Origin of the sequence: Kineosporia sp. NBRC 101731, assembly GCF_030269305.1 — a bacterium.
In the GTDB taxonomy this organism is placed as follows: Bacteria; Actinomycetota; Actinomycetes; order Actinomycetales; family Kineosporiaceae; genus Kineosporia.
In genome coordinates, this window is the sequence record NZ_BSTC01000011.1 from 165033 (window position 1) to 221812 (window position 56780).

General features: G+C 67.1%; 65 protein-coding genes and 1 pseudogene (2 of these 66 cut by a window edge). 59 read left to right on the top strand and 7 right to left on the bottom strand.

Annotated elements, in window-relative coordinates:
- The 7 genes from QSK05_RS26695 to QSK05_RS26725 all read left to right on the top strand — a co-directional run.
- Positions 1-316, top strand: the final stretch of a protein-coding gene (locus QSK05_RS26695) for a hypothetical protein (RefSeq protein ID WP_285600091.1). Its footprint begins 1880 nt before the window's first position; 316 of the gene's 2196 nt are visible here — the last part of the coding sequence; its start codon lies beyond the left edge, outside the window; its stop codon occupies positions 314-316.
- Positions 317-506: 190 nt separating this feature from the next.
- Positions 507-1535: a hypothetical protein gene (locus QSK05_RS26700; RefSeq protein ID WP_285600092.1), complete on the top strand. Its 1029-nt coding sequence runs from the start codon at positions 507-509 to the stop codon at positions 1533-1535.
- A gap of 4 nt (positions 1536-1539) precedes the next feature.
- Entirely contained in the window at positions 1540-2391 is an 852-nt protein-coding gene (locus QSK05_RS26705) for a metal-dependent hydrolase (protein ID WP_285600093.1), read from the top strand.
- Between the two features lie 12 nt (positions 2392-2403).
- Positions 2404-2829, top strand: a complete 426-nt coding sequence (locus QSK05_RS26710; RefSeq protein ID WP_285600094.1) for a hypothetical protein — start codon at positions 2404-2406, stop codon at positions 2827-2829.
- Positions 2826-3143, top strand: coding sequence for a hypothetical protein (locus tag QSK05_RS26715; RefSeq protein ID WP_285600095.1), 318 nt, complete (start codon positions 2826-2828; stop codon positions 3141-3143). The genes QSK05_RS26710 and QSK05_RS26715 overlap by 4 nt, the downstream gene beginning before the upstream one ends.
- The gene (locus QSK05_RS26720; protein WP_285600096.1) at positions 3140-3403 is read left to right on the top strand and encodes a hypothetical protein; all 264 of its coding nucleotides are present in this window, start codon (positions 3140-3142) and stop codon (positions 3401-3403) included. Before QSK05_RS26715 ends, QSK05_RS26720 begins: the two co-directional genes overlap by 4 nt.
- A gap of 7 nt (positions 3404-3410) precedes the next feature.
- Complete coding sequence (locus QSK05_RS26725; RefSeq protein WP_285600097.1) at positions 3411-3599, top strand: hypothetical protein; 189 nt, start codon at positions 3411-3413, stop codon at positions 3597-3599.
- A 333-nt stretch (positions 3600-3932) separates the two neighbouring features.
- On the opposite strand, the gene QSK05_RS26730 is transcribed toward QSK05_RS26725, so the two are convergent.
- Complete coding sequence (locus QSK05_RS26730) at positions 3933-4139, bottom strand: hypothetical protein (protein WP_285600098.1); 207 nt, start codon at positions 4137-4139, stop codon at positions 3933-3935.
- Between the two features lie 194 nt (positions 4140-4333).
- Between QSK05_RS26730 and QSK05_RS26735 the strand changes: the two genes are divergently transcribed.
- The 11 genes from QSK05_RS26735 to QSK05_RS36475 all read left to right on the top strand — a co-directional run bounded on the left by QSK05_RS26735 (position 4334) and on the right by QSK05_RS36475 (position 13624).
- Complete coding sequence (locus QSK05_RS26735; RefSeq protein ID WP_285600099.1) at positions 4334-4678, top strand: hypothetical protein; 345 nt, start codon at positions 4334-4336, stop codon at positions 4676-4678.
- A 102-nt stretch (positions 4679-4780) separates the two neighbouring features.
- Entirely contained in the window at positions 4781-5416 is a 636-nt protein-coding gene (locus QSK05_RS26740) for a hypothetical protein (RefSeq protein WP_285600100.1), read from the top strand.
- A gap of 537 nt (positions 5417-5953) precedes the next feature.
- On the top strand, positions 5954-6091 hold the full coding sequence (locus QSK05_RS26745; RefSeq protein ID WP_285600101.1) for a hypothetical protein: 138 nt from the start codon (positions 5954-5956) through the stop codon (positions 6089-6091).
- 73 nt (positions 6092-6164) lie between these two features.
- Positions 6165-6380, top strand: a complete 216-nt coding sequence (locus QSK05_RS26750) for a hypothetical protein (protein ID WP_285600102.1) — start codon at positions 6165-6167, stop codon at positions 6378-6380.
- A 1-nt stretch (position 6381) separates the two neighbouring features.
- On the top strand, positions 6382-6681 hold the full coding sequence (locus tag QSK05_RS26755; RefSeq protein WP_285600103.1) for a hypothetical protein: 300 nt from the start codon (positions 6382-6384) through the stop codon (positions 6679-6681).
- A 44-nt stretch (positions 6682-6725) separates the two neighbouring features.
- Complete coding sequence (locus QSK05_RS26760; RefSeq protein ID WP_285600104.1) at positions 6726-8333, top strand: phage terminase large subunit family protein; 1608 nt, start codon at positions 6726-6728, stop codon at positions 8331-8333.
- 60 nt (positions 8334-8393) lie between these two features.
- Entirely contained in the window at positions 8394-9227 is an 834-nt protein-coding gene (locus QSK05_RS26765) for a hypothetical protein (protein WP_285600105.1), read from the top strand.
- 2 nt (positions 9228-9229) lie between these two features.
- A complete protein-coding gene (locus QSK05_RS26770; protein ID WP_285600106.1) occupies positions 9230-10369 on the top strand; it encodes an SGNH/GDSL hydrolase family protein in 1140 nt (379 codons plus the stop codon).
- A 10-nt stretch (positions 10370-10379) separates the two neighbouring features.
- Positions 10380-11621, top strand: a complete 1242-nt coding sequence (locus tag QSK05_RS26775) for an SGNH/GDSL hydrolase family protein (protein WP_285600107.1) — start codon at positions 10380-10382, stop codon at positions 11619-11621.
- 11 nt (positions 11622-11632) lie between these two features.
- Positions 11633-11848 carry a hypothetical protein gene (locus QSK05_RS26780; RefSeq protein ID WP_285600108.1) on the top strand — a complete coding sequence of 72 codons (216 nt, stop codon included), beginning with the start codon at positions 11633-11635 and terminating at the stop codon, positions 11846-11848.
- A 27-nt stretch (positions 11849-11875) separates the two neighbouring features.
- Positions 11876-13624: a glycosyl hydrolase family 28-related protein gene (locus QSK05_RS36475; protein WP_352302706.1), complete on the top strand. Its 1749-nt coding sequence runs from the start codon at positions 11876-11878 to the stop codon at positions 13622-13624.
- Positions 13625-13837: 213 nt separating this feature from the next.
- On the opposite strand, the pseudogene QSK05_RS26790 reads toward QSK05_RS36475, so the two are convergent.
- From QSK05_RS26790 to QSK05_RS26800, 3 genes and pseudogenes are all read right to left on the bottom strand, one after another.
- Positions 13838-14776 (bottom strand): annotated as a pseudogene (locus tag QSK05_RS26790) (O-antigen ligase family protein); the annotation flags it as partial.
- A gap of 59 nt (positions 14777-14835) precedes the next feature.
- Positions 14836-15033, bottom strand: a complete 198-nt coding sequence (locus QSK05_RS26795) for a hypothetical protein (protein WP_285600110.1) — start codon at positions 15031-15033, stop codon at positions 14836-14838.
- Between the two features lie 184 nt (positions 15034-15217).
- Positions 15218-16339, bottom strand: a complete 1122-nt coding sequence (locus QSK05_RS26800) for an acyltransferase family protein (RefSeq protein ID WP_285600111.1) — start codon at positions 16337-16339, stop codon at positions 15218-15220.
- Positions 16340-16734: 395 nt separating this feature from the next.
- Between QSK05_RS26800 and QSK05_RS26805 the strand changes: the two genes are divergently transcribed.
- A complete protein-coding gene (locus QSK05_RS26805) occupies positions 16735-16899 on the top strand; it encodes a hypothetical protein (protein ID WP_285600112.1) in 165 nt (54 codons plus the stop codon).
- Positions 16900-16915: 16 nt separating this feature from the next.
- Here the strand turns inward: QSK05_RS26805 and QSK05_RS26810 are convergent, their stop codons facing one another.
- Positions 16916-17716: a transposase family protein gene (locus QSK05_RS26810; protein WP_285600113.1), complete on the bottom strand. Its 801-nt coding sequence runs from the start codon at positions 17714-17716 to the stop codon at positions 16916-16918.
- 877 nt (positions 17717-18593) lie between these two features.
- On the opposite strand from QSK05_RS26810, the gene QSK05_RS26815 reads away from it, so the two are divergent.
- From QSK05_RS26815 to QSK05_RS26995, 38 genes are all read left to right on the top strand, one after another.
- Positions 18594-18803, top strand: a complete 210-nt coding sequence (locus tag QSK05_RS26815) for a hypothetical protein (RefSeq protein ID WP_285600114.1) — start codon at positions 18594-18596, stop codon at positions 18801-18803.
- A gap of 207 nt (positions 18804-19010) precedes the next feature.
- On the top strand, positions 19011-22208 hold the full coding sequence (locus QSK05_RS26820; protein WP_285600115.1) for a hypothetical protein: 3198 nt from the start codon (positions 19011-19013) through the stop codon (positions 22206-22208).
- Positions 22208-25180, top strand: coding sequence for a right-handed parallel beta-helix repeat-containing protein (locus QSK05_RS26825; protein ID WP_285600116.1), 2973 nt, complete (start codon positions 22208-22210; stop codon positions 25178-25180). The genes QSK05_RS26820 and QSK05_RS26825 overlap by 1 nt, the downstream gene beginning before the upstream one ends.
- A 226-nt stretch (positions 25181-25406) precedes the next feature.
- On the top strand, positions 25407-25685 hold the full coding sequence (locus QSK05_RS26830) for a hypothetical protein (protein ID WP_285600117.1): 279 nt from the start codon (positions 25407-25409) through the stop codon (positions 25683-25685).
- Entirely contained in the window at positions 25682-25813 is a 132-nt protein-coding gene (locus tag QSK05_RS26835; protein WP_285600118.1) for a hypothetical protein, read from the top strand. Before QSK05_RS26830 ends, QSK05_RS26835 begins: the two co-directional genes overlap by 4 nt.
- Entirely contained in the window at positions 25806-25970 is a 165-nt protein-coding gene (locus QSK05_RS26840) for a hypothetical protein (RefSeq protein WP_285600119.1), read from the top strand. The genes QSK05_RS26835 and QSK05_RS26840 overlap by 8 nt, the downstream gene beginning before the upstream one ends.
- Positions 25967-26653 carry a nucleotidyltransferase domain-containing protein gene (locus tag QSK05_RS26845; RefSeq protein ID WP_285600120.1) on the top strand — a complete coding sequence of 229 codons (687 nt, stop codon included), beginning with the start codon at positions 25967-25969 and terminating at the stop codon, positions 26651-26653. The genes QSK05_RS26840 and QSK05_RS26845 overlap by 4 nt, the downstream gene beginning before the upstream one ends.
- A 36-nt stretch (positions 26654-26689) precedes the next feature.
- Entirely contained in the window at positions 26690-26854 is a 165-nt protein-coding gene (locus QSK05_RS26850) for a hypothetical protein (RefSeq protein ID WP_285600121.1), read from the top strand.
- 1226 nt (positions 26855-28080) lie between these two features.
- A complete protein-coding gene (locus QSK05_RS36480; RefSeq protein WP_352302763.1) occupies positions 28081-28449 on the top strand; it encodes an endonuclease VII domain-containing protein in 369 nt (122 codons plus the stop codon).
- Between the two features lie 227 nt (positions 28450-28676).
- Positions 28677-30875: a phage portal protein family protein gene (locus QSK05_RS26855; protein WP_285600122.1), complete on the top strand. Its 2199-nt coding sequence runs from the start codon at positions 28677-28679 to the stop codon at positions 30873-30875.
- The gene (locus tag QSK05_RS26860; RefSeq protein ID WP_285600123.1) at positions 30872-31147 is read left to right on the top strand and encodes a hypothetical protein; all 276 of its coding nucleotides are present in this window, start codon (positions 30872-30874) and stop codon (positions 31145-31147) included. The genes QSK05_RS26855 and QSK05_RS26860 overlap by 4 nt, the downstream gene beginning before the upstream one ends.
- Positions 31147-31380, top strand: coding sequence for a hypothetical protein (locus QSK05_RS26865; protein WP_285600124.1), 234 nt, complete (start codon positions 31147-31149; stop codon positions 31378-31380). Before QSK05_RS26860 ends, QSK05_RS26865 begins: the two co-directional genes overlap by 1 nt.
- Positions 31381-31520: 140 nt before the next feature.
- Complete coding sequence (locus tag QSK05_RS26870) at positions 31521-33188, top strand: peptidoglycan-binding protein (protein WP_285600125.1); 1668 nt, start codon at positions 31521-31523, stop codon at positions 33186-33188.
- Positions 33188-33562 carry a capsid cement protein gene (locus QSK05_RS26875; RefSeq protein ID WP_285600126.1) on the top strand — a complete coding sequence of 125 codons (375 nt, stop codon included), beginning with the start codon at positions 33188-33190 and terminating at the stop codon, positions 33560-33562. The genes QSK05_RS26870 and QSK05_RS26875 overlap by 1 nt, the downstream gene beginning before the upstream one ends.
- The gene (locus QSK05_RS26880) at positions 33562-34491 is read left to right on the top strand and encodes a phage major capsid protein (protein ID WP_285600127.1); all 930 of its coding nucleotides are present in this window, start codon (positions 33562-33564) and stop codon (positions 34489-34491) included. The genes QSK05_RS26875 and QSK05_RS26880 overlap by 1 nt, the downstream gene beginning before the upstream one ends.
- A complete protein-coding gene (locus QSK05_RS26885) occupies positions 34488-34898 on the top strand; it encodes a hypothetical protein (RefSeq protein ID WP_285600128.1) in 411 nt (136 codons plus the stop codon). The genes QSK05_RS26880 and QSK05_RS26885 overlap by 4 nt, the downstream gene beginning before the upstream one ends.
- A gap of 143 nt (positions 34899-35041) precedes the next feature.
- Positions 35042-35566 (top strand): hypothetical protein, encoded by a 525-nt coding sequence (locus QSK05_RS26890; protein ID WP_285600129.1) that lies wholly within the window; start codon positions 35042-35044, stop codon positions 35564-35566.
- 15 nt (positions 35567-35581) lie between these two features.
- A complete protein-coding gene (locus tag QSK05_RS26895) occupies positions 35582-36121 on the top strand; it encodes a hypothetical protein (protein WP_285600130.1) in 540 nt (179 codons plus the stop codon).
- Between the two features lie 522 nt (positions 36122-36643).
- Positions 36644-37351 carry a hypothetical protein gene (locus QSK05_RS26900; RefSeq protein ID WP_285600131.1) on the top strand — a complete coding sequence of 236 codons (708 nt, stop codon included), beginning with the start codon at positions 36644-36646 and terminating at the stop codon, positions 37349-37351.
- Positions 37352-37480: 129 nt separating this feature from the next.
- Positions 37481-37834, top strand: coding sequence for a hypothetical protein (locus QSK05_RS26905; protein ID WP_285600132.1), 354 nt, complete (start codon positions 37481-37483; stop codon positions 37832-37834).
- Complete coding sequence (locus QSK05_RS26910; protein WP_285600133.1) at positions 37834-38076, top strand: hypothetical protein; 243 nt, start codon at positions 37834-37836, stop codon at positions 38074-38076. Before QSK05_RS26905 ends, QSK05_RS26910 begins: the two co-directional genes overlap by 1 nt.
- Complete coding sequence (locus QSK05_RS26915; RefSeq protein WP_285600134.1) at positions 38069-38464, top strand: hypothetical protein; 396 nt, start codon at positions 38069-38071, stop codon at positions 38462-38464. Before QSK05_RS26910 ends, QSK05_RS26915 begins: the two co-directional genes overlap by 8 nt.
- Entirely contained in the window at positions 38461-38904 is a 444-nt protein-coding gene (locus QSK05_RS26920) for a hypothetical protein (protein WP_285600135.1), read from the top strand. The genes QSK05_RS26915 and QSK05_RS26920 overlap by 4 nt, the downstream gene beginning before the upstream one ends.
- 569 nt (positions 38905-39473) lie before the next feature.
- Complete coding sequence (locus tag QSK05_RS26925) at positions 39474-39977, top strand: hypothetical protein (protein WP_285600136.1); 504 nt, start codon at positions 39474-39476, stop codon at positions 39975-39977.
- Positions 39977-40564 carry a hypothetical protein gene (locus QSK05_RS26930; RefSeq protein ID WP_285600137.1) on the top strand — a complete coding sequence of 196 codons (588 nt, stop codon included), beginning with the start codon at positions 39977-39979 and terminating at the stop codon, positions 40562-40564. Before QSK05_RS26925 ends, QSK05_RS26930 begins: the two co-directional genes overlap by 1 nt.
- Before the next feature lie 167 nt (positions 40565-40731).
- Positions 40732-44358 carry a hypothetical protein gene (locus QSK05_RS26935; RefSeq protein ID WP_285600138.1) on the top strand — a complete coding sequence of 1209 codons (3627 nt, stop codon included), beginning with the start codon at positions 40732-40734 and terminating at the stop codon, positions 44356-44358.
- Positions 44355-45803 (top strand): hypothetical protein, encoded by a 1449-nt coding sequence (locus tag QSK05_RS26940; RefSeq protein WP_285600139.1) that lies wholly within the window; start codon positions 44355-44357, stop codon positions 45801-45803. Before QSK05_RS26935 ends, QSK05_RS26940 begins: the two co-directional genes overlap by 4 nt.
- Before the next feature lie 3 nt (positions 45804-45806).
- A complete protein-coding gene (locus tag QSK05_RS26945) occupies positions 45807-47624 on the top strand; it encodes a hypothetical protein (RefSeq protein WP_285600140.1) in 1818 nt (605 codons plus the stop codon).
- A gap of 67 nt (positions 47625-47691) precedes the next feature.
- Positions 47692-47826, top strand: a complete 135-nt coding sequence (locus QSK05_RS26950; protein WP_285600141.1) for a hypothetical protein — start codon at positions 47692-47694, stop codon at positions 47824-47826.
- The gene (locus tag QSK05_RS26955; RefSeq protein ID WP_285600142.1) at positions 47823-48602 is read left to right on the top strand and encodes a peptidoglycan-binding domain-containing protein; all 780 of its coding nucleotides are present in this window, start codon (positions 47823-47825) and stop codon (positions 48600-48602) included. Before QSK05_RS26950 ends, QSK05_RS26955 begins: the two co-directional genes overlap by 4 nt.
- Positions 48603-49806: 1204 nt before the next feature.
- Positions 49807-50043 carry a hypothetical protein gene (locus tag QSK05_RS26960; protein ID WP_285600143.1) on the top strand — a complete coding sequence of 79 codons (237 nt, stop codon included), beginning with the start codon at positions 49807-49809 and terminating at the stop codon, positions 50041-50043.
- Positions 50030-50620, top strand: coding sequence for a D-Ala-D-Ala carboxypeptidase family metallohydrolase (locus QSK05_RS26965; RefSeq protein ID WP_285600144.1), 591 nt, complete (start codon positions 50030-50032; stop codon positions 50618-50620). Before QSK05_RS26960 ends, QSK05_RS26965 begins: the two co-directional genes overlap by 14 nt.
- 22 nt (positions 50621-50642) lie before the next feature.
- The gene (locus QSK05_RS26970) at positions 50643-50918 is read left to right on the top strand and encodes a hypothetical protein (RefSeq protein WP_285600145.1); all 276 of its coding nucleotides are present in this window, start codon (positions 50643-50645) and stop codon (positions 50916-50918) included.
- 125 nt (positions 50919-51043) lie between these two features.
- Entirely contained in the window at positions 51044-51400 is a 357-nt protein-coding gene (locus tag QSK05_RS26975; protein ID WP_285600146.1) for a hypothetical protein, read from the top strand.
- 35 nt (positions 51401-51435) lie between these two features.
- Positions 51436-51888 (top strand): hypothetical protein, encoded by a 453-nt coding sequence (locus QSK05_RS26980; protein ID WP_285600147.1) that lies wholly within the window; start codon positions 51436-51438, stop codon positions 51886-51888.
- Positions 51889-52229: 341 nt separating this feature from the next.
- Positions 52230-53405: an acyl-CoA dehydrogenase family protein gene (locus tag QSK05_RS26985; RefSeq protein ID WP_285600148.1), complete on the top strand. Its 1176-nt coding sequence runs from the start codon at positions 52230-52232 to the stop codon at positions 53403-53405.
- A 151-nt stretch (positions 53406-53556) separates the two neighbouring features.
- A complete protein-coding gene (locus QSK05_RS26990) occupies positions 53557-53757 on the top strand; it encodes a hypothetical protein (RefSeq protein WP_285600149.1) in 201 nt (66 codons plus the stop codon).
- Entirely contained in the window at positions 53750-54229 is a 480-nt protein-coding gene (locus QSK05_RS26995) for a hypothetical protein (RefSeq protein WP_285600150.1), read from the top strand. The genes QSK05_RS26990 and QSK05_RS26995 overlap by 8 nt, the downstream gene beginning before the upstream one ends.
- Here QSK05_RS26995 and QSK05_RS27000 read toward each other — a convergent pair.
- A complete protein-coding gene (locus tag QSK05_RS27000; RefSeq protein WP_285600151.1) occupies positions 54196-54609 on the bottom strand; it encodes a hypothetical protein in 414 nt (137 codons plus the stop codon). The two genes, QSK05_RS26995 and QSK05_RS27000, sit on opposite strands and share 34 nt — an antisense overlap.
- Positions 54610-54682: 73 nt before the next feature.
- Here QSK05_RS27000 and ybiA point away from each other — a divergent pair, with 73 nt between their 5' ends.
- Both ybiA and QSK05_RS27010 read left to right on the top strand, forming a co-directional pair.
- Complete coding sequence (gene ybiA, locus QSK05_RS27005; RefSeq protein ID WP_285600152.1) at positions 54683-55252, top strand: riboflavin biosynthesis intermediates N-glycosidase; 570 nt, start codon at positions 54683-54685, stop codon at positions 55250-55252.
- 73 nt (positions 55253-55325) lie between these two features.
- Positions 55326-56177, top strand: a complete 852-nt coding sequence (locus tag QSK05_RS27010; protein ID WP_352302766.1) for a PIG-L family deacetylase — start codon at positions 55326-55328, stop codon at positions 56175-56177.
- A gap of 40 nt (positions 56178-56217) precedes the next feature.
- Here the strand turns inward: QSK05_RS27010 and QSK05_RS27015 are convergent, their stop codons facing one another.
- Positions 56218-56780: the 3' portion of a histidine phosphatase family protein gene (locus QSK05_RS27015; protein WP_285600154.1), read on the bottom strand. It continues 31 nt past the right edge of the window; the window shows 563 of its 594 coding nt (coding positions 32-594); its start codon lies off the right edge, out of view; its stop codon occupies positions 56218-56220.

Sequence of the window (56780 nt, forward strand, 5' to 3'; positions counted from 1 at the left end):
CAACGAGCCGCAGATCGAGAACAGGCCCGCCGCCGGCGTGGACCCCACGTTCGAAGAGATCATCGCCAAGTCCTGGACCGCGAACGAGCCCGAACTCGAGCAGCCAGCTCCGCCCAGCAGCGACCGCAGCGAACACATCCGCCGCATCCTCAAGCGGGCCGGCGCCGAGGGCATGCACTGGAAGGCGATCGTCGCCGACCTCGGGAAGGTCGGCATCACCACATCGAAGGCGACCGTGTACCGCGACTTCGATGCCATGGACGACGTGATGCGCGTCCGTGACGGCGTCTACGCGATCAAGCCGGACCCTGCCTGACAGTCGCTGACACCGCCAGGCGTCTCACACTGTCACAGTCAGCGCCACCGGGGGGTGGCATCCACTGTCACCGCACAGCCACCCCCCTCTGACCTGCTGAGACGCTGAGACGAGACGCCCATGAGACATACCTGAGACAGCAATGAGACGCCTCATGAGACGAGGCCTGAGACGACAGAGACCACACCCCATGACGACGACACCAATCAACGGCGGATGGATGCTCCCGCCCGGCGAAACCACACCCCTCCGGGCCCCCACACCGTCCTCCGACAAGACCTGGCGCCGCGTCATCTGGGTCGCCGCGATCTCATCCATCGTCGTCATCCTCATCTGCATGGCCGTGTGCTTCGCCGCCGCCTACCGCTTCACGTACACCGCCGGATTCGACACCGTCTGGATCGACACCGGCGCCCGGCAGGTCCGGCCCGCGCACCTCGTTCCCCTCACCCTCGACCTGACCGTCCTGGTCGCCTACCTCGCCCGCCTCGCCCTGACCGGCCGGCCATCTGCCGCCTACGCGACCCTCGTCCTCGTCATCTGCTCCGCCGTCACCATCGCCGTCCAGGTCACCGACGGCTGGATCACCGGAACCGACGCCGACATGGCTGGCGCCGAACTCTGGGCCCGTGTCCTCATCCACGGCTGGCCTGCCGCCCTCATGGCCATCACCGCACACCTCCTCATGCTGATGCTTCACGCCCTGGGCTACCTCGTGCCGCCCGCGTACGCCACCACCCAGCGGCTCCCGCTGCTGACCCGCGCCGGGCGGTCCCTCGCCCAGCTCGCGGCGGACATCCGCGGCGTCATCCGAGCCGCCAAGCGAGGCGACATGGACCGCGACATCCGCGAGGACACGCGACCGGACGCGCCGGCAGAGAACCATCCGGACGCCCAGCCGGACACCCTCCCGGACACCGCAGCAGACACGACCGAGGCCACCCGGCCAGACACCGCACCCGACACCGCACCCGACACGCAACCGGACGCCGAAGAAGACACAGACGCTGCCACCGAGGCAGACACGGGGCCGGACATCGGCCCGGACAAACTGCAGGTCATCCCCAAGATTGCTGCCCGGCTCAGCCTCAAGGAACGCCGCATCGTCGACGCGTGGATCACCGGCGACATCACCCAGGCCGAGGCCGCCCGGAAGGTCGGCAAGACGCCCCGCACGATCAGTCGCTGGGTCGAGCGCGCACCAGCGAAGTCGGCGTGACCCGATGCTCACCAAGTCACACGCGCCGAGCGGCACCCTCGCCGGCCAACTGGCGGCCCTCACCCTGGCGCCCCTGGATCCTCGCCCGTCCGTCGTCCTCGCCCTCGTGGCCGGGGCGACGGCGGGCGCGCTCCTCCCGGACACCGACCACCACTCGTCCAGCCCGGCCCGCATGTGGGGTCCGGTCACCCAGGTCCCGTGCGCGTGGATTGGCCGGGCCGCGGGCGGGCACCGGGAATGGACGCACGACGTGTCCCGGGGTGCACCGATCGGGTTCGCCGGGGCCTTCCTGCTCTGTCTCGTCGCGCCCCTCCTCGCCGGGGCAGCCGGGGCGTGGCACTGGCTCGACGTCCTGTCCGACGGCCTCGGCGCCGTAGCGATAGCCCTCGTCACCGGGCTGGCATTGATCGGTGTCGACGCATGGTGCGCGTGCATGCAAGACGTTCGCCCGCCCAGGTGGCTGTGCCGCCTGCTCCGAGTCCGGTACTCATCGTTCCGTTGGCCCCGCATCGACGCCGGCACCAACGCCGCGCTGTCCTGGCTCACCGCCCTCGCCGTCGTCGGCACCTACCCCGGCGGGCTCCCGGTCACGGTCATCGCAGCGATCGTCGGGGGAGTCCTCATCGGAGTTCCCGCCGGGATCGCCGGAGACGCATGCACCCTGTCCGGCGTCCCGTGGCGTGGCCAGGACCGGCACCTGCTCCCGTACGGGTGGCGCATCCGCACCGGGTCCGACGTGGAGACCAAGGTCCGTGTGCCCATTCTCATCGCCGTCACGCTGCTCGCGTGGGTGCTCATCGGGCACCCCGGAACCGAACTACTCACTCAACTCCCAGACGCTCAAGCGTCCCGCTGAAAGGATCACGCCATGCGCACCGTCTACGAACTCTGGACGCAGCCCACCGGCCGCGGCTACACGCTCACCAGCGAACACCCGACCGAGGCCGAGGCCCTCGCTGCCGCCGGGCTCCCCGCGGACGCCCCGCTGTCCCGCGTCGAGAACCGAGCCATCCCGCAGCCCACCGCCGAGCAGGCAGCGGCTAGCAGCTACGTCCCCGCCGACCTGTTCATTGCCGCCGAGCGTCGCCCGGACACCGATACAGACCGCGTTGAACTCGCCCTCGAACTCCTCTACGAATTCGGCCAGACCGATGGCGACCACCACCAGAAATGGATCAACGACCAGCTCGTCCGGATGCTCACCGGCGACGACTACGAGGGCTGGGTCGAGGACTACCAGGCTGGCGAGGACGGACCCGAGACGTACTCGTGGGACGAAGGGATCGCGCCGTGACCCGCTGGGAGACATTCGAGGACTGCGGCGAGATGCCCGGCGGCTGGTGGGCGGAGTTCCTGCCTGCTCTCCGCGCCCACGGCATTGAGCCTGAGACGGTCGGTGAAGACGCCGTACAACTCCCGTGGCCCGACCTCGACGAAGGCGAAGAGATGTGGGCCGGGTGGGGAATCGACCCCGACAAGATGTGGCTCGTCCGTCACCCCGGCACTTGGGCCAAGAGCCGCGACGGACAGATCGTCCAGGAAGAACCAGTCGACCGCGCCGACCCAGAGCAAGCCGCCGGGTGCATCGCCGAATGGATGCCCAAGTGACAGACGAGACCCGCATCGGCGACCTCACCGCGACACCCGGCCCGGACGGCTGGACCGCCACCCGCGCCGGCCGAGACCTACCCGGCGTCTACGACAGCGTCGAGACCGCGATCGCCGCCACCCACCTCACCCCTCAGGCCCTCCTGCAGGCCGCGGTCGAAGCGACCGATGAAGGCCGCCCCATCGCCATCGAGGACATCGAGGTCGCCCGCATGGTCGACCAGGCCCCACCCCTGAACCTCGACGACGCCACGGAATGATGGCCGCATGAGCGACACCGAAGCCACCGAAGCCCTCGGCCCCATGTGCAAGAACTGCGGACACCGCGGCGGGAAACACCGCCCCGCACACCCCATCGTCGACAAGGAAGCCTGCCCCGGCGCCAAGTACGACCCCGCAGACGTCGCCATCTACCAGGCAGCCAACCCCGACGACAGCACAGAATTCCCCACCTGAGCCTGGGCGCTGCACCCGCCGCACAATCCAGCCCGTCCCGGAGCGCCGCCCGGCACCATGACTTGGTGATCGAGGAAGGCCTTCACTGGCTCCCAACCCCTCCACCGCACGCCGGGTTGATCGGCCTCGCCCTCATGGCCGCCGCACCAGCCCTGTGGGGCATCGACCAGCTGGTGCAGCGATTCCGGGGACGAGCGCGCTGACCTGGCGCTACCGTGACGGCTCCTGAGCGTTCGAGGTTGCCCCCTCCGAACTGTTCGGACAGCACCACCTCGGCCCCGGCCTCACGACCATCTCACCCCACGTGACCGCCGGGGCCGAAGGATGTGGCCGTCAGCCGGTCCACTTCGGCACGCCGAGCACACGCTCCAGTGCGGCCAGGGCCAGCTCCAGCGTGACGCCCTCGCCGGCTGCCCAACGGTGATCCGCGCCCCGGGGCAGCACCGGCAGCTGAGCCACCCACGTCGTGCCGTCGAACAGGATCTCCAGCTGCTCGCCCTCGGCCGCGTAGGCCAAGAGCGCGACGAACCGCTCGTTCATCAAGTCGACGTACCGCCGCGTGGGCCGGTGTTCGCGGGAGGCTATACGTTCACCGTTCACCAGCCCCCGGAACACCGCCCGACGCTTCACCCAGTCGGCGGAACCGCCACGCCGAACCAGCTCGCTACCGTGGCCAGCGGGTCGCACCACACCTGGCCGTCCGGCGCCGGCCAGGCACTCGCACCAGGAGCACCATGCCCGCCGTTCCCCGGATTCTCCGCGCTGTCCCCGGCCCCGAGATCATCGCGCTCGACGATCCCTTCCCGGTCATCGCGATCCTCCACTGGCAGAGCCTGCGCACATGCCAGCCCGCACACGCATGGGCCCTCGCACACTCCGACCACCCCACTCGAGGACGAGCAGTACTCACCCACTGGGCCACCCACAACGGCACCCACACCGACTGGATCCGCCGCGCGGACATCGTCCAACCCGGGGGCACGATCGTCGCCACACGCCGCATGGAATGGGAAGACCCACCACGGCTCGACCCCGTCACGCTCCCGGCCCCGCCCAAACCCGCGGCATGCACTCCATAGGCAACGCCTCTCGAAGCAGAGGATGCGGCTATCAACGGCGTACGCTGCACGGATGGCCTTCACTCCCTCATGCCATGACACCAGCCCCGGAAATGGCACGCCGTGACAGAACCCAACTACTGCGGCGGCAGGAAACGTGACGGTTCTGGTGAGACCTGTCGGCGGCCCGCTGGCTGGGGCACCGATCACGTCGGTATTGGATCTTGTAAGTTGCACGGCGGGTCAATGCCGAACCACAAGGTCGCCGCCCGCAAGGAGAAGGCCCGCCGCGCCGTCCTCGAGTTCGGCCTGGAGCTCGACATCTCGCCGGCTGAGGCGCTCCTGCAAGAGGTCCGGCGTTCCGCTGGTGTCGTTGCTTGGCTGGGTGAGCAGATTCACCAGGTCGTCGGCGAGGATCCTGCGTCGCTGATCTGGGGCACGAAGTCGGAGACCAGGCAGACGGGCCGTACCGCCGAGGGGCCGGTCGATACGACGACGACCGCCGAGGCCGCGGCGGTGAACCTGTGGTGGGAACTCTGGTCGAAGGAACGCGCCCACCTGATCAAGGCTGCTGCTGCCGCGCACGCTGCCGGTGTTGCCGAGCATCAGATTCGGATCGCCGAACAATTCGGGGAACGCATGGGCCAGCTCATGATGCGGTCCCACGAGGACGCTGGGCTCAACCTGGGGGAGAGCGAGATGCGCCGGCTCATGCAGGCTGTCGCCGCGAACCTGCACATCCTGGAAGGGGCGGCGTGACGTTCGACGAACTCGTGCGGTCGATGACTGTGGACGGGGTTACTGCTGTCCCGGCTGCGGACGGCCAGGTTCAGGGTGACCCGATCGCTGACCTCACGGCGTGGGCGGAGAAGCTGCGTCGGGCCCGGCAGGTGCTCGTGTGTGAGCCGCACCGTGAGGCTGCCGTTCGTGAGGCGGTCGCTGCCTTGCCGTGGGCTGCGTTGTGCGACGTCCGGTCGTCGGATCTGTGTCCGCAGGGTCAGGTTCTGGTGCTACCTGAGGCGGAGCCCGTGACGTACGTGCCTGCTCTGAACTGGCGGTGGGCGCCGTGACTGTTCGAGAAAGTCGGTCCTATCAAACGGGCTACAGCAGCTCTCACCTGAAAGATGTACCCGACTTCCCGGACTGCCGCGCCCAGGTCCACGCCGCTATGGCCTCGACCCCCACCGTCTCCGGCGTTCGCCTCCTCGCTCAGCGCAGCGAGTACCCGCTCGTCATCCCGAACCGCCACGCACGCGACATGATCCGGCGCGGCCTCGCCAACCCTGAGGACTTCACGTGATCGACTGTCCCAACCGTTTCTGGACCAACGACACCGAGTCCGGGGCCGTCGACAGGTACGTCTACTGCGCCCTCGCTGGAGGTCACGAGGGACCGCACGAGGGGGCGCTCAAGTGGGAGACCGAGGATGACTGACCCCGCTGGCCTCTGGCCTGCCCCCGGTCGCGACGATGCCCGGAAGCTCGAGGACGAGCCCGACACTGGTGTCTTGAGCGACCCGATGAAGGCGGCCTCGTGGTGGACCGTGGAAATCCCGGACGGCGCATCCAAGGTGCATGTCACGCTGAAGTTCGGTTGGGGAGATGGCGACCTCAGTTTTCTGGCCTCGGCGAGCCATGCGACTCGCCTAGGCGAGAAGCTCATCGCCGCAGGGAAGGCTCTTGAACAACGCGTGGAAGAAGCGATGCAGGACCGGGAGAACTGACATGGATCTCCGCTGCCCCCGCTGTGGTGCCGCCGTCGAAGCCGAGATCGTCGACACCACCAGCTACGCCGTCGAGATCACCTGCACCAGCAAGAGGGCGTGCGGAGCCGAATGGGATGCAGACGGGTTCGAGAAGCAGCCCGAACCCGAACCGGAGCCGTGCGAACACGAGTGGCTGTCGCTGGGCCCGGAAAGCAAGTATCTACGGTGCGTCCACTGCGGAACCGTCAACCAGGACCGGGGCGACGGCACACCCGTGCACGTGTTCCGGCCCGGGCAAGGGTGGTTCGAGCGCACGTAGGATGATTCCGGGGTTGGGGCCGATTCGTCGTCCCCGGAGCTCGCATGCCCTACAACGCCGACGCGTTCATGGCCGGCTTCGAACGGGGCATGCGCGGGAAGGACTGGCGGCAGCGGCCGTATCCGGGCCCGCTCGACCTCCTGATGAACCTCGACAAGACGTACGTCGAGACGCCCGGCCTGCGGCTGTTGTCTGATGAGCTGGTCGCTGCAACAGTCGAGCGTGAGACCACGATCAACCCCGCCTACTTGGCGATCTCCATGGGGCCCCAGGAAGGCAAAAGCTCGCTTGTAGCAAGGGCTTACCCGCTGTGGTTGCTGATGCGGGACCCGGACCTGCGGCTCATGGTCATCTCCTACGACGATCAGTCGTCCGTGCGGTGGGGCCGGTCCATGAAGCAGGCGCTGTCCGCACACTCCGGGGCGCACCCGCTGAACGGCATGAACGTCAACCTGTCCCTGCGTCACGGGTCCGAGGCCGTCAACAACCTTGAGATCGACGGGTACAAGGGCGGCCTCGTGTGCGTCTCTCTCAAGGGGGGTATCACCGGCAAGCCCGCCGACGTGATCATCCTCGACGACGTCGTGAAGGACCGACAGACGGCCCGATCGAAAGCGTTCAAAGAGCTCTGGAAAGACCAGTGGCAGACCGCGATCACGTCGCGACTGTCCGCCGAGTCCCTCGTCGTCATGGACCACACCCGCTGGACCGAGGACGACCCGATCGGCCAGCAACTCACCGAGAACGGCGACCGGTGGCGGTACGTCAACGTGCCCGCGATCGTCGAGTCCCGGCCCGTCGGGCCCGGCGAGACACCGGTCCCCGTCAGCGACCCTCTCGGTCGGCAGGAAGGCGAATGGCTGATCTCTGCCCGTGGCCGGACCCCGGAGCAGTGGCGCCGCAAACGAGCCGACGTCGGCGAGGCAGACTTCTGGGCGCTCTACCAAGGGTCGCCGTACCCGGCGTCCGGTGGCCTGTTCAAGAAGAACACGTTCCGGTTCTGGAAGGCGACCGGCGACCCGTGGCACATCGAGATGCCCGGCCGGTCCGCGCCGGAAGTCGACCTCGGCAACTGCATGCGGTTCATGACCGTTGACCTCGCCGCGAGCTTGCGCACGTCCGCTGACTGGACCGTCGCTGCCGTGTGGGCGATCGCGATGTCCGGCGAGCTCCTCATGCTCGACCTACGCCGCGAGCAGGTCGACCCGACCGACCACTGGGACAAGGTCGTCGCGCCGCTCTACTCGTACTGGCAGTGCCCGATCTACGTCGAAGCGACCCAGCACGGGTACGACCTCGTGTACACGGCCGCCCGCGAAGGCGCCCTCATCGAGAAGCTCGAAGCGGACACCGACAAGTTCACGCGTGCCGTCCCCGCGAGCCGCCGCATGGGCCAGGGACAGATCCTGTTCCCGCCCGCCGCACACTGGTTCGCCGACTTCCAACAGGAAGTTCTCGGCTTCCCGACCGCCTCACACGACGACCAGGTCGACGTCCTCGCCTACGCCCACCGCGTGCGCGGCGCGATCTGGGTCCCACAGCCGGACGCCACGCAGTCGCAAGCCATACGGGAAGCCGCCCTCCCACCGACCGCGGCCCCGGATCCGGCGTTCGGTTGGCCGGCCGCCGACATCGGGTCTGCGCCGCTGTGACCCGGCGTCATCCTCTAAGCTGTAGGCGGGGTTGGGGTCGACTGGTACCCGGAGTCACCCTTGGCACGAAATGTGTTCTCCCCGACGGACGACTCTTACGTCCGTGACTTCCTCGGCCGCCCCGTCGCCGGTGTCCCCGTCAAGGTGTTCACCGCCCGGACAGGCGGCACCCAGATCACCGACCTCGTCGCGGTCGACGACGCAGGGAACCTCGGCGCCGCGATCCCCAGCGGGATCCTCGTCAGCGACCGTGACGGCCTCATCCCCGCGTTCGCCGGCCCCGATGGTGGCCCGGTCGCTGTGTGGGTCAACACCGGCCAGGGAGGCGTCCGCAACCTGTTGCGCGCCGACTCGACCGGAGGCGGTGGGGGAGGCGGCACCCAGTTCACCAGCGTCCTCGGTAAGAGCTCAGGGACCGTGACCGGCGCCGACATCGTCGCCGATACCACCGTTAGTGGCACGTATGCCCAGAGGTGGCAGCCCGCAACGGCCTACACGGCGAACCAGATCGTGCAGCTCCCGGACGGAAGCTACGGCTCGGCGAAGGCCAACCACACGTCGCCCGGCTCGTTCGCCGCATCGGCCTGGAACAGCATCAACCTCGCCGCCGGGTCGGATGCCTGGCTGAAGCAGCACGGCTCGAACATCGACGGGCTGATCGTCGGCGCGATCACCCGTGACAGCAACAACGCTGCGACCGGCGCCGGCATCGTGTGGCCCGACGGCACGACCGGCACGTACGCGGCGACCACGGTGTCGAGCGCGTTCGTGGGCGCTGTGGACGCCTACACGGTGACGTACGCCGGGGCCGTTACCAAGACCGTGACCCAGCCCGCGGTCGCCCGCAACGCCAACGGGGCCGTCACCAACCGGCCCGCGATGACGGTGAGCTGACCATGGGAATCCTTGACGCGCCGGGCGTGACCCGGACAGACCTGGCCAGCTACACCCCGACGACGAAGGCCGGAGTATCGAGCCTGGAGACCCAGCGCGCTGGGGCCTTGCGCCCGTTCCATGCGGCCCTGGGGGGCCGGAACTCCGGCAGGGTCGACTGGCTCGCCATCGGTGACTCGATCTCCGAGGGGGCATCGGCCGGGGCATCGTCGGCCCGGTACCTGACCCGCACCTGGAACAGCCTGCGGACAGCGTTCCCCGCGACCGGCGTAGTCGGCGGCGAGGGTTTCGTCCCGGCCCGAAAGGGCAATGCTGCCGCGGGGAACAACGCCGTGGAGACGTGGTCGGTCACGGCCGGTACGGTCACGAACGATGACTCCATCGGCTGGGGCGGCCGGTCCGTTTCCTTCGGGACCGGCGTCACGCTGAGCCGCACGGTCGTCGGCACGTCCCTCGACCTGTGGTTCACCGGCAACCCATCCTCCGGGACCGTCGCAGTCTCGGTCGATGGGGGCGCCGCCACCACGATCGTGACAGCCATAACGCCCGTGCAGGAGCGAACTCCATCACGGGTCAGCCTCGGTGCGGCCGGGACCCACACGGTGACGATCTCGCACTCCGCGGGCGGCACCGTCTACTTCGGTGGATCCACGGGCTACAACGGAGACGAGTCCGCGGGCCTGGTTCTCACCGAAGCGGCCCACTGGGGCTGGAACACAACTACTTACAGCGCAGCCATCGGCTACTTCGGGCAGCGAGTGGCTCGGCTTCAGCCGTCCCTGGTGACCATCGCGCTGCTGACCAACGACGTGATCGCCAACCAGCCGAGCGTCTACAAGACCAACCTCTCGACGCTGATCTCGACGATCCGCACCAACTGCACGATCAGCCCGAGCATCGTGCTCACGTCGATGTTCGAGCGCACGGACACCGCGCCTCTGTCCCCGTGGGCGAATTACCTTGCCGCGCTGGGGGAACTCGAGGCGTCGGACCCGCTGATCTCGTGGTTCGACTGGGGCGTCCGGATGGGCCCGGCGACCCCGAACACGTACGGCCTGATCAGCGCCGACAACGTCCACCCGACCGCGAAGGGGCACGGGATGATGGCTGATTCCCTGACCCGCTTCCTGATGCCCCGGTGACGGTGATCTGATGGGACTCCTCGATCCTCCCGCGCTGAGCCCGACTGCGGCAGCGAACCAGTACCCGCTGTCCAAGCTCGGCGTATTCGTGCCGGTCGGCTGGGGCCAGCACTGGCGCACCGCACGGGCAGCCGGGGCCGCGGGCACCAAGCTCGCCAAGGTCGCTGTCTACGGCGACTCGATCGGACACGTCTTCCCCAGCAATTTGGAAGACAAGACGTACCCCGGCCGGATTCAGACCGCGCTGCAAGCCAAGTATGGCGACGGCGGCGGCGGGTTCTTCAGTGCCGGCTACACGCAAGGCCAGTTGAGCTTCAGCAACGCCGCATGGCTGGCCGATGCCGACAAGCTCGCCACGATCACAGGGACCTGGTCGGCTGGCCCCGCGTCCGGACCCGGCCAGCGCATGATTCAGAGCTCGGCCGACGGGTCGACCTGGACCAAGCGGGTACGGGGAACAACCGTCGGCGTGTGGGTGGCCGTCGTGACCTCCGGTGCGGCGGGCGTCTTCTCGGCGACAGTCGACGGTGGCGCTGCCATCCCCATCACCTCCCTTGCTGCCTACGACGGTTTCAACAAGGTCACCCTCGCCACTGGCCTGACGAACACGTGGCACACCATCGTCGTTACCAAGACGGGCACCACAAACGCCTACCTCAACGGGGCCTGGGGCGAGAACAGCACTGGTGTCATCGTCGAGAACTACTCCGCGTACGGTGCGCTGAGCACCAACGTGGGTGGCGGAAACTTCGGCAATGTCAACGATCTCGGTCGCCCGGTCCCGCTCTCGGGCGGCAAGTACAACTCCAGCGACCTGTTCATCTACGCGATGTGCGCCAACGACGCCAACGGCGGAGCAACGACGCCCGACGCCTACGTACAGAACGTCGAAACAGCCCTGCGGTACGTGCGGATCAGTCAGCCAGCGAACAACCCAAGCTGGAACATCGACCGCAACGGCAAGACCGACATCATCCTTTTCCAGCCATTCGCAGGAAACTTCGACAGCCAACTCCCTCGTCTGGCACCTCAGTACACGCAGCGCATGTTCGGCTTGGCCCACCAGTACGGCGCTGCGATAGTGACGGCGGCCCCGCTCTGGCAGAACTCATGGTCGGTCGCCCAAGCCGCTGGCGTGTGGTCGACCGTCCTCGGCTCTACCCCGGGTGGCTCCGGGACTGACTCCGTCCACATCTCTGATATCGGAGCGCAGGCGTACGCCGACCAGCTGCTCCAGGTCATCGACTCCTGAGGAGAACCACCATGGCTAAGACGACGCCGCAGGAAGATGATGCCCGGCGGATGGCGGTGCTCGGCTGGACGGCGCACCTCACCGCACTGCCGCTCGCTCCCGCCGTGGACGACCCGGCCGGGTACGTGCGTGGCCTGCTCCCGCCGGATGCCCCGTCGTGGCTGGTCGAGGGCGTCACCGACGGTGTGCGCATGTACCTGCCCGCCGTCGCCCCGGACGGCTCCTGACCCATGGGAGTCCTTGAGCCGCCGTCGATGCCGCTGGTCACGACCGGCATCGCGGCATGGGCGCCCGGCGTCAGCCTCGAGCAGGGACAGGTGCTGCGCGGCCCTGACGGGGACCTCATCCGCCGCACGGCCGCAGGCGGAGCGGCAGCAGGGTTCTGGGGCAGCGCCGAGCAGGTCAAGTACGCGCGCATCCAGCGCGGCAGCTTCACGGTGAACGTGAAACACCACGGCGCCGCAGGTGACGGCTCGACGGACGACAGTGCGGCGTTCGCTCGGGCCATGGGTGCCCTGCTGGGGACCGTCAACGTGTCGGCGTTCCCGACCAGTGGCAGCCAGGTCAGCAAGTTCTGCCTGGAGATCCCGCCGGGCGAGTACTTGATCACGCAGCCAGGCGCGCTTCTGAACGCCGCCAGCGGGGCCCGGTTCACCGGCCTGGCGATTCGTGGTGCGGGTCAGGACGTCACCAGGATTCGCTTCGCCCCCACCGACCCAGGTCCTACCGGTTCCGCGTACCTCGCCGTGAACAACGACAAGGCATCCATCCTCCAGATCGAGGGCATCACCTTCTCATGCTCAGTCGCTAACGCTTCGTTCATGCAGTCAATCTCGAACGGCATCAGCAACTACTCGTTCCGCGATTGCCGGTGGGAAGGTTCCTGGCGTTGGGGTTTCAGGCTCACGGGCACCAACACGAACAGCGAGTTCACGTGGTCGAAGTGCATGGTCTCTGGATCGTGGACGTCCTTCCTGTCCATTCCGTCCGAGGCCGAGGGCGGGAATGATCAGTTCCTGAACTATGACTTCTTCACGTGCTCTGTGTTCCTGACTGCCGGTGACTTCGTCGACCTGCAAATGGGCGGGAACGTCAACATCTGGGGTGGCTCCTACACCTTTGGCGGCGACGGAAGTACCGTGCAGCGCCTGCTGTCCCTGCGCGGCAACGTCCACGGCTCCGGCGTCTGTCGTGCTCTGGTCGCCGGCGCCCGACTCGAGATCAAACATGCTCTCTCGCAGGCCGTGTACAGCGAATGGAACGGCGGATCGATCCTCTTCACCAGCGTCGACATGGCGGCCCTCGCACCCTACGTGCCTGCTTCGACAGTGACGGCCGAGTTCCGTCACTCCGCCGGCCCAGGGCCGAACATCGCGTGGCAGTCCTGCAGCCTCATGGGGCAGCACAAGTACGCGGTCAGTAACTCCGGTGGCGCCTATCCACGGGTCGCCACCTACAGAAACTGCGACATGTACCAGCACGCCCACGGCGCCGACATGATCGTCTACGACGAGGCCGGCACCATCACCTCCCGTGGCGCCTACCCGCAGATCACCTTCGACGGATGCCGGACCATGCAGCCGAACGGCAACCAGTACGCCGTCGACTGCACACTCAACTGGGACGCGGCGAGCAACGCGACCAGCGGACGCGAACGGATCCTGCAGCTTTCCGACTCCTACGGCCCGCCTACCGCCGGCGGATCCTGGACGGTTCAGCTTCCGCTGGGCGCCGTCATCAGCAAGGTCGTGTTCGACCGGCCATCCAGCGGAGGCGGCTACGCAGGCACGTCGTGGTCTTACGTGATTACAGACGGCGCATCGACGAGCGTCGCCACCTACTCGCCAGGATCACCGTGGAACGCGGGTTTCCACTCCGAGATTGCCGCCTGGCGGAAGCTCGACACCAGCGCGAAGCGCACCCTGACCCTCACGGCGACCGGGATCACCGCCAACGAACCCACCGCCAACCTCGCCAGGGTGCTCGTCTACTACATCACCTGAACCACCCCCAGTGGCCACGAGCTGATAAGCGGCGATCAGGGCGACGGGCACATAGAGATACCTGTCCGTGAGCTGGTTTTCAATGATGCCGACTCCGAGCCAGATGATTGTGCTGCTCAAGAGGACGGATATGTGAGGCCTCTCGGGTCCGCGAAGGCGCCAAGCGACGCGCAACATGCCGCCGAAGTAGGCGGCGCACCCAAGCCCCAGGATGATTCCGCCCGAGGAAAGCATCTGTAGATAGATGCTGTGCGATGAGGTGATGTAGTCGATTCCTATTCCGTCAATCGGCCTCGTTTGAATATCGAGAATGGCCTGGTCCCGGTATTCGAGTCTCCCGACGTCGCTCGCCTCTCCGGCTGCGCCGAAACGCATCAGGGGAAGCCAGAGAGCCTTGATCGGCGGCAGATCCATGACGATGACGATCAGGACGAGTAGCGACGAGAGGCGCAGGAGGGTTCGGCGATCGCGGGCGGCCAGCAGCACGGACAGCAGGATCGCGACGACGTAACCAACCTGCGAGCCCCTTGAGCCCGAGGCCACAACACCGATGCCGAGGGCCGCCAGCAGGAAGGAACCTGCAAAGCGCGATCTGCCCAGCAGGTAGAGGGCAACCGGCGTAGCTAAGGCACATCCGACGCCCATGTTGTTAGCGTGTGACTGTAGGCCATTCTGGCGGCCTGACGTGTTTACGAACTCGACGAAGTTCACGCCAATCTGAGTTACCCCGAGCATGTCCGAACCTGCGATAAGCGCGGAGATTGCAGCCCCCAGCGCCCAGGCCCACATGAGGTACCCGAGGTATCGCTCACGTCGGCGCCCGAGGAATATCACCAGCATGGGGAGCATGAAGAAGGCAGCCAGCCACTGGAGGCCGGTGATGACTTGCGTGGCGTTCGCCTGTGGAGGGCCACCGCGCGAGAAGATGTAGCTGGGGTCTGTGGGAAGCCAGACATGAGTGGACATGCTGGTGATGACCGCGACGGTACCGACCCATACCCATCGAGGAACGCTAAGAGGCGTCCGCGTGCTGATGGTTTCGATACCAAGCATGAGAGCGGCTAGCGTCAGGAACACGTCGCAGAGCATCAGGGGGCCGGCCCGCAGGCCTCCCCACGTGCTGGTGAGAGCAAAGGCCAGCATTGGCAGCATGGCGAAATCGGTGAGGGTGCGTCCTGGATTATTGGGCCCTGCGAGTCGATGGGTGGTAGTCACCGGGAACCTCGCCTAGACCGAATCGCAGTGATGACCGTGCCGGTCTCGCGGGCAAGGAAGGCGAACGCCGAGATGGCGATGCCGGTGCGCTCGTAGATGCCGATGGCGTGACCCGCGCGGCCCGGCTCGAGGAGCTGCTGTAGCAGCCACCCTGCGACGAGCCCCACGATCATGACCTTGACCCAGGTGTCCATGTGTACGTCCATCGGTACCCCCTCGCAGCGGCCCCCTTGACCGCAACCACCCAGTTTCCCCGGGCCGGTAAACCCCCGGGTCCTACTTGCCAGTTGTGGGGTGTTTGGCCGACGGTCTGCATGGCCGGGCGTCTGAGGTCGAGATGCAGGGCGGGCTATTGCAAGGACGAGCTGGCAACTCCCTTTATGAGTTGATGTGCCCGTGGCCCACAGGGTGAACTTCAGGAACCGTCCGCGAGTGAAAGACCCTGGCTACTAGACGATTGAATTGGCGCTGGCCAACTACTTCGACCAGGTAGGCCGCCAGCAGAAGCACGGGGAGACATAGTCCGAGTAGGACCCACCACTTTCCCGAGGCGACCCCCCAGCGCACCAGGATTGGGTAGTGGAGCACGTAGATTGCATAGGAAATCGGAGCGATCGGCGCGAAAGGACCTATGGTAACTCGGAAACCAATCCACCCAAGTTTGCTCCAGGCCACGGTCATGACGGCAAAGACTGTTCCTGTGGCGAAATGCCGAAACGTCAGCACCGGGTACAGACCGAATCCACGAGGTCCTTCCAGCACGATCGGAATGGCCGCCGCAATGGACATGGCGGTAAGGCAGGCAAGTGGCTTCCCACATCGACGCCATGTCAGCGCGCCGTCCTCTACCCACACGCGGGCCAATTCGAGTCCGGCCCACCAGATCACCGCGTAGCTGGCGACAAGGAGGATGTGGTTAGGATGCGCGAGGTAGGCAAGCCAGGCCAACAGCGAAACCAAGGTCACGGCGGGCAGCTGATGCTGCCGGGGGACCCATCGGTATGTGGGCCAGAAGAGCAGGTAGAACCACCACTCGTATGACAAGGACCAGAGGGGCAGGTCGCCGAGGAACGTACCGATCCAAGTACCCGGCTTCGTCGACCCATCGTCTTGAAGCATGGCCAGGTTGCCCAACAGCTGACCGAAGCTGAACTGGTCTACCAAGGCACCTGTTGCAGCAGCGACAATCGCGCTTACGATCAGTGCAGTCGCAAAAGGAAAATAGATTCGGCGGAATCGATGCTCGAAGTAGGTTCCGAAGCTCTGCCCCGGTCGGTTCTGGGTGGCTAGATAGATCACGGCGCCGGACATCAGGAAGAAAATGATGACCGCCTCCTGGCCAAACCGGAAGGGCAGCCCCACAAGCGCCGGTGGATTCAGCGCGAGTACCACGTGCGTAGCCGCGACGTAGACCGCAGCCATGCCACGTAACGCGTTCAATCCAGGAATATCGATCTTCGCGAAAGGTCTGGACGTGCGAGCGGCGGGCGCATCAAACATGGGTGGAAGTGTGTCTGACAGGGGCGCTGGGACGTAGCCCAATGCGCGCAACGTCGGGTGATCGTCCGATGCGCCAGGACTCCTATTGGTCGCCCACCAATGGCGAGCTGGCCTCCGTCAGATGACGACATTCACCACCTCGGGGTCTCGGGCGCACATCGCACACCACCGCTCACCCGCCCGCACCGCCTCGGTCGTCAGATCGGCGTGGCAATTTCTGCATCGCCACTTCACTGTCCGCACGTAGATCCAGTGGCGGGTGAGGAACACTCGAAGAGGGTGGCGAATCTTCACAGGCGCAGCTTCGCTGAACCCCGCGAACCACCGGGTGCTACCGGTTGGTTGTGGTCCGTTTAGCCGATCCGGACATGGTCCCGATCTGTCGACACCACGGCATGACGGACGATCAGATCGCAGCAGGCCTCCAGTGGTGGCGTGAACAGCCAGACGATCGGCGGCTATCACTGTCCAGCCCCAACCCCATGGACGGCGCGACCGACCTGACGGATGAGGAAAAGGGGGAACCGATCGGGCATGTTCGTGCGGCCATCATTCATTGAGGGTTTTCCAACCTCCTCAGGAGTTAAGGATCAAGACCTGAACCGCGTTCACCAGGCGCGTTGCGTGAGCCGGGCTGGAGCGGATCTTCTGAAGGATCCGCCAGTTCTTGAGCTCGGCGTTGGCTCGCTCGCCCGGAGCGCGCATCTGTGAGATCGACGTGTTGACGGCCTTTTGGCCAGTCGAAAGCTCACGACGAACGAACAGACGCGAGCCCGGGTCACGACGCACGCGGCGGAACGGCGCCCGGATCGTGGCCCCGGCACCGATGTAGGCCGTGTCGGCAAACGTCGTCACGCCGGCCTCGGCCAAGGCTGCAGGGATCGCGTGCTGCCGGGCGGCACCGGCATCGTGGCGGGCGCCGGGCAGGGCCGGTGACGCCCAGATCAGCCGGCCTGCTGGATCGGCGATGACCTGCACGTTCACCCCATGGGCCTTGTGCTTGCCCGAGTAATAGGCGCGATCGCCCTTCGACGCCATCGCCACCCGGTCGATCCGCAGCAGCGTGCCGTCCAAGCTCACGTAGGCCTTCTTCAACGCCGTCTCGATCGCCTGTTCCAAGGTCGGGGCGAGAGCAGCCAGAACCTCCATTCCCTCGCGCAGATAACGGTAGGCCGTGGTCGTGCCGACCCCGAACCCGACCGCCAGGTCATGGTAGGTCTCGCCCTTCCTCACATGAGCCAGGACCATCAAAGCCTGCTGGCCAGAGGACAACACGCGCCACCGACTCCCGATCCGCTGCCTGTGAGTGCGCAGCGCGTTCGTAATGAACCGCAAGCCCTGGGTGGACACGTTCATCCCCGAACGATAGACAAGCACACGGAACTCCTGGTGATGGATCTTGATCTCGACAATCGCGATCCCACCAGGGGTTTCTTCATGTTCCCGCCACCGCCACGTGCACCCTTACCGCCTCCGTGACCCCTGTGGCTCAGGAGGATGGAAAGGGCTCATTGGGCCACTCGGTGGCTGAACCTGACCGCCGAGCAGAAGACTTCACAGATCAACGCGGACAGCCTCCAGGCCTTCGTTGATGGCCCTCTAGAGCGCGCCTGCATCCGCTGGGCCGCCGAGGACAGCGAGCCGGGTTCACGGTGGAGGCCCTGACTCGAACCTAACAGCGACGAGGCCCATAGATCTGGTGCACAGCGTTCAGCCGGCCAGCGAACGGTCCGAACCATCGAGCATGGATAGCGACACTAAACCCACGAACTGCGACGTGGCGGAGACCGCTGCTCAACTCTCGGCCTCAACCCATGAAAAGCTGCTCTGGCCGGCTCGCGTACAGATGGCCCTTAGCATCATGCATAACACGTCCGAGTGCACGAGGGCCTTGAGCAGCCGGTGTGCCATGTGCCCCTGGCGCGAGAGCAACCTTGCCGCACCCATCGACTGACCCGGGCATAGCTGCGAGGGTGCCCTGGCGCCCCGCTGGGACGCGTGTCCCGTACCGTGCCGCGGGGGCAGATGATGCGGGCTGGTGGGTGTGACCGAGGTGTTGGGCCCGCCGCACGTACATCGTTTAGCTGAGACAGCTACTCACGCGTTCGGCCTTGCCTGCGGGGGTTCCCCCCTGTGGTGACGGCGCGGCGCCTATCGTCCAGATATGGGTGACGTACTGGACTTTGTGGAGCTGACTCGGGGCTGCCCGCCGTTCGCTATCTCGCTTCCTGCCTCCGGCCCTCCCTTGCTCGCGGTGGGGACAGAGTCGGGCCTGCGCGAGATGCCCATCAGCGACCCAATCCGGCAACTCCTGGACTCCCTGGACGACGTAACCACCGTCAGGGACGCCATGAGCCAGCTGGGCGTCCTCGTGGCCGCAGAGCTGCGGGCCACGCAGGTTGCCGGACGCCGGGCCCGGCTGGGCCCAGCCAATGCGAGTCTGCCGCTGTCTAACGTCAGCTGACCCCGGGTGGCCCCGGCCGTATCCCTCCATCGGCCGGGCCACCAACCGAATGGACTTCGGCCCGGTCGAGAGCCATCCTGGGTGAGCCTTGCGAGCAGAGCCCCGGCCTGATGGTCGGGGCTTTCGCATGTCCGGGGAGCGGACCAGCAGCCCCGCATACGCGATACTGGGACCGGGGTTGGGGCCGGTGGTCCCCGGAGCGCACGCGTGCCCTACACCCCGTACTACCCGACGTGGCGGGACCTCCCCAACCAGACCACACCCCTGATCGCCGCGGCCCTGAACCACATGGACGCCGGGATCGCGGCAGCCATGACCGCCGCCGAATCCGGCACGGGTGGAGCAGGCGGCGGATACACCGTCGTCCCCGGGCTCGCCCTGAACGGGACCGCCGCGACCCCGACCGATGACGCCCTGGCGATCCAGGCCGCGCTCGAGCTCGTCGAGGACGGCGAGACCGGCGGGCACCTGTACGTGACAGGCCCGGCCGGCGCGACAGGGTTCCTCGACTCGACGATCACGATCTCGGCGTCCGGGACGACCCTCGAGTTCGACCCGGCCATCCAGTGGCTTCACGGCCCGAACTACCGCCTGCGCCCGTGGGGTGTCATCCCGGAGACCCCGACGGCGAACCCGGCGAAGCCCGCTCTGGTGCAGGACGCCGACGCGGGAGACACCGTCCTGTACGTCGACCAGATTCCCTCCGACTGGGTCGCGGGCATCTACGTCGGTATCCGGGGGAAGCGGACCGCGTCAGGGTCGGTCCCGGACTCTGAGATCCACCACAGCTACGTGACGGCGATCAACACGACCGCGAAGACAATCACTCTCGCGGACCCGCTCCCGAAGGAATACTTGGTCACCTGGGACACCACGTGGAGCAACAAAAAGTCTCAGGTCACGAAGGTCATTCAGGCGCGCCTCACCGGGACCCCAGAGATCGGCGACACCGTCCTCGAGATCGAGGACACCAGCATCTTCGCGAAGAACGATTGCCTGCAGATCCTCGACGACGTCCACACTCTCGACGACGACGGCACCCCTAGGACAGGGAACTTCGCGCACAAGGAAACGAACGTCATCGTCGAAATCGTCGACGGGACAACACTGAAGCTCGCCGCACCCCTGCAGCACAACTATGTGCCGGGGGAGGCGGGGCGCGTGCAGAAACTCGACGTCCTGCGCGATGTCCAGGTCCGCGGTCTGCGCCTGAAAGCGAAAGCGCAGATGGTCGACGGATCTCACGCAATCGAGGTCAGGTACGCCCTCAACACGCACATCATCGACACGCACATCGAGGGCACCGGCGAGGGCGGCGTGTCCTGGTCGGGCCACGCGATCCGGCTCACCGACAGCCTGTTCTGCTCGGCGCAGCGGGGCCGGATCGCGAACCCTTCCCTGGTCGTGGCCGGCCGCGGGTATGGCGTCAGTTTCTACGGGTCGACGTCGTGCTGGGTGCAGGACTTCGCGATCTCTGGCTGCCGACACTCTGTGCTCTGGTTCAACGGGTCTGCCGTGTGTGAGGCCCGCGGTGTCATCTCGACCGACGCGCGGATCAGTGACTTCGACTGGCACGGCGCCGACGAGCAGCGCAACCGGACCATCGGGTGCACAGCCCGCGGCGGAACCCGGCGCACCGAAGACAGCTCGAACCGGTCGGCGTGGAAGTGGGGCAACCCATCCCAGCGTCCCGGGCCGCGCGCGAACCAGGCCATCGACTGCCTCGTCGAGAACTACCACGGCACTGCGGTCGACATGCTTCCCGATGGCGCCGACAACCTGTGGCAGGGCATTGTCCGCGGCGCCCGCGTCGGTATCAAGGTCGCGCCGAACCCGCAGAACAACACGATCACGCAGGCCGGTTTCACCGTCCGCGATTCAGAGTTCTACGACGTCATCGCGCCCCTGGAACTTCAGGGCGGCCCGAACACCGTCATCTCCGACTTCACCCTCGACACCGTGCGGTTCGAGCGGTGCGGGCCCCTTCAACTCGTCAACGTGACCCGCCCACGCCTGACCCGGGTAACCGTCCGGGAGCCTGCCGACAGCGGCTGGCAGATCATGGCGTGGGGGTGCGCGGGCATCCAGATCCACGACTGTGACCTGTCCGGCGCCGGGAAAGGCATAGCGCTCACCGGGTCCCCGGACGCCCGCGTCACCGGGAACATCCTCCACGACCTGACCGGCGCGGTCTGGCACGACGGCGGCGGGAACACCGGCGCCCTGTTCCGCTCCAACGAGATCCACCCCGGGACCGGCACATACACGCGGACCGGCACAGCCAGCACGAGCATCACGCAGCAGGCCATGACCGACGGCGGCACCGAGAGCATCGGCACGGCACGGACCGGGACCACGTACGTCGACCCCGAGGACAGTATCGGCAGCGACGGTTCCACGCCCCCCGGCACCGGCGGTGGTGGCACCCCGGGAACACCGGGCGTCATGCCGTTGATCGGCCGGTCCGGGAAGGCGTGGAACTCGGGCGTTGCCCGCTGGGACTCTGGGACACCGAACTCCAACATCGCCCTCGCGAACGAATTCGGGAACTGGCGCGGCCGGCCCGTGGACGGGTTCCTGCACTTCCCGCCCCGGCAGACGTGGGCGGACATTCACGCGATCCCATCCGGGTGGGCGGCCTGGCCCGGGTACATCATCAATTCGCTTCCCCCTCAGCCCGAGACGGAAGGCGGCGGATCGAACGCGGCGACCGCGGCCGGGACCAACAACGCCCGCTGGACCGCGTACGGGACAGCCCTGGATGCGGCCGGCCTGAACACGAACCGGTACGTGATCCGGTGCGGGTGGGAATGCAACGGGTACTGGTTCAAATGGAGCTGGGGTGATGAGTCCGGCGCGCAGACCCCGCAGAACAGCGTCGCGTCGTACCAGCAGGCCATCCAGAACGTGTCCACGTCCACGAAGTCCACGGCCCCGAACATCCTCATCGACGTGTGCCTCAACCGCGGCAGCAAGCGGGCCGGGGTCACGTGGCAGCAGGTCATGGACCCGATGCTCCCGTACATCGACATCATCAGCCTTGACCACTACGACTGGTACCCCGGGCAGACCAGCTTGTCGCTGTGGAACTCCGCGCGGGGCCAGCAGCCAGGTTTCGCGGACCTGCGGACCTATCTCGCGGCGAACGGGAAGAAGCTCGGCGTCCCCGAGTGGGCGCTCATCAACGCTTCTGGCGGCGCCGCGGGCAACGGCGGCGGTGACAACCCGTATTTCATCGAGAAGATGCACGACGAGTTCGCGCAGCTCGCCGCGGACGGCCTCCTCGCCTATGAGGGCTACTACGAGGAAGCCGGCGGTCCGCCGACCTTGCAGCACCGCATGATGACGGGCCAGTACCCGGCCGCGGCCGGCGCGTACCAGTCCGCGGGTCGGTGGGGTTCCTGATGGCCCGCCGCATCTTCTGGCCCGGCCGCGACTCGCTCACCCTGGACTGGTTCGGGACTCCCGTCGCGCAGTCCAGGGTCCGCATCTGGACCGCGGCGCACGGCGGCACCCAGATCACGGACCTGCGGTACGTCAACGCGGACGGCACCCTCGCCGGCGTCGTGCCGGGCGGCGTCCTGGTCTCCGACTCTGACGGCCTGATCCCGGCGTTCGCCGGCCCTGACGGCGGTAAGGGGACTGTGTGGGGCGACCACGGCCCGGCCGGAACACGCCTGGCCCTGGCCGCCGAATCCAGCAGCAGCGGGGGCGGGGGACCCGTCACCCCCGGGTCTGTCGCTGTCACGGACCTCGCGTTCGATCCGGCCACCCAGGTAGAGCTCGACGCTGAGACCGCGGCCCGGGCCGCCGCTGACGTCGCTGCCGCCGTGGCCGTCACCACACAGATCACCAGCCAGCTCGCTTCCCGAGCTCCAGCTCTGCACGCGGTCCAGCACGCGGCGGGTGGCACTGACCCGGTCACTCTTACACAGGCGCAGATCACGGGCCTCGTCGCTGCCCTGGGCGGGAAGGCTGACCTGATCGCCGGGGTCGTCCCGTCCGCGCAGCTCCCGGCGCTGGCGATCACCGACGTGACTCCGGTGGCCAGCCAGGCAGCGATGCTCGCGCTCACCGCGCAGCGTGGCGACGTCGCGGTCCGCACGGACACCCTTCGCACATACATCCTCTCGACCAATAGTCCCGGGACGCTGGCGGACTGGCTCGAGGTGACCGCCGTCGGCGTCGTCACGTCGGTCGCGGGAAAGACCGGCGTCGTGCAGCTCACCGCTGCCGACATCACTGCCGGCGTCTTCGCGCCCGACCGGCTCCCGATCGGCACAGGAGTCGGGACTGTCGCATCCGGGGCTGACCCCAGATTTGCGGCCCTTGCTGACGCCGGCGTCGCGCTTGACGGGCGCGTCGATGTTCTCGAGGCGCAGGCCCTCGACTTCGAGGCACGGATTACGGCGCTCGAGGACGGCCCGCCCACCCCGACTGTCGCCGTCCCGGGCGCACCCACCGGCGTGACCGCCGCGGCCGGTGTCCGGCAGGCTGGCGTCTCGTTCACTCCGCCCACGGACAACGGGGGCGCCGCGATCGCGTCGTACCGGGTCCGTGCCAGCACCGGGCAGACCGCGACCGGCTCGTCATCGCCGATCCTCGTGACCGGCCTCACCGCCGACGTCGCGGTCACATTCACTGTCGCCGCGACCAACTCGGCGGGGGAGGGCCCGCAGTCAGCGCCCAGCTCCCCGGTGACACCGATCGCACCGCCCAACCCGGCCGGGGCCCCCGAGTACGTGCATGCTCTCGGGACAGGGTCATTCAACGCCCCGGCCCTGGCCGTCACGATCACGACGACGCAGGCCGCAGCAGCAGGCAACAGCATCATCCTGGCCACGGTCTGCAACGGGAACCCGGGCACCGTCACGATCTCCGACAGCTCCGCGAACGTGTACCGCGCGGACGGCGCCCCCGTCTCCAACGGGACCGCGTCGACGGTCATGCTGCACAGTTCACTCCTCGCGAACGCACTCCCGGCTGGGTCGACGATCACGTTGACGTTCGCGACCGAACGGAACCTGGCGAGCATCCAGGCCCACGAGTTCACGGGCCTCCCATCATCTGCGATCGACGGGATCGCCGTAGGGACAGCGAACGCCGCGACTGCTCTCGTCACGGGCCCCCTGTCCACGACGTACGACGGGGACCTCCTGTTCGCGGCGTGGGCCATGGCTGCCGGTGACGCCCTCCCCGCGTTCGAGGCGGGCACCGGGTGGACGGCGGCGGGCGTATCTCGCGCAGTCGGCTCAAGTTCGCGGGTCCTGTACACGCAGTGGCGGACCCTCACGAACGCAGGTACCGTCACCCCGGCGGCGCAGGTGGACTCAGCGAAGAACTATGCGGGCGTTTGTATTGCGCTGCCGCCGGTCGACACGAGCGGCCAGGTCGGTTCTGGTGCGACGGGGACGTACTCGGACCTGCAGTCGCTTCAGGCAGCCGGGTCGGTCGCCATTCAGGGCGACGTCGTGACCTTGGCCCCGAACGCGACGTTCACGGGGAAGCTCAAGTTCTCGGGGCTCCGTGGCACGGCTGCGCACCCGATCCTCATTGAGGGGCCCCGGTCCGCGGTCGTTGACAACGCCAACACCAGCTCGGGTTACGTCCTTCACCTGGATGACTGCCAGTGGGTGACTGTCCGCGGTTTCACACTCCGCAACGGACAGAAAGGCATCATCGTCGACCGTGGCATCAACTGCGTCCTCGAAGATCTTGACGTCGGGAGTATGGGGCAGGAAGGCATTCATCTCCGCAACGAGACGAGCTATTCGACGGTCCGCGGTTGCACGGTCCACGACACGGGCCTGGTGAGCGCGAGCTTCGGTGAGGGCTTGTACTGCGGGACCGCACAGAGCAACTGGGATGCTGACCAGCGTGTCCCGGCAGCGATGAAGGGGTTCCCTGATCACTCCGACTACAACGTGTTCGAGAACAACACGATCAGCAATTGCACCGCGGAATGCGTGGATATCAAGGAAGGCACGTACGGCGGTGTCCTGCGCAACAACGTGTTCGACGGGACTTTGATCCAGGGAGCTAACAGCGCGGACTCGTGGGTCGATGTGAAGGGCGAGTCGTGGACGATCGAAGGGAACACTGGCTCAACGATCATGACTGATGGGTTCCAGGCCCACGAGATCTCCTTCAATGCCACCTACCTGTCGCCGTACGTGGACGGACTCGGCATCGCGCACCCCGGGATCAAATCGGGGTCCAGCAACGTGTTCGATGCGAACACCGCGCACTGCGCGCCCGCTACCGGGTACGGGTTCTGGATGATGCCTGGCACGAACGGAAACCAGATCTACACGAACAACGTGGTCACTGGAGCGCCAGCGGGAGTTGCGAACATCCCGACGACCGTGAAGCCGTAGCGAGCTCGGTAGCAGGATTCGCCGTTCGCGAGCTAGCCTGTCCATGCAGGTGATGTCGGTCGAGGAAGGGCCCGCCCCATGTACCGGAGGGGGCGGGTTCCTCCTTTGTTCGGGTCGATCGGCCACAACCTCACCCCGTACATCGTTCGGCTGGACGAGACGGTACGCCGTTCAGAGGCCGCCGATTCCTGAGATGATGCTCTTCACAGGCCATCTGGGGGTTGGAATGACGCAGGAAGAACTACAGGATGCTCTCCTCGGCCTCTTCGCCTACGACACTGGATCGCGGGACTCCGGCATCCACGATGAGGCTCTACGCCAGCGCGTCATCGGCCAGTTGTCCGGCGACGAGCGCGGCGAGCACGAACTGATCGCACGCAGGCCCATCAGTCGCGTCATCCGCGAAAGCTTCCTCACCGAGGAGGCGCTCGACCAGGGATACGGTATTGAGGACGTGCACGGGTTTCTGTGCTGGCTCAGCAGCGAGATGGGATTCGACCTGTGACCGACGTGGCAGTCTTCGCCGGATTCGGCATGCTGGTCCTCGGATTCACTCTGCTCATCGTGGCTTTCTGGCGGTCAATGAAGCAGGACTTCGACCGCCTGGAGAGCAAGGTGGACCGACATGGCTGACCGCGAAGAGTCGATCATGGACGGTGACCTGACACCGATCCTTCAGGAAGCAACTGCACTGCACGAGATGTTCCTGACGATGGTCAAGGCAGGATTCACTGAAATCCAGGCCTGCCGCATCATCGGAACCATGCTGGCATCAGGGGGTGCCGCGTGACCGCCCTGATCCTCTCTGGCGTGGTCGGTTCGACCGCCTACGGCCTGGCCCGTGAAGGCTCGGACATCGACCGCATGGGTGTGTTCGTCGCGCCGACCCTCGACGTGGCTGGGCTTGACTGGCACCCGCACCGCGAGTCACGAGCCAGCCATGACCCCGACGTCGCCATGCACGAGATCGGGAAGACGTTGCGGCTCATGCTCAAATGCAACCCGACTCTTCTGGAAATGCTCCACCTGGACGACTACGAAGTTCTCACCGATGAGGGCCGCCGCCTGGTCGATGCCCGGTCAGCGTTCCTGTCCGAGAAGTACGTGCGGGACTCTTACGGCGGGTACGCGAAATCGCAGGCCCACAGGCTCGCCACAGAAGAACGCGGCTACTTCTCGTCGAATACGAAGAACCGGACTGCCAAGCACGGACGACACCTGCTGAGGCTCCTGAGGCAAGGCCGCGAACTGCTCTCCACCGGCAGCCTCACCGTGCGCGTTTCGGACCCGGAAGAGTACTGGGCGTTCGACCTCATGTCTCCCGCGCAGATGCTCGACGTGTACGCCCACGAGAACGAACTGTTCGAGGCAACGAGTTCAGTCCTGCCGACCGCAGCAGACCGGGACCGCGTCTCGGCCCTTCTGGACTCGATCCGAGCGGCACACCTCGAAAGGACGACAGTCCATGCCTGACCTGACCACAGTTGAGAGTTGAGAGGGGATGAGCTGATGGGTCGGGACCGGATCGACCTGGTTCAGGCGGCCGTACTGTTCGCGGCGATTGTGCTCGTAGTGCTGGCCTTGATTGGCGTCGCCAGGTACGGCAACTCTCCACTGTCGGTCGCTTTGCCAGCGGCGGCCGGGATCTTTGCCATCCTCAACATTCGCGAGTAGCGCCTACGTTTGGGACGGCCCGGAGGCGACGTCCCACCAACAGGGACTGAGAAGGCGCACACTCGCTGAGTCTCCGGGCCGCCGATCTGGCAGGGGATAACCTGGCCCGGCGTCGGTTGGGGTTCGAGTCCCTGTCGAGCCGCATCGTCCCCGAGAGGGCAAGGCACGCTGGTGTAACCGGTACATCGTCTCGGCGAAACCGGGCACAGGAGACTGTGTAGGCAGCATGACGCACGTGAAGGGGCCCCAGGCGCGCGTCCTGGGGCCCCTTTAGCCGGCCCGACTTGCTGCGGGCTGCCAGTCCGGGAACGAACCACCGGGCCGACCGCAATGGCCATTGGTCAACGGCGTCCGAACGTTCTGGGCGACGGCGAGAATCCTCGCAGCCGTCGAACGCCTGTACAAGTTGCCAGGTCACAGGACGTACGCGGTAGAATGCGGACAGTAAAGACCCCGGCGGGTGCGCTAACACCCCCGGGGCATGGCCAACCTGTATGAGAGGTCGACCCTTGAAGGCTACATGTCCTGTGCCCGGATGCGAACGACCTGTTCGCAAGCAAGGCCACTGTGAGAGCTGCTACGCGCGCAAGCGTCGGTCCGGTGAACTGAAGCCGGTTATAGCATTGCGCAGCGACACGGCCGGAATGACCTGCTCGGTTCCCGAATGCGATGCCCCGTACCACGCCCGTGGGCTCTGCAGGAATTGCTACGTGAGGAAGCGGGACGGCCGCCCGGTCAAGCCGTCGACCTGGATACCGCGTCGCGCTCCGCTCGTTCCGCCCATCTCCCTTACGCATGACGGCGCGGTCCAGCGCGTGCAAGGCATCGCGGCCGCCGTCGAGCGGAGCCTCGATCTTGATTCCGTCGAGCGCGACGTCATGCGGTACGCCTGCGATTTCGCCCTGGGCTTGCGCATCGACCGGGCCGAAATTAGACGGAGGCCTGCAGCGGAGGCGGTCGGGACCACGGAGAGAGGTATCCGGGATGCAGTGGAGCGTTTGATCAACCTCGGTTGGCTGGAGCCGGTGGAGCGAAGCCGCCGTGCGGTACCCGCTCGCTATAGGCTGCACATCTCGAATTTCGAGACGCCCGAGGCCGTCTGCTCGGTTGCCGGGTGCGGTGCCCCACACAGTGCCAGGGGGTTGTGCTTGAAATGCTATACACGAGAACGAAAAGCAGGGCGCCTGAAGGTCAGAACCCCGATACACCGGCTGTCGAAGCGAGATATGGCGAACGGAACGGCTGTCTGTTCGACGTGCGGGCCGGTTGAGGTTCGTGTCAGCAGTCGCGACGGGAAGCTGCGCACTGAGTGCCCCCGCCGCTCCCCTGCAGCGTTGCAGAAACAGAAGCTCGCGAAGTACGGCCTGACGCCTGAGCGATACGAAGAAATGTTGGAACAGCAGCAGGGGCGGTGCGCAATTTGCCGCAGGGATGAGCCGCTTGTTATAGACCATGATCACCTGACCGGCATAGTCAGAGAACTTCTATGCAATAAGTGCAACTGCGCCATAGGTCTGCTGAGGGACGATCCAGCGCTGGTGCGGGCTTCCGCGCGATACTTAGAGAGGCATGCGCAGCTCAAGATTCCCATCTAAAGCACGAAGGTGGGAGGTCGGCGGCCCGCTCGGTTGTAACCTATCCCTGGGGTTGGGGCCGCTGGGCCCAGGGAGCAGTGCGCGTGCCAGCGAAGGACGCCCCGACGCGACCCCTTGGGTCCACAGACCCATACGCCTCGGGGAAGCTCGGATATGGCTGGCCGACAGACCAGCTCGAACATATTCCGGACATGGCGTGGCCTACTTCGATAGCCACGCTGGCGCGGATGCGCACCGACCCCACGATCGCGTCCATCCTCGCCGCGTACTCGACGCCGATCATCAAGGCCGACTGGCGGATCGACCCCCGCGGCGCGGACCCGGAAGTCGTAGCACTGTGCGCTGACTCCCTCGGGATCCCAGTCCTCGGTGAGGAACCCGACGCGACAGGGCCTGTGCGCCGGCGAGGCGTGAAGTGGCTCGAGCACGTCCGGTTGGCGCTGCTGCACCTGGTCTTCGGGCACGTCGGTTTCGAGCCCGTGTACGAGGTCCGCGCCGACGGCCTCGCGCACCTCGTTGCCCTGCCCGAGCGTCTCCCGGCGACGATCACCGGGATCAACGTCGACGATGACGGGACGCTCCTGTCGGTTCTCCAGGCAGCTCGGCCCGGGGCGACCGCGACGGGGGAGCAGCCCATCCCCGCCGACCGGCTCCTCTGGTATGTCCACGACCGGGAGGGCGCGACCTGGACCGGGCGCCCACTGATCCGGCCGTGCTACAGCGACTGGCTGCTGAAGATCGACACTAAGCGCACCAACGCCATCGGGATCCAGCGGTTCTCCGCCGGAACCCCCGTCATGGAGCCGCTACCCGGCGCTGTTGTCACCCCGGCGGAAGTTGCCGAAGCGCAGAGAGTCGCGTCGTCTGTTCGAGTCGGCGTCTCCGGCGGTGCGACCACGCCGAAGTTCCGGCTGCGCATCATCGGTGTTGAGGGGACCCTGCCCGACTCGATCGCGACACTGAACTACTACGACCAGCAGATGGCCAGAAGCGTCCTCACATCGCTGCTCGACCTGGGAAACACTGCCGTCGGATCACGCGCCCTGGGCGACAATTTCGCCACGCTCCTTGCCGCTTCGGTTCAGTCCATCGGTGACCGAATGGCTGAGACCGCGACTCAACTGTGTGAGCGGCTCGTCGACTTCAACTGGGGCGAAGACGCTGTCGTTCCCGCCGTCACGTGCGGCGACATCGGATCCGATCCGCGCGCGATCGCACAGTCCATCACGACCCTCCTCGGCGCCGGCGCTCTCACCCCCGGCCCCGAACTCGAGGCGTGGGTGCGGGACGCGTACGACCTGCCACCACTGCCGGGCGGCATGGTCGGATTCGACGAGCCCACCGAAGAGCCCACGCCCGAGGTCGTGCCGGAGCCGACGCAGAGCCAGGTAACTGTCGCTGCTGCCGGTGGCGCCGACCGCAACCGCGGGAACGCTGAGGAGTTGCGGAAGGCTTACCTGCACGGCGACATCGCCGCGCGGATCCGCTGGGGGACTGGCGGCGACTTCGGCAGGTGTGTGGCCATCGCGGGCAAGCACATGACGACCGAACAGGCCGAGGGCTACTGCGCGAACAGGCATCGTGAGGCAACCGGCCAATGGCCGGGTAAGGGTCGCGTGCACGCTGCCGAACCGCGGGAGTACCGGGAGGCGACACCCGCCGAGCAGGCTGCCGGTGTTGACCCGGCCGCGATCGACGAGGACCACGACGCACTCGTCGCCCTGGCTGAGACGGCCGCTGGGGCGGCTGTAGCGGCTTGGGTGGCGTCAGCTACGACAGCCTTGGCTGCAGCTGCCGCTGGGGGTCTTCTGGCCCTCGCGCGGGCAGCAATCGACCTGGCGCCCGGCGACCTGGCTGAGTCGCTGCGGTCGGTGATGGGCCTCGCGCGGCGGGCCGGGGTCGAGCAGGCCCTCATTGAGGCCAAGCGGGCCGGCGCACCGACAGTGGCGGCGGACGACGTGCCGGACACGGGCGAGGACGCCGAGTGGGCTGACGTGCTGGCCGAGCGCGGCATGGGTGCTTTCGCGGACGCCGCCAAGCGGGCAGCGCAGGCCACGGACCCGAGTGGCATCGAGGATGCCGTGGACGACGCTGGCCGCGGGCCGTGGTTCGACGCGATGGTCCACGACGCCATCAACTACGCGATGCTCGGCGGCCGGCTCCAGGCCATGCAGCACGTCATCGATGCGACGCCCGGGACCCGGTGGCAGATCTTTCACAGTGCACTTCGCGACCTAGGGACCTGCGAGAACTGTCTAGAGCACGACCAGACCGAGTACCCCGACATCGCAGCGGGCCTCGTCGACTTCGGGCTGGGCCGCTATCGGGCCTGCCTGGGGCGGTCGCGCTGTCGATGCTTGCTCGCCATGAGCCCGGTTGGGAAGAGGCAGTTCGGCGACCGCGCGTTCTTCCGGGGGCAGTCATGACCGACCCCCGAACGCCCGAACAGAGTGCCGCTGATGAGGCGCTGACGAAGGCGATCGAGGCGACTCTCGCCGCGTACCACGATTCCGATCAGCCCTTTCTGCTGACTGACTACATCGTCATCACCTGCCAGCGGGCGTGGGACGGCGAGGACGGCGAGCCGCTGACCGCGGTCGGAACGATCCACCGCGACGGCGATGTGCCCATCCACGTGTGCCTGGGGTTGGCCGAGTATGCGGCGACCCGGTACCGACGCCTGATTGCGGAGGACTAATGGCCTCCCCGCCCCCCGACCTGACGGTGGCTATGCCTTGCCCGAAGTGCGGCGAGGAACTGCCGGTCTCTGTCGAGATCGCGCTCCTTGGTGCCGGTCACGGCCCGGACGGCGAGTACCGGATTGGTCTCGACGCGCACATCGGCGACCGGGCAGCTCTCGACAAGCACGCCCACACCCACGACCAGGAGCAGCACGCGAACGTGCCCGCGCCCACAACTGAGGAGGACTGACCATGCTCGTCACGCGTGAAGGCGTAGAGATTGCTCGAGTAGGGAACTGGCAGGCATCAACCGGACCGTGGCATTGCACGCGCACGCAGCTGGCCGATGCCGTCCGCGCGTACCAGTCCGGGCATTTCCGGTCGCCGGTCTTGAAGCAGGGTCACACGGACCCGCGGTACGACGGCGAGCCGGCACTGGGTCGCGTCTCGAACCTGCGCCTGAATGCCGCCGGTGACGTCCTTCTCGGGGACTTGACCTATCCCGAGGACCTCGACGGCGACATCCACATCCGGTACCCGTCGCGGTCTGTGGAAGCCGACCTGGGGGTGGAAACGGCGGACGGTGACCGGTTCGGGATGGTCGTGTCCGGCCTGGCTCTGCTCGGTGAGACCAAGCCCGCGATCCAGTCTCTCGCCGAGCTGGGCCCGCGCGAGGAGTGGGAGCCGGTCGAGTATGTCGCGGCCATGTCGGTGGCGGCTTCGATGCCTCTGCTGGCGACGTGGGAGGAGAACCTGCACCCGCGCGGCGGCGGGAAGTTCGTGAAGAAGGGCTCTGGTTACAGCAAGCAGGGCAAGGGCGATCAGGCTCCGCAGGTTCGCGCGCTGCAGACGGAACTGATCCGGCTCGGGTTCCTGTCAGCTGATTCGGGGAAGAACGGCGGCGTGGATGGCCTGTTCGGCCCGAAGACCGAGGCCGCGGTCCGAGCGTGGCAGAAGGCCGCCGGGAACATGCCGACGGGCCGCGTGACTCCGGCTCTGCTGGACACGTTGAAGGACGCGAAGAAGGGCGCAGACCCGAAGGCGTTCTCCCAGGCGCGCAAGGCGAAGCGGCGGTCGATGAAGAAAACCGCCCCGGACCGAGGCGCCGGCAAGGCAGTCGATCGTGTTGCGAAGGTCGCCGCCGCGGAGGAGTTCATCGAGGGCCTGGACGACGTCGAGGGCTTGCATGTTCGTGACGTGACCGTGGATGCGGTGGTTTTCGCGGCGGGTGATGGGCGCGTGTGGCTCTCTGATCTCGACGAGGACACCACAGGATCGGTCCAAATCGGTGAAATGTGCCCCGCAGTCGCCTCGTACACCGAACTTGCCCCCACACCAGCAGGCCTCGCGGCACACAACATGCATTCAGGCGTGGCATCATTGGCGGCGGGGTTGAGGCCATTGGCCTCAGGAGACACAACGTTGGACGCCGCGCAGCTGCGCGAGGCGCTCGGCCTGGCCGACGACGCGACCGAGGATGACATCCTCGCTGCCGCGCGCACACGGCGTGAACAGGGCACCGAGCAGCCTCCCGCGACCCCGCCCGCACCCGTGCCGGGCACCGAACCCGCCACCCCCGAAACCACCCCCGCACCCCAGATCCCGGCCCAGCCGACAACCCCGGAGCAGACACCCACCGTGCCCGCCCAGCCGGCCGACGTCGCCGCGATCGTCCGCGAGCAGCTCGCCGCGGCCCTCGCCCCCATCCAGGAGGCGCAGGCCCAGAAGGACGCCGCCTACGAGACCCGCATCGGGGAGCTGTCCACCGAGCTCGCCACCCGCCGGGCCAAGGAAGCGACCGACCACAAGTCGAGCGTGTTCGCGTCGGCCATCCAGCAGGGCAAGATCACGCCCGCGCAGAAGGCCGACTGGGAAGCCGACTTCGACAAGGACCCTGTCGTGACCGAGCGGATCCTGGCCCGCATGGCGCCGGGTACCGCGATGCCGGTCGCGTCGACCGGGTACGTCGGTGACGCCGAGACTGACACGGCCCTGGCCACGTTCGACGCGGACTTCACCGCCGTCATGGGCTTCTCCCCGAACGGGGGTAACGCCTGATGGCCGACTACGTCGCGACATACCTGCCCGGGCAGGAGATCACCCAGACCGCGACCGCCACGATCACCGGCGGACAGGTCCTCATCAACTCCGGCGAAGGCAGCGTCGCCCCGTCCGCGGGCGCCTCCAACAAGGTCGTGTTCGTGGCCTGCCACGACGGGATCACCGGGCAGGCCGTGACCGTGACCCGAGGCGGCGTGCAGCGACTCACCGCGTCGGCGGCAATCGCTGCCGGCGTGAAGGTGAAGTCAGCTGCGGCCGGTCAGGTCGCCGCGTGGGTTTCCGGCACTGACAACCCGGACCTGATCATCGGTACCTCGCTCACGTCCGCCGCGGCAGCGAATGCCACCCTCGACGTGAACTGGAGCCTGTGATGCCCACCTACCCCGTTCCGGCTCCCACACTCACCGGTGACGTCCTCACGATCAACCGGTTCCTGAACAGCCCGGCCCAGGTCAACCGGGCGCTCCGCTCGATCGCCGACCAGCAGTTCATCGCTGACAAGCTCCTGGCCGGCCGAGTCGAAGCTTCCGGCGGCGCGATCCTGTACGGCGTCTCCGAGAGCATCTACACCGACCGTGACCCACGCCTGGTCGCCCCGGGCGCGGAGTACTCGCGGGCGATCGCTCCCGACGGCCAGGCAGCGATGCTGACCATCGGGAAGTACGGCCAGGACCTCGGCCTGACCGATGAGAAGATCTCGCGGGAGAAATCCCGCAGCGTCCAGACCGTCCTGGCGAAGTCCGCGAACCGCACGGTCGCGTACGTCGACGCGGTCACCCTCGCCGTCATCAACGCCGCGGTCACCCAGACCCAGGCCGCCGTGGCCCCGTGGAACAACCCGGCGACCGCCGACCCGCTGCTGGACGTGATGCTCGCCCAGGCGAAGATCGACGACCTCGGGCAGGGCTACAGGGCCGACGTTCTCGTCACCACGTACGAGTACGGCGCGCGTCTGACGGCGAACCCGAAGGTCGTCGCCGGCGTCAAGCGTGAGTCCGACTCCACGATCACCGTGACCGGCGACTTCACCCGGATCGGCGGACTGATGCTGTGGACCGTTCCCGCGGCCCGCATGCCCCTCGGTGTCAGCGCTTTCGTCGCGGACTCCAAGCAGCTCGGTTTCATGGGCTACGAGAACATCCAGTCCCCGGAGTACTCCGGTTCGGCGGACGGCATCCAGTCGTGGGTGCGGCGTAACCCCGTCGCGAACGACGAGTGGTTGATCCGTTCCCGTCGGATCTTCGCGCCGGCGGTTCAGGAACCGCAGGCCGCGGTGAAGATCACCGGGGTCGCCGCGTGACCGGCCGGGGCGCCAACGGCGCAGACGAGACCTCCACCCCGACAGCGACGCCCGCGATCGTGGAGACACCGAAGACGAAGCGCAAGACCAGGGCGGCCCTGCAGCGGGAGAAGGACGAGGCCATTCAGGTCGCCGCGGCTGACGCCATCCTGGATCGCGCCGAGACGTTCGCGGTGACGTTCCCGACCGGCATCAGCGTGCACGTCGGCAAGGACGTCGACGAGATGACCGTCGAGGTCGGCGGCACCGAGCGTTGGGTCGAGCAGGTCGACGGGTTCGTCACCCTGCCGTACGACGCGCGGGTCCGGGCCGTCTCTCTCGCCCAGCTCGAGGATTTCCGGCGGATGGCGGGGCAGTCGATGCTCCGGATCGTCCCGACGGATCCCCAGCCGGTCGTCGAGGAGTAGCCCACCACAGGTTCCTCCCGCGCGGACACGCTGTCCTATTGGACGGCCTCAACCCCCATTGAGTGTTCGCGCGGGAGGGTCACATCACTCTCCGCCCCAGCTGGGTGCTTCGGCGGAGTGAGTGCATCAGGGAGGCGTCGCACGTGGTCTCGCAGTATCCGGCCGCGTTCGACGCCTTTCCTGTGCGTGCTGACGGCGACACCATTTTCGCTGGGCACGTGGACGCCTTGCAGGACGCCGTCGTCGCGATCCAGGAGACGCTGGGCGTAAACCCGCAGGGCGCCTCAGGCTCTCTCGCTGAGCGTTTGGCTACCGGAACGACTCTGCTCGTGACCGCCGAAACTCCGCTATCTGCGCCTCGAGCGGTGACCTTCAACGAGGCCGGGACAGTCCGGTACCTGGATGCCTCAGACCCCGACGATGTGGGCCGGCTGCCGCTGGTCACGATCCAAGCTGCAGCTGCTGCTGGTGACTTCGTGCGGGTTGTCAGCCAGGGCGCTGTCCCGTGGCCCTCGTCGGGCCTTGCTCGGGGCTCGTCCTTGTTCCTTGGCCGCAGTGGCCGGCTAATGACGAATCAGCCCATGAATGTGGCGTACACGCAGATCGTCGCGTACGCCCTGGACGCGGACACGATCTACGTGGATCCACAGCAACCCATTCTCATCTAGCTCCTTGGGGGAGTTATGCCCGCGAAGACATACCTGCAGCAGGTCGGCGGCCGGTTGAAGCAGATTGCCGCGACCGTCGTCAGTACCGGGTCAGCGAATGGCGGTGACATCGTTGGTCTCGGCGACGATGGGAAGCTCCACCAGAGTCTCCTGCCGGATGGTTTCGCGCCGGCGACGTGGACGGGTATCGCCAGCGAGACGATCGCGGCGGGCCGCCTGGTGAACATCTGGTCCGACACTTCCGGTGGGACGCCCGTCGCGAAGGCCCGCCTGGCTGACGCCAGTGCGGCTGGGAAGCGGGCCTGGGGTTACACGCAGCAGGGTGCGGCGTCCGGCGGGACGGTGACGGTCTGGTTCGGGGGCGCGAATTCGTCGGTGTCGGGTCTCACGGCGGGCGCTGACGTGTTCTTGTCGGCGTCTACGCCGGGTGGCGTGACGAGTACTGCGCCGACGGGCGCGAGCCAGGTTGTGCAGCGCGTCGGTGTGGCCGGGTCGGCGACCGCGTTTATGTTCGCGGCTGGCCTGGAGATCGAGTTGGCGCCGGCGGCGGCGTGAGCGACCGGCGGGTCCGGATGACGGCGGCCGGGAAACTGCGGGCCGTCCCGGACCCGTACGCGTACCAGGAAGGTACGGCCATCCCGGGTAAGGATTGGTGTGGCTCGGCTCCGACGGACGCCTTGGGGCAGGTGACGTTCACGCTTCCGTCCGGGTATTTCTCGGCGGTGCATCACGTCTCGGCGACGCCTGTACGGAGCGCTTCGGGCCCGTCCCAGTTCTGTTGGGCGTTCCCGCTGTCCATGTCAGCGACGCAGGTGAAGGTACAGGTGGCCGAGTCCAAGACGACGGGGGTGCTGCTGTTGAATACGACGGTTGAGGGTGCTGAGGCATCGCCTGCGGGGGTCACGGTCACGGTGTGGGTGCGGGGTGTCGGGTGAACGGTTCATGGGTGGAGGTGTGGCCTGATTCGGGCGCCGGATTGGGTGGCGTGCAGGTGGAGTCCCGTTACGGGTCGGCCGTGTACGGGCAGTCGGTGTACGGCGGGATGGTTCCTGCCCTGACGTGGTGTGAGGTGCGGTCGTGATCGTCGACGTGGGAGATGCCCCGGTCCTGGTGTGGCATCTGCGGGACCCGGAGACCGGTGCCCCGATCGTCCCGAGCACAGTTCTGGCGATGCTGACGGGTCCCGGCGTTTCGGTGTCTCTGTCGGTGGTGAACACGGCGCCGGGCGACTATCAGGTGGCGGCCCCGATCACGGTTGCGGGGGACTGGCGACTGCGGTGGACGTCGGCCGGCCCGGCGCAGCAGGAAGAGGTGGCCCTGTATGCGGTCCCCGCGGGCATGTCGGCGGCGTGGTCCCCGGATGTTCGGGCTGTCGCGGTGCACATCCCTTCGCGGACCCGGGACGTGGAAACGAACGCGCCGCTGGGCACCTTCAACGATGACACGAACCCGACGGGCGAACAGGTGGACCGGCTGACTGCGAACGCGGTCGCGGTGGTCTCGGGTTTCGTTGGGACGCCGATCGTCCCGGCGGCGTACGGGCTGTGTCAGGCGGCTGCCGCTCTGTGGGCGGCGTACTGGGTGGAGCTCGGGTACCCGGAACGGGACGCTGATGTGAGTGTGTACGGGCGGTTGCGTGATGATGCGGTGTTGTTGATGGAGCAGGCTCGGGCGGTGAATGTGGGTTCTGGGGGCGGGCAGGTCGATCCGCCCGATGAGGATGGTCAGCCGAACGTTCTGTCGGTGTTCAGTTTTCCTCCTCCGGGCAGGGTTCTGATCCTGTAGAGTTCGAGTCCGGCATGGATGCTGGGTGGTGCATTGAACGCCCCGACCTTTCCCCTGTGGGTCGGGGCGTTCGCACGTTTGCGGGCTACCCTGGGACTGGGGTTGGGGCCGCACTTTCGAGAGGCCACCATGGCAGCGAACAATGACGACCGTCCGGCAACCCTGGCCGAGGGATACCCCGTCGCGGTCGAGGTCCCAAACCTGCCCGACGGCACGACCGTTGCAGGCGCACCGACCGTCGATGACTATGCGCGGGAGTGGGGCACGTACCGGGCCCGGGTGCCGCTGACCGTCGATGGGGCGCGTGCAGTCGCGCAGAATGGTCCTGTCCCGACGTCACATCCGATGGTCCCGCAGTGGCTCGAAGACGGGCTCCTGGAGCGCGTGGACGGGCAGGCTCCCGCTCAGGTCCCGGCTAACGCTCCGGCTCCGGCAGAGAAGCCGCTGCCGACACGGCCTGCGGGGCGGGAACGCGACGCCTGATGTGGTGGCTGGCCTACTACGCGGCCGGCGGTCTCCTGTACGGATGCCGAGGATGGCGGCTGGTTCGCCGCGAGCATGACGGCCAGTTCGCGCGGAACGTTGACGAGCGAATGTCCGGGATCATCTACGTGGCGCTCATGTTCGTTGCGTGGCCGCTCTTCTTCGCCGTGGACGTAGCGTTCCTGGTCTTTGCCGGGGCGCTGCAGGTATCCCGTGCGGTTCGGAAGGTCGCGCGTGGCTGACGTCCTCGTCATCATCGACGAGGAGGGCCTGGCTGGGTTGTTCTCCCCGGCCGGGCCCATTGCTGCGTTCGTCGCGGAAACCACCCAGCGCGTTCACGCTCGCGCGCAGGAGCGCGCACCGGTTGGTGCGCCGTCGAAGACGCCGGAAGGTCACCCTTCGGGTTGGCTGAGGTCTCAGATCTCGTGGGTGCTTGTCGGGGACTTGGAGGGCATGGTGTCGACCAGCGCCGTGAACTCGGTCGCGGCACCACGTCCCGGCGACCCATATGCGCGGTGGATCGAACGGCCTAACGAGCGGCCCTTCGCGCCGCCACCCTTCGCACGAGGTGACCGGCCCTACCTGGTGCCGGCGCTGGACGACATCATTCGGGACTTGGGTGGGCGATGACCACGGGCAAGACGTTCGACGCTGAGGGAGTCGTGAAGGCTTGGGCGCAGTCACTTGGGATAACGGGTAAGGGTAAGCCGGTCGCTGCGGGGATTCACCTGGGGAGGCCTCGGTCGCCGCAGGCTGGCGCGATCGCTGGCCTGTCCGTGGGTTCGTCCACGGTGGACTCCGAAGGCCTGGGTCACAGGGCGGGGATCACGTTCGAGGTGAAGGCTGTCGGTGGCCAAGCGGGCGCCCGGAAACAAGCTCTCGAAGGGGCGACCGCGATCGCCGTGGAGTGCCGGGAGCTGACCGGCGCCCCCGTGCCGGTGGAGTACGACGGGATGACCGTGTGGATTCGGTACTGCGAGAACGTTCAAGGTCCGCTGTTCGCGGGCGATGTGGGTGGGGAGATCACGTACCGGGTCAGCACCGTCTTTGTGCTGAGCGATGTCCCGTGATCTTGGATGACTGGGTCGAGCCGACGAAGTACGAGCTGGGGCCCGTGACCGCCTACCGGTCCCACAACGGGTTCGGGTGGAAGATCAACGTCGGCCGCCGCTTCCAGTGGCGCACCCGACGCGGAGTGACGCCGGCACGGCCTCACATCAGCCGCGGCCACGACGAGCACTGCAACCGAGCCATCGTCCTCTGCTTGTACCCGGCCGGGACGCTGACAGTCTGGTGGGAGCCGCGGTGGCGTGAGACCCGCTGCGACACCTGCAAGGCCGAATCACGGGCCGAAGGATCGTGCGAGGAATGCGGTTCGTCACCATGTGCCTGCGATTTATTCATCGACGATGACCCAGGACCGAACCGCTGAGGGCCTCTCGTGCAGCGCGTCTGAGCTACTCTGTGTGCGGGGTTGAGGCCGGCTAGCCGGTCAGCACCATCACGCAGGGAGTAGCTCCCGGCGGGGGTGGAGCACAACCCTGGAGGCGCTCTCATGCCTGCCGTTGTCGTCCCTCATGCCACAGCCGTCGGCCCCGGATACCTGTACCGAGCCGTTCTTGGCTCTGCGATCCCGACCATGACCGCTGCCGCGAACGTGTTCACGGACGCGTGGCCTGCCGCGTGGGCGCCCGCCGGCGTGACCCGCGACGGAAGTCAGTTCTCGTACGAGGTGACTTCCGAGGGCATCACGGTCGCCGAGTACCTGGACGTCCTCGACGAGGTTGAGACCAGCCGCTCGATCGGTGTGGCGTTCGACCTGGCCCACATCACCGACAAGAGCTACGCCCTCGCCTTCAACGGGATCAGCTCGTCGGCGACTGGTACCGGTGCGGCGACCGTCACGAAGCTCGGCCCGCCCGTCCTTGGCGCGAGCGTGAAGACGATGCTGGGCTGGGAATCTCAGGACTCCACCCAGCGCGCGATCTTCTACCAGTGCTTGCAGAGCGGCAACATTCAGTTCAGCAACCAGAAGGCGCCCAACTTCCAGAGCTTGCCGCTCACGTTCAAGGTGTCGCAGCCGACCTCCGGTGACCCGTTCAACATCTGGCTTGCCGGCACCAACAGGTTGGCGGCTGCCTGATGGCAAGCCTGGGTGATTTCTCTCCGGTCGAGTCCCGTGACGTCACGGCCGAACCGGACTCATTCATGTTCTGCGGTCAGGAGTTCCTGATCCCGCAGACCGCTGGCGCCGGGTCTTTCCTGCGGTACGCGTGGTCGATGAAGGCCGCCATGTCGCAGGGCGAACGCGGTGAGGCAGCCGAACGCCGGGCGCTGTCTGCTGAGGGTCGTGCTGCTGCCCGCGCCGAGAAGATCAGCGCCGACATGGGCGCCATGTCTGCCGTCTGGGACCTCCTCACGTCCATCCTCGGCCAGGACCAGATCGACCGGTTCGCGCGGACCGTCGACAACAACGGCATCGACCTCGACGGGATCCTCTCCCTCGTCGGGAAACTCGAGGCCGCGATCGCAGCCCGCCCTACGAAGCGGTCCAGCGACTCATCGGCTGGGCCATCGACGACTGGGCTTCACTCAACGGACGCTGGCTCTGGGCCCACGGACCTGCCCCTTCCCCAGGATTCGTTCCGGCCCATGACCCCGCGCGAGCAGCAGATCCAGGACCTGCACCAGCACCTGGTCACGCCTACGGGTCTGGCCTCGCAGACCTGACCCTGCCCGCATTCCTCGACGTCGTCTACGCCGCCCTGGTCGAAGGGCTCCCGCCGGATGAGCGGGCCCGGATCGACCAGGAGCTGGTGCTGCCCCTCGGTGTGACCGGGGAGCAGGTACAGCGCGCCCAGCAGGCCTGGATCGCGCAGCAGGGGTGGTGACCGCTCATGGCTGACGAGACGCCCCGCGTCGCGACCGCGTACATCCTCATCAAGGCCCGTGACGCCGGCTCACGGGAAGACATCCGCCGGATCGGCCAGCAGTACGGCGAGGACGCCGGAAAAGCTGCCGGTGTCGCGATGGCCGCGAACACGGCTAAGTCGTTCGACAAAGAGATCGACCGGCACCGTGACGTGTTCCGGCGCGCTGGCGAACGGATGGGCCGCCAGTTCGGTGAGGCTGCCGGTGGCGAGGCGGCCCGGTCGATGGGGGAGCGCCTGCGCCGGGACGCGACCCGGATCACCGTCACGGCGTCCGACATCGGTGACCGGTTCGGTGGCGCGCTGGGGCAGCGCGCATCAGATCGCGCGTCCCTGTCCTTGGGTGCTGGGCTGCGTCGTCAACTGTCATCGTCGCCGCAGTTCCGCTCCCTGGGCGCTCGTCTCGGCGATGATATGGGCCGCTCGATTGGTACTTCGGCTGGGCTGTCGATCCTGGACGGGATGCGGCGCGAGCTGACGTCGGGCATCACTCGGGTCACAGCGTCGGTGTCGGATCTACCGGGGCTTGCGATTGGCGCCGGCGACGCCGGCGGCAAGGCAGGGCGGTCGTTCACTGCCGGGTTCGGTGCGCGGGTGAGGGACCTATTCAGCGGGAGCGACGCGGGCGGCGTATTCACGATCACCGGCGTGGGTGCCGGCCGGAAGTTCTCGACCGGTTTCGGCCGCGGCCTCACGGGCGCCCGGAGCATCGTCAAGACGTTCGGTGATGGCGCCGGGAAGATCCTCGAGTCGTCGATCGCGGGCGGGATCGGTAAGGGCGTCAAGGGCGGCCTGATCGGCGTCACGGCTATCGGTGGGGGAGCGTCGGCCCTGGCCTTGCTCGGGCCGGCTGCGGTGGGCGCTACGGCTGCCGTTGTGGACTTGTCCGGCGCGCTGGGGCTCCTTCCGGCTGGGCTCTCGGCGATCGCGGCCGCAGTAGGCACGGCGCGCGTGGGCCTCCTGGGGGTCGGTGAGGCAATCTCTGCGTCCGCGGAGGACGCGGAGAAGTACAAGGCGGCCCTCGACCAGATCAGTCCGTCCGGGCAGAGGTTCGTGAAGGCCGTCGTCGCACAGAAGGACGCGGCGAAGCAGTTGCAGGCCACGGTCCAGGACCGCCTGTTCGCTGGGCTGGGCAAGGACGTGCGGGACCTATCGGACCGGTACCTGCCGATCCTGCAGCGGAAAATGGTCGGGATCGCGGGCGTCTTCAACGGCGCCGCGAAGGACGTGGCCGGTTTCTTCGATACGCCTCAGACCGCCGGGCAGCTCGAGCGGATCCTGGCCCGGGACACGCAGGCGATGCGGAACCTGCGGGGAGCCGCAGTTCCCGTGGTCGCGGCGCTGCTCGACATCGCCGACGTGGGCTCGTCGTTCCTACCAGGACTGGCCGATGAGGCGACTGAAAGCATCACGCGGTTCTCGAAGAAGGTGCAGGACGCTGCCGCCGACGGGCGTCTCGAAGAGTACTTCCGCGACGGCGTGGAGGCCGCGGGTGATCTCGCGTCGGCGGTGGGCGGAGCGGGCCGGATCATCTCCGGGGTTTTCGCGGCAGGGAACTCGGCGAGCTCGAGCCCCCTGGAGACCCTTGCCGGTGGGTTGAACGCGGTCGCTGACGTGGTCAACGCTCCCGGGTTTCAGGCTGGCCTGCGGGATATCTTCGACGCGATCGCCCAGGGCGGGCAGGCGGTCTTCGCTGTCCTGCCTGAGGTCGGCGATGCCCTGGTCGCGCTAGAACCTGCTTTCGCGGCCATCGTCCGCGGTTCCGGCGAGGGTTTGGCGTCGACGCTGTCGACGGTCGCGTCCCTGGCTGTGGCAGCGGCGCCGACGATCACCGCCCTGGCGGGTGCTTACGAGGCGGCGGCCCCGTACATCGGTCCGGTCGTGGTGGGCCTAGTCGCGCTCAAGGGTGCTCTGGCCGGGCTGGCGGCCGTGGAAAAAGGGCTGGCATTTATCACTCTCCTGCCGGGCCGCATCACAGCGGTGGGCGCTTCGGCTACCGCTGCCCGGGCATCGGTAGCGACCCTGAGCGCTTCCCTGGTGACTCTCGGAGCGGGCCTCGCGGTGGTTGGCGCTGCCGCTGGCGCGGACGCCCTGGGCGACTTCATCGGCAAGGCGTACGTCAGCAAGGTCGGAGCCGACGACCTGACGAAGTCACTGGAATCCTTGGGCCGTGGAGGCGAGCTCGGCGCGTCGGGGCTGAAGCTCTTCGAGAACAAGGGCCTGTTCGGGCTGATCACGAACGGCGCCGATGACACGTCGCAGGCTCTGGACCGGTTCGAGACCGCGGCGGCCGGGGCCTTTGGCGACAGCCTGAGCAACAAGCTAGGGCGGATCCAGTCCTTCGGTGACTCCCTGGGCCGCGTGAAGGAGATCGCCGACCAGCTGGACCCGGCACTAGCTTCCCTGGCTAAGTCCGATCCGTCAGCTGCGGCTGCGGCGTTCGGGAAGTTCATTGACGCTGGTAAGCGTGGTGGCGCGAGCGTCTCTGAGCTGACCGCCCTGTTCCCGCAGTACGCGTCGGCGGCGAAGGCGGCAGGGGACGCGACAGCTAGTGCCGCTGGCCAGACCCAGGGCCTTTCGATGTCGCTGGAGACGCTCTCGAAGCGGACAGCGGAGTACGCCAGTGCTGCCTTGGGGGCCCGGGGGTCGGCCCGTGAATACGAGGCGGCGATCGACGCTGCGGCGGACGCGGTCCGCGCGAACGGTAAGAGCCTGGACATCACGACGAGCAAGGGCCGGACGAACGCTGCGGCTCTCGACCAGATCGCAGCGTCCGGGATTGCGTTGGCTCGCTCGACGGCCGGTGAGGGTGTCGGTTCCCAGGAGCGTTTCAGGAGCGCTCTACAGCAGACTCGCAGTGACCTGATTGCTGCAGCGAGGCGTTTCGGTCTCACCCGGCAGGAAGCTCGCGACTACGCGAACCAGGTGCTGAAGATCCCCTCGCGCGCTGAGACTCTCGTCTCGGCTCCCGGTTTGGAGCAGGCGAAGTCGCGGGCCGAGCTGTACGCGGAGGCGATCCGGGCGATCCCGCGGCGCAAGGAAACGACGCTGCTGACGACGATCATCGAGAGGAAGCGGTACGAGACGGGTCGGGGTTCACCGCGGAACTCGATGGTCGGCGGCATCATTGACCGCGACTATCCGACGAGGCGGTTCTCCGGTGGCATGATCGACCCCCGCCTGGGCGCGCCCCGGCAGGACAACGTCCGGTTGCTCGTGTCCGGTGGCGAGTTCGTCATGAACGCGTGGGCCGTGAAACAGCCCGGCGTGGAGGCGCTGCTGAGGTACATCAATACCGCGAACCGTCTACCTGACTCACTGCGGAAAGCGACGGGGTTCGCTGACGGCGGGAAGGTCGCCGCGGCCGGTAGCGCGGGCATGTTTGACCTGACGAACTCGAAGGCGCAGCGCATTGAACGAACTATCAGCGTGCAGTCGGCAACGCAGTCCGTTCCGGCTGGGGGCATGTCCGATGACCAGTTCGAGCGGATGATGCGGCGCCTGGACCGGATCGCGAACCGGCCTGTCGTGGTGAGCGTGGATGGCCAGGCCCTGGCGGGCGCTGTCGTCCGGAACGGTGGAGGCGCCTGGTGACCGCGATCCTGCAGATCGTTGACGGGCTTGGCGGCCCGCTCGTCCTCGACCTGAACCGTGCTGTCGGTGGCGAGGGAGGGTACGCGCGCGCCGGGATGGACCTGACCGAAGGAGAAGTTGCCACCGACGACCAGCCGAACTGGTCGCCTCTGGCAGGACCGGCATCCCTGGCCCGTCGCAAGATCAGCATCCCGGTCCTGCTGCAGGCCCCCACCGCGGACGCCCTCGGTGTGAGGGTCGCGAAGCTCATGCAGGCCACCCGGCGCACGTGGTGGCTGCGGGTGCGTCGGCACGAAGGGTCTGCCGATTCATGGCTGCGGTGCTTCCCGTGCGTGCCGCGGATCGAGTCGCAGATCACGACGTCGGCGCGGCCCGACCTGGCCCGCGGTGTCATCGAGTGCGAGACGGACCCGTACGCGTACGGGGCGCGCGTGGACCGCACCCCCGCGCCCGTCGACCAGCATCCGGGAGCTTCACACGATGCGTGGGGGATCGACATCTCCGGCGTCCAGGGCGACACAGAGACGCCGTTGTTGGTGCGCATGCACGACAGCGACGGGTTCGCCTCAGCATTCGGTGCGTTCGTCAGTACACGACGTCGGCAGGATCCCTCGCAGGTCGTGTCGTCGAAGCTGGTCCGCGAGGCGGAGTCAGGTGCGAACCTACGGTCCGGGACCGCGGGTCAGCTGACGTGGCAGACCTTGACCGGCGACGACGCCCTGTCCTCCAACGGCGGGGTGCGCCTGGCGTTCGCCGACGGCTACGACGCCGGCCGGAGCGCGTCCATCACGTTCGCGGCGCCGACCCTGGATGGGCCCGACACCGCTGGCACCTACCGGATGTTCCTGCGGATCCGCCGGCTCGGGGACGCCGTCGATCAGCAGCTCGTCATCCGCGCTTTCACGAACAACAGCTCCCTCGCGCCGGACGAGATCACGGTCCCGGCGGGCGGTACCCGAATCCGCATGATTGACCTGGGGCTGGTGCAGTGGCCGTCCGCGCAACCCGCGGCGATCGAGGCGCCGATCCCGTCGTCGTCGAGCGCATCCACGACCCCGGTCACGCTACAGCTGTGGCGGCGCTCCTCGGGCCGCGCGGACATCGACCTCGACTACCTGTGCTGGATCCCCGCGGACGAGGACGCCGGATACCTCGAGCTCGACGCGTCGTTGTTCAATCCGGACGACCAGTACGTGAACATTGACGGGTTCCAGCACCAGGCGATGATCACGTCATCAAATCCGATCGGCGACCACAAGATCCTCGGCCAGGCGTACGGTTCATCCACGCCCACAGCTCGTTTCATCGGTGGCGCACCAATGGTCCGGCCGGGCAGCAACCGCCTCTTCGTCGTGTGCGGCCTGTCTGGTGTCGCGGGATGGCCGCGGTCACGGACACTCAACGTGGGCTACAGCTACTGGCCCCGCTACACCTGGCTGCGGTGACCCATGGCACACGTCGGAACGACCACCTTCCCCGGCCCGGACACCTACCCCGGGTTCCCTCTGGGCGCTCTCGGCGAGGGTCCTGTCCCGGAGCCGATCGCCGCACCTGCCGGCCTGTCGCCGCGGCGAGCCTTGCTGCTCCTGGTGATCCCACCGACCGGGAAGGGTGCGCCGATCACGCAGGAATGCCCGCCGGACCTCCAGTTCGGGTCGACGGCACCCGGTGGGTTCGAGCAGCTATCCGCGACGTTGGACTGGCCGGCGGACACGCCTCCCGTGGGTTTGCAGACCGCGGCGACTGTGCAGGTTGTCGACCGGCGCACCGGTGACATCCACTGGCACGGTCACCTGGTCGACCCTGGGTTCGTGAAGTCGGGTACGGGCGCGTCCCGGAAGATCGTCGCGCAGGGCTTCCAGACAGTTCTGGATACGCAGGCCGGCGCTGTCGCGTACGTCGACCGGGACCTGGGCTCGTGGAAGTTGGCCCGCGACTACAAGGCCGGATCGGCACAGCTCGTCGACGACGTGTCGTTGCAGCAGCAGCCGAACGACTGGGTCGAGCCGACCCAGCAGGTCATTGAGATGGACATCCCTGAGGGGTCGAAACTTCAGGCGAACACGACGATGACGATGACGTACCGGCCCCCGAAGTACTCCCAGAACCATCAGGACATCGTCAGCATCCTGGGCTCGTACAACGGCACGAACGACGCCGGGTACCGGGTCAAGGTCCGTGTGGTGACGCAGGCCGGGACCGTGCAAACCATCATGGACCGCGAGTACCTGCCCGACACCCGGCACTTTCGCCTTCAGCAGGGCGTCGGGGACTGGACACAGACCGGGTCGCGGGTCGGGCAGATCCAGTGGTCGCACGACGGGAATGACGGCGTCACCTCGCCTCGGGACTACACGCTGCGCTGGGGGAACATGGCCGTCGTCCTGTCCAGGGTCGACCGGTCCGGCGCGCACGTCGTCGACCCGTCCACGTACGTGACGACCGGCGACATCGTCCACGACGTCGCCGGGCGGCTCCTGCTGGGTGACCTGTGGATCTCCACGAGCGTCCTGGCGCGCCCGGACACCCTTGTGGAGTCCGCGGCCTGGTGGGACGGCATCACAGCCCGCGGCATCATGGAATTCATCGAGGAGCTCGAGCCCGACTACTACTGGGCCGTCTGGGAACCCAACATCTCCCGGCCACAGCCACGGTTCGAATACCGGTCGTGGCGGACTTTCCCCCGTTACCTGATCCCGCCGGGCGCTGCGACGGTGCAGCTCGCCGGGGGCGCCGACGACCTGTGCACCCACGCGCTGGTCGTGTACGAGTCGATGGTTGGCGTCCCCGCGTCGCTGCAGGTGTCAGGTACCGCGCCGGAGCTTGAGGCTGCAGGTGTGGTCCGGACGACGGTCGTGGACTTGACCGCGGAGGGCCCGATCTCGCCGGCGACGGCGCAGCGCAAGGGCCGCGACGAGCTCGCCCGCCTGAATCTCCAGAGGGCGTCCGGGACGGCGATGGTCAAGGGCCGGATCATGGACATGCGGGAGGGCCGCATGATTGAGCCGTGGGAGATGCGCGCTGGGTGGATGGTCGTCATCGCCGACGGGGTGCTGCGCGCGGACGACCACCCGTACTCGTACACGGGGGCCCGTGATGGCCGGTCGACGTTCCGCCTGACCGGGGTCACGTACTTCGCATCCAGTGGCGCCGCGGAGCTACAGCTGGACGGCGGCGGACGGACCCTATTCCATCGCACGCGGATCCCGCTGCCCCGCCTGCGGCGCAAGAAGTCCAGGTCAGCGCACAGGTACCACACCGCATGACAGGCCCCCGCGACCTGTCATGATGGGGGTGGGGTTGGGGCCGAAACACTGGTCCTGGAGTGCTGTCATGGCTCACGCGCCTGACCCCGAGTACTGGCCGGAGAATGCCGTCCCGGTCGCACCGGAACCCGGCGGCGGCGAGCAGGACGAAACGCCTGCCGTCGTGAAGATCTCGGCGCCCCGTGAGGGCGGCGACCAGTGACCGGTCCGACACCGACCAAGCCGGGTCGCGGTGCCTGGACGGCGACCGGTGGCCTGCTGCCGCCCAAGCCCGGACAGGTCGGCCGCGGCTACTACTACCGTCCCCCGTACGAGGGTGAGGACGTCGTAGGTGTCGCCGGCCTGAGGCCGACGTGCACGTACAACGAGGCGGTCGTCACCGAGGCTGTCCGGGCGATCCAGCGGCTCCTCATTGACTACGCCCAGCTTCACGAGCTGGACGTGCCGCGTATCCAGGTCACGGGACGCTTCGGCGACCAGACGGGCCTGATCGCGGCCCGCGTGCAGAAGCACCTCGGGCTGGTCCCCGACTGCATCGTCGGCCCGAAAACCGTGTGGGCGCTGATTGCTCCGATGATCGAGCAGGCCGCGGCGAAGTACGGACTGCCGGTGTGGCTGCTCAGGGGCATCCACCTGGTCGAGTCTCAGGGCGACCTGGGTGCTGTCGGGGCGGAGACTCCCGCGGACACCGGTCCTTTCCAGTGCAACCGTGCGGCTCATCTGCAGGTGTCGATCCGGCAGGCCGTCGACCCGCGCTGGTCTGCGCTGTGGACGGCGGCGGCACTGCGCAAATTCTGCGACCAATGGGTAGGGAGAACGTCGGTTGACCTGGTGACTCTCGCTATTGCGAGCCATAATTCACCGAAGTCGGCCGTAGAATGGGCTCGTGGAAACAAGCCCCCCAGAAGCCCAGGTCGATCCTTCAACATTGAGGACTACGTCGAAAAAGTCCGTGTTGCCGGGCTGGTGTCAAGTTGATGGTTGCGAGCGACCGCCCGCAACGAAGCTTCGCGGGCTCTGCGGTTCTCATGATGCCAGACTTCGCCGTCAGGGTGATGTCTTCGCCCACATCCCTCTCCCGCGCGGTGTTCTGGGTGATGGTTCCGCTGTCTTGTGCAGTGTTGAGTCTTGCTCACGGCCAGTGCATTCCCCGGGCTGGAGATCTCTCTATGCCATCTACTGTCAGGCGCATGCTGCTAGGGCGCGGAAGAATGATGGCGATCCTCAGGCGGACGTTCCTCTGCGTGGCGAGTATCCACCTCAGCTGGCGTGTTCAGTCGACGGGTGCGAAAAGATTTCCGTCAGTCGACGCGAAACCCTCTGTTCTGCGCACTTCACGCGGCTCCAACGCACGGGGAGAATCTGGGGGGACGTTCCCCTCGCCAAGGGCGTTGTCGATGGACCTCGACAAAACTTTTGCACCGTTGATGAATGCAACTATCCCGCAAAGTCGCGCAATTCGAAGCGGTTGGGTACCAAATTCGAAATGGCAGGCAAGTTGTGTGATGCACACCATCGCCGGTGGCGTATCCATGGCGACCCACTGCACGGTGGCCCGGTCAAGAGAAGGAGCATCTACTCGCATCATGTCCACTGCGTTGCGACCGGATGCGACGCTGAAGCGATACCTGGAACCGGGGTGTGTCGAAAGCATCGATCGAGCCTCGCAAATCCGGGGGCTCGAAAGCTTGTCCACACCACGACGCTCGATGGGCTGTGTTCAGTTCCCTCGTGTGGGCGCAGTCAAAAGACCGGTAACGGTTACTGCGGAACTCATGGCGAGCGACTCCGGCGCCACGGTGACGTCCAGGCGCATATACCGGTCCGCACCGATGTCCCACCCCGAGTTCGAAGGAACGAAAACGGTTATCTCGAGGTCTCCGTACCTGGAAGGGGCCTGGTCCGGCAACACCGACTCCTCATGGAGGGGCTGTTGGGTCGCGCCCTTGCCAGTCATGAAAACGTTCACCACCTCAACGGCGATCGCTCCGACAACACGACCGATGGCCCACTTCGCCTCATGCCCGATGGGAAACTGCGGAGCGGAAACCTCGAACTCTGGAGCACATCGCAGCCGTCCGGTCAACGCGTCCCGGACAAGATTCGCTGGGCCAGAGAGATTCTCGCTACCTATGGAGACCTCATGCCCGAGTAGCAGCGTTCACCAGGCAGGAGAAGCCGCATGAGCACCGACCCGCACGGCACCGACATCACCTCGCTGGTCCCGATGAATCTCGACCCGGAGCCCGACGACTACCGAGAACACGAGGTGGCCGGCGCCGACGAGGTGACCGCGCCCGAAGCAGACCTGACCGGGGACCCGGTCGCGGTCGACAAGGACGTCGAGATCGAGTTCGACGACGCCGCGGACCTGGCCCTGCTGGAGAAGATGGGGGACCGCGCCGATGCCGAAGACTGACGACGACCGGACCCTCACCCTCAACCAGGGTGAGGCGATCCTCGAGAGTCTCGGCTGGCGGATCAGGACCGCGGGTGAACGGCGCCAGGCAATCGAGAATTTCCAGCGTGGCTGGGCGTTGGGCCCGTCGCTCAAGGTCGACGGGATCCTGGGCCCGGTCACGTCCGCGGCCCTGCGCATCTCGGAGTCGCGCCGGCGCCGGGGCCTGCCCACGGCCAGCGCGCACTTCTCGTTCGTCGAGGTCCGCTGCAAGTGCGGTGGGAAGTTCTCTGGATGCCAGCGGATCTGGTTCAAGCGCAGTGCGTTCCAGGAGCTGGAGGCATACCGGAAGGCCAAGGGGTCCGGTGTCCCCGTCGTATCCGGTTGCCGGTGCGTGGGCCACAACCGGGCCGTGCACGGCGCCACCCATTCCCGGCACATGTTCGGTGACGCCGCTGATTTCCCGCCCGAGAGGTCACTCCAGTGGTTCGCCGACCACGGCCTGTTCAGCGGGCGCGGCTGGAACCACAACCCCGGCACGCACCCCGTCCGGCACGGAGACATGCGATCGCTGCGGGCCTCATGGATGTACGGATGACGAAACCCATTGAGCGGATGTAGTGAACAGTGTTTTTGTCCTCGCAACCAGCGCCACTTCCAGCAGCGTGGAAGGGGTCACGTCGTCATTCCTGGGGCAGGGCATCCTTGGCGCGATCGGACTGGTCGCCCTCGGAGTCTTCTGGACCGCATGGCGAAGGGAATCAGCGCGTGCCGACTCCGAGCGAGCCGCGAAAGACGAACTCGTCAAAGAACTCCTGGCGAAAGTGGTTCCGCTGCTCACCGAAGCAACCCGGACGCAGCAAGAGTTCCTGGAGCAGGTACGCCGTGATCGGTAGCCACACGCGACCACACGCGCCCTCCGTCGAGGAAGTCATCGCTGTCCTGGCCCGCCACGCCGACGAACTCAGCGACGTCACACACCAGCTGCAAGCAGAAGTGGACCGTCGAAAGGGGCCGCACGATGCACCAGATACCCACTGACCCCGCAGACGATCTAGAAGGCGCCGTCAGGGAACTTCTCGCCCAGGGCATCGACATCCGCCGGCAGGTCGACGGCCTGACGTCGGAGATGCGCCGACGCACGATGGCGTTCGTCGTGGCGATCCTGGCCGGTGCGCTGATCCTGGGAGTCCTAGGGACTGCGGCGTACTTGGTGTCTCTGAACAACCGCCGGGCGATCGCGGAGAACAACATCAAGTTCTGTGGACTGGTCGAGTCGTCCGCGTCGTCTTTCCCGGCGCCGTCCACGCCCCGTGGCGCTGCACTGCAGAAGACCGCCGCACAGCTCCTCACCGACCTTGAGTGCGACGAGCAGTAACCCACCCTGACCTCACCGATCCAATGGGAGACATCGTGAACGACGCAGCAACCATCACCCCGAGCTCGGCGGAGCTGTGGGTCCGCTACCACCGCAAGGTCATCATCAGCCTGGCTCCGGTTCTTCTGGCCGGGTTCGAGGTCATCCGGGATGCGGCCCAGACCAAGGACGGCCTCGATGTTCTGACGATCGTCCTGGCGGTCCTCGCGGCGGCCCAGGCCGTCGGCGTGTACCTGCCGGGCAACACGAAGGCGAAGTTGCTCGCGTCGGGCGTGGTCGCGATCGGGTCCGGCGCTACGGCTGCGGCCGTGGGTGGCCTGACGATGGCGACGACGATGCTGATCGTGACGCAGTTCCTGGCGTGGGTCGCAGCCGGCGCGACGGAGAACGGGCCGGCGCCTGAGGTGGTCCGCGGTGAGGTGGTCGAGGCCGCCCCTACGGTGCTGCCGGTCGAGCCCGACACCGGGACGAGCGGCACGCTGGATTGACGTCGGAGGAGAGGTACGCCGGGATCCATCCGGCGTACCCGCTCCGGCCGCTGGGGGAGCGGTGGCGGCGCGCGTACCGGGGGACTGCGCGTCGCCTGCTCGTGTCACTGGGCGTGTACGTGGCGGCCATGGTTGCGGGCATCGCCGGTGCATGGCGCGCCCTTGGCCTCTGGTAGTCGGCTGGTCACTTCACCGGTCACTTCACCGGTCACTACGCCGCTGATACGCGGGCGTGCCTGCTGTCACTTGGGCGAGCGTGTGCGCAGGTGGTTGCCCGTTTGGCCGGAACTCCACTGTCACTGAGGCTGTCCTGCTGCAAGCACGCCGTCTACTTTGCCGGGGTGGACCTCAACGATGCGGCCGTGGATCTCGCCGGTCTCGACGAACTGCTCAATAACGACGAACGGGATATCCAGCGTGCCGTGCGCACCATGGCGCAGTCCCGGATCGCCCCCTATGTGGCCGACTGGTTCGAGCGCGCAACGGTGGACGACCCCCGCGGGCTGGTGAAGGAACTGGGCGACCTCGGGGTGCTGGGGATGCATCTGACCGGCTACGGCTGCGCCGGGCTCGGCGCCACCGAGTACGGGCTGACCTGCCTGGAGCTGGAGGCCGTCGACTCGGGCATCCGTTCCCTGGTCTCGGTGCAGGGATCGCTGGCGATGTACGCGTTGTGGAGGTTCGGCTCGGAGGAGATCAAGACGCGGTGGCTGCCGGCGATGGCGGCCGGGGACGCGGTGGGCTGCTTCGGGCTGACCGAACCCGATCACGGCTCGGACCCCTCGGGGATGACGACGCATGCCCGGCGCGAGGGTTCGGACTGGGTGATCAACGGCGGCAAGATGTGGATCACCAACGGCTCGATCGCCGATGTCGCGGTCATCTGGGCACAGACGGACGAGGGCATCCGCGGTTTCGCGGTGCCCACCTCCTCACCCGGCTTCTCTGCCGTCGAGATCCGGCACAAGCTGTCGCTGCGGGCCTCGATCACCAGTGAGCTGATCCTGGACGAGGTGAGGGTGCCCGGGGAATGTGTCTTCCCGGAGGTGCGAGGGCTGGGTGGGCCTCTGTCCTGTCTGGCCGAGGCCCGCTTCGGGGTCGTCTGGGGAGCCATGGGGGCCGCCCGTACCTGCCTTTCCACTGCACTGCGGTACGCGCTGGAGCGCTCGCAGTTCGGCCGCCCGATCGCCGGGTTCCAGCTCACCCAGCAGAAACTCGCCGACATGGAACTGGAGTACGTCAAGGGGATGCTGTTGGCCCTGCATCTGGCCCGGCGCAAGGACGCGGGAACGTTGCGGTCGGCCCAGGTCAGCCTCGGCAAGCTGAACAATGTGAGGGAGGCCCTGGAGATCTGCCGGACGGCCCGCACGATTCTCGGCGCGAACGGAATCTCGCTGGAGTACCCGGTGATTCGCCACATGAACAATCTTGAGTCGGTGCTCACCTACGAGGGCACCGTGGAGATGCACACCCTGGTCATCGGGAAGGCCCTGACCGGGATCGACGCGTTCCGCTAAAAGGTGCGGGCCTGCTGGTTTTGATGGTCGAGATTCTGATTCTGCCACTGTGCGGTGGAATTTCTTTCGTGCCGGGTCGTGCCGCATCATGTTCCCGTTCGGCTGATGTAACGGGGGAAACATGATGGATGAAAGAGTTTTGGATCCGTCCGTGATCCGGCAGGAGTGCGGTCCGGCCACCGCCGGGATGGTGATCATGCTGATGGCGCACGGCTGGCGGGTGCGACGTCAGGGCCATCGGTTCCGTCTGTACTGCCCGTGCGGCGAGGCGTCGCTGCCCTACAGTGGTGCCTCGCACGACGACGTCTCGCACGCCGCGCGCATCGTGCGCCAGGCTGCCCACTGTGGTTAGGGGCACCTGGTACGAGCTGGCGTTCCTGGTCGATCCGCTGTCCGAGCGGCAGGAGAGCCTGGTGCTCGATCACTTCGACGCGGTGCCAAGGATTTTCGCCGGAGGGTGCGAGCTGGCGCTGGCGGCCGAGGGGCCTTCGGTGCTGGCCGCCGTGCAGGGGGTCGTGCTCGATCTGGACCGTCAGGACATTCGGGTGCACCGGCTGGTGGAAGACCTGGTGACCCGGTCGGCGATCGCCGAGAGGGCCGGGGTGGCGCCCGGGACGGTTGATGAATGGACCCGGGAGATGCGTGAAAGGGTGGGTTTTCCCCTGCCTTTCACCGCCTCTGCGGGAGGGTTGTGGCTGTGGGGGCCGGTGAACCGCTGGCTGGGCACGCTGGCGCCCGATCTCAGCGACGGGTTCACCCATCCGGAGATCTCCGACCATGTCGAGGTCAATCAGTGGCTGCTGTCGCGGGCGGGGATGCTGTAGGCGATCGAGCGGAACTCGCCCCACCGGACCCACTCGGCCACCCAGTCCTGCATGCTGCTGGCGAAGCGGTGGGCGACCTGGTCGAGCGTCTCGTCGTCGGGCTGCTCCGGTGACCACAGGCAGTACTGGAACTGGCCGCCGGCCCGGATGATGACGGTGAGTTCGGTGAGGTGGTTGCCGCTGGGGGCGTTCTCGGGCTCGGTCCAGTCGTGCACGTCGCCGTCGGTCCAGCCGAGGGCGTAGGCCTCGAGCTCGCCCTCCCGCAGCATCCAGGTGAGCACTGGTTCGACGACCCGGGTGCGGATGTCTTCCAGGGCGAACGGGTCGAACGGGTCACCGGCGCCGGGGCCCGGGTGGGGCGGGACTACGGGGGTGGTCACGTCGGGCCTCCGGGTCCGGGCGGGCGCGTCGAACGCTTCGCGTCATTTTGACGATGCCGCCATGATGGCATTCATGTCCTGGACGAACCCTGACGAACGACTGGCCGCGATCCGTGCGCGGCACGCCGCCGGGGAGAAGCAGAAATTCATGTTCTTCTGGGGACACCGCCCCGAGCGCGACGGACGCGTGGGCCAGGGATGCTTCAGCCAGTGGTGGCCTTCGCCGTTCACGGTCGACGGTGTCACCTACGCCACGGCCGAGCACTGGATGATGGCCGGTAAGGCCCGCCGGTTCGGGGACGAGGCGGCGCTGGCGAAGATCCTCGCCGCGCCCTCCCCGGCGCAGGCGAAGAAGCTGGGTCGCCGGGTCCGGGGTTTTGACCAGGATCGCTGGGTGGAGCACCGGTACGAGCTGGTGGCCGAGGGGAACCTGGCCAAGTTCGGGCAGTACCCGCAGTACGCCGACGTGCTGCGCACCTCCGGCTCCCGGGTGCTGGTGGAGGCCAGCCCGGTCGACCGGATCTGGGGGATCGGCCTGGCGGCCGACGACGGGGCGGCGAACGATCCCACGCGCTGGCGAGGCCTCAACCTGCTGGGGTTCGCGCTGATGGATCTGCGCGAGATATTCCTGCGGGCGGCCTGATGCGCCGAGCGCGAAATGCGTTCCGGTTCTGTCGGTGGTCGCCGTTAAGGTCGCCGATGTGACCCTGACCTTCATGGCCGTTCATGCCCACCCCGACGACGAGGCCACCGGTACCGGTGGAGTGTTCGCCAAGGCCGCTGCCGAGGGCATCCGTACCGTGCTCGTCACCTGTACCGACGGGCGCTGCGGCGACGGCCCGGGAGGCGTGAAGCCGGGCGATGCCGCGCACGACGTCGATGCCGTGGTGAAGGTGCGGGCGGGTGAGCTGGAGCGCAGCACGAAGGTCCTCGGCATCGACGTGGTCGAGCAGCTGGGCTACCACGACTCCGGGATGATGGGCTGGGACACCAACACGCTGCCGGGTGCCTTCTGGAACACCCCGGTGGCCGAGGCCGCCGCCCGTCTGGCCGACCTCATGCGTACCCACCGGCCCGACGTGGTCGTCACCTACGACGCCAACGGTGTGTACGGTCACCCCGACCACATCCAGGCCCACCGCATCACTATGGCCGCCGTGGAACTGCTGGCCGGCGAGCCGTGGCAGCCCGCGAAGGTGTACTGGTCCTCGCCGCCCTACTCGCAGATGAAGATGTGGGGCGACCTCACCCGGGAGTTCGGCACCGAGGAGGAGAAGGCCGGGATGGAGAAGATGGAGGCCGAGATGAATGCCGCCCTGGCCCGGGGCGATCGGCTGCCGATGGGCCTGCCCGATGAGGAGCTCACCACCTGGGTCGACGTGAAGCCCTGGAACCAGCAGAAGTTCGATGCCCTGTCGGCCCACGCCAGCCAGTCCGACAGCGCGCAGATGCTCGCGCTCGGGGTCGAGCGGTTCGGCGCGATGATGGGCGTGGAGACGTTCCAGCGGGTGGGCGCCGCCCCGGGGGCGCCGCGCGAGACCGACCTGTTCGAGGGCCTTGAGCGCTGAGGCGTCGCGTCGCCGGGCCTGATCGGCCCGGCGACGAGCCTCACCAGCCCCAGTCCTCGACCTGCCAGCCGTTCTGCGGGTCGCCCACGAGCTTGACCACCTGGGTGTTCAGCAGGGGATGGGCCGCAGCGTAGGTGCCGTCGACGTCCTTGGCCCGTACCGCGACCCAGGTGCGGATCGCGGAGCCGTGGCTGACCACGGCGGCGCACTCGACACCGGTCGCCGCTATCTCCGCGATCGCTTGGTCGAACCGGGCCAGGGCCTCGTCACCGGTCGGGCCGCCGGGCATCTGCACACCCGTGTCACCGGCGGCCCAGCTCATGGTGATCTTGACGTAGAGGTTGACCGCCTCGTCGTCACTCTTCATCTCCAGATCGCCGGCGTCCCACTCCCGGATGCCGTCGTGGACGGTGACCTCCAGCCCGCGGGCTTTCGCCAGCGGTGCCACGGTCTGCTGCGTACGCACCAGCGTGGTCGCGTGCAGGGCGTCGATCGTCTCGTTCTTCAGCCGTTCCACCAGCAACTCTGCCTGCTCACGGCCCAGCTCGGTGAGGTCTGCACCGGGGCGCGCGGTGTCCAGGGCGCCGATCACGTTGGAGTGGG

Coding starts and splice junctions, on each gene's coding strand:
- QSK05_RS26860 (WP_285600123.1), top strand. CDS start 30,872: ATGACCGACCCCCGAACGCCCGAACAGAGTGCCGCTGATGAGGCGCTG.
- QSK05_RS26935 (WP_285600138.1), top strand. CDS start 40,732: ATGGCTGACGAGACGCCCCGCGTCGCGACCGCGTACATCCTCATCAAG.
- QSK05_RS27010 (WP_352302766.1), top strand. CDS start 55,326: ATGGCCGTTCATGCCCACCCCGACGACGAGGCCACCGGTACCGGTGGA.
- QSK05_RS26700 (WP_285600092.1), top strand. CDS start 507: ATGACGACGACACCAATCAACGGCGGATGGATGCTCCCGCCCGGCGAA.
- QSK05_RS26945 (WP_285600140.1), top strand. CDS start 45,807: ATGGCACACGTCGGAACGACCACCTTCCCCGGCCCGGACACCTACCCC.
- QSK05_RS26770 (WP_285600106.1), top strand. CDS start 9,230: ATGGGAATCCTTGACGCGCCGGGCGTGACCCGGACAGACCTGGCCAGC.
- QSK05_RS26855 (WP_285600122.1), top strand. CDS start 28,677: ATGCGCACCGACCCCACGATCGCGTCCATCCTCGCCGCGTACTCGACG.
- QSK05_RS26950 (WP_285600141.1), top strand. CDS start 47,692: ATGGCTCACGCGCCTGACCCCGAGTACTGGCCGGAGAATGCCGTCCCG.
- QSK05_RS26880 (WP_285600127.1), top strand. CDS start 33,562: ATGCCCACCTACCCCGTTCCGGCTCCCACACTCACCGGTGACGTCCTC.
- QSK05_RS26725 (WP_285600097.1), top strand. CDS start 3,411: ATGAGCGACACCGAAGCCACCGAAGCCCTCGGCCCCATGTGCAAGAAC.
- QSK05_RS26780 (WP_285600108.1), top strand. CDS start 11,633: ATGGCTAAGACGACGCCGCAGGAAGATGATGCCCGGCGGATGGCGGTG.
- QSK05_RS26755 (WP_285600103.1), top strand. CDS start 6,382: ATGGATCTCCGCTGCCCCCGCTGTGGTGCCGCCGTCGAAGCCGAGATC.
- QSK05_RS26975 (WP_285600146.1), top strand. CDS start 51,044: ATGCACCAGATACCCACTGACCCCGCAGACGATCTAGAAGGCGCCGTC.
- QSK05_RS26805 (WP_285600112.1), top strand. CDS start 16,735: ATGACGGACGATCAGATCGCAGCAGGCCTCCAGTGGTGGCGTGAACAG.
- QSK05_RS26830 (WP_285600117.1), top strand. CDS start 25,407: ATGACGCAGGAAGAACTACAGGATGCTCTCCTCGGCCTCTTCGCCTAC.
- QSK05_RS26825 (WP_285600116.1), top strand. CDS start 22,208: ATGGCCCGCCGCATCTTCTGGCCCGGCCGCGACTCGCTCACCCTGGAC.
- QSK05_RS26730 (WP_285600098.1), bottom strand. CDS start 4,139: ATGAACGAGCGGTTCGTCGCGCTCTTGGCCTACGCGGCCGAGGGCGAG.
- QSK05_RS26930 (WP_285600137.1), top strand. CDS start 39,977: ATGGCAAGCCTGGGTGATTTCTCTCCGGTCGAGTCCCGTGACGTCACG.
- QSK05_RS26875 (WP_285600126.1), top strand. CDS start 33,188: ATGGCCGACTACGTCGCGACATACCTGCCCGGGCAGGAGATCACCCAG.
- QSK05_RS36475 (WP_352302706.1), top strand. CDS start 11,876: ATGCCGCTGGTCACGACCGGCATCGCGGCATGGGCGCCCGGCGTCAGC.
- QSK05_RS26705 (WP_285600093.1), top strand. CDS start 1,540: ATGCTCACCAAGTCACACGCGCCGAGCGGCACCCTCGCCGGCCAACTG.
- QSK05_RS26840 (WP_285600119.1), top strand. CDS start 25,806: ATGGCTGACCGCGAAGAGTCGATCATGGACGGTGACCTGACACCGATC.
- QSK05_RS26760 (WP_285600104.1), top strand. CDS start 6,726: ATGCCCTACAACGCCGACGCGTTCATGGCCGGCTTCGAACGGGGCATG.
- ybiA (WP_285600152.1), top strand. CDS start 54,683: ATGTCCTGGACGAACCCTGACGAACGACTGGCCGCGATCCGTGCGCGG.
- QSK05_RS26795 (WP_285600110.1), bottom strand. CDS start 15,033: ATGGACACCTGGGTCAAGGTCATGATCGTGGGGCTCGTCGCAGGGTGG.
- QSK05_RS26920 (WP_285600135.1), top strand. CDS start 38,461: ATGACCACGGGCAAGACGTTCGACGCTGAGGGAGTCGTGAAGGCTTGG.
- QSK05_RS26865 (WP_285600124.1), top strand. CDS start 31,147: ATGGCCTCCCCGCCCCCCGACCTGACGGTGGCTATGCCTTGCCCGAAG.
- QSK05_RS26925 (WP_285600136.1), top strand. CDS start 39,474: ATGACCGCTGCCGCGAACGTGTTCACGGACGCGTGGCCTGCCGCGTGG.
- QSK05_RS26895 (WP_285600130.1), top strand. CDS start 35,582: ATGCCCGCGAAGACATACCTGCAGCAGGTCGGCGGCCGGTTGAAGCAG.
- QSK05_RS26965 (WP_285600144.1), top strand. CDS start 50,030: ATGCCGAAGACTGACGACGACCGGACCCTCACCCTCAACCAGGGTGAG.
- QSK05_RS36480 (WP_352302763.1), top strand. CDS start 28,081: ATGGCGAACGGAACGGCTGTCTGTTCGACGTGCGGGCCGGTTGAGGTT.
- QSK05_RS26800 (WP_285600111.1), bottom strand. CDS start 16,339: ATGTTTGATGCGCCCGCCGCTCGCACGTCCAGACCTTTCGCGAAGATC.
- QSK05_RS26960 (WP_285600143.1), top strand. CDS start 49,807: ATGAGCACCGACCCGCACGGCACCGACATCACCTCGCTGGTCCCGATG.
- QSK05_RS26850 (WP_285600121.1), top strand. CDS start 26,690: ATGGGTCGGGACCGGATCGACCTGGTTCAGGCGGCCGTACTGTTCGCG.
- QSK05_RS26910 (WP_285600133.1), top strand. CDS start 37,834: ATGTGGTGGCTGGCCTACTACGCGGCCGGCGGTCTCCTGTACGGATGC.
- QSK05_RS26905 (WP_285600132.1), top strand. CDS start 37,481: ATGGCAGCGAACAATGACGACCGTCCGGCAACCCTGGCCGAGGGATAC.
- QSK05_RS26775 (WP_285600107.1), top strand. CDS start 10,380: ATGGGACTCCTCGATCCTCCCGCGCTGAGCCCGACTGCGGCAGCGAAC.
- QSK05_RS26735 (WP_285600099.1), top strand. CDS start 4,334: ATGCCCGCCGTTCCCCGGATTCTCCGCGCTGTCCCCGGCCCCGAGATC.
- QSK05_RS26710 (WP_285600094.1), top strand. CDS start 2,404: ATGCGCACCGTCTACGAACTCTGGACGCAGCCCACCGGCCGCGGCTAC.